At 63.3% G+C, this 53,579-nt stretch carries 62 protein-coding genes and 3 tRNA genes (2 of these 65 running past the window's edge); 11 read left to right on the top strand and 54 right to left on the bottom strand.

Annotation, left to right across the window (positions count from 1 at the left end):
- The 5 genes from adh to EJ068_RS31325 form a co-directional block, all read right to left on the bottom strand.
- Positions 1–49: the start of an aldehyde dehydrogenase gene (gene adh / locus EJ068_RS31345; protein WP_127251509.1), read on the bottom strand. It extends 1,469 nt beyond the left edge of the window; the window shows 49 of its 1,518 coding nt (coding positions 1–49); it begins with the start codon at positions 47–49; the stop codon falls past the left edge of the window.
- A gap of 143 nt (positions 50–192) precedes the next feature.
- The gene (locus EJ068_RS31340; protein WP_127251510.1) at positions 193–1,161 is read right to left on the bottom strand and encodes a helix-turn-helix domain-containing protein; all 969 of its coding nucleotides are present in this window, start codon (positions 1,159–1,161) and stop codon (positions 193–195) included.
- Between the two features lie 170 nt (positions 1,162–1,331).
- Entirely contained in the window at positions 1,332–2,159 is an 828-nt protein-coding gene (locus tag EJ068_RS31335) for an aspartyl/asparaginyl beta-hydroxylase domain-containing protein (protein ID WP_189439074.1), read from the bottom strand.
- A gap of 189 nt (positions 2,160–2,348) precedes the next feature.
- On the bottom strand, positions 2,349–3,659 hold the full coding sequence (locus tag EJ068_RS31330) for a replication-associated recombination protein A (protein ID WP_128298516.1): 1,311 nt from the start codon (positions 3,657–3,659) through the stop codon (positions 2,349–2,351).
- A gap of 124 nt (positions 3,660–3,783) precedes the next feature.
- Positions 3,784–5,271, bottom strand: coding sequence for a DegQ family serine endoprotease (locus EJ068_RS31325; RefSeq protein ID WP_127251513.1), 1,488 nt, complete (start codon positions 5,269–5,271; stop codon positions 3,784–3,786).
- Between the two features lie 135 nt (positions 5,272–5,406).
- On the opposite strand from EJ068_RS31325, the gene EJ068_RS31320 reads away from it, so the two are divergent.
- Positions 5,407–6,033 (top strand): hypothetical protein, encoded by a 627-nt coding sequence (locus EJ068_RS31320; protein WP_127251514.1) that lies wholly within the window; start codon positions 5,407–5,409, stop codon positions 6,031–6,033.
- A 64-nt stretch (positions 6,034–6,097) separates the two neighbouring features.
- On the opposite strand, the gene rplQ is transcribed toward EJ068_RS31320, so the two are convergent.
- From rplQ to rpsL, 31 genes are all read right to left on the bottom strand, one after another.
- Entirely contained in the window at positions 6,098–6,529 is a 432-nt protein-coding gene (gene rplQ / locus EJ068_RS31315) for a 50S ribosomal protein L17 (RefSeq protein WP_126082799.1), read from the bottom strand.
- A gap of 104 nt (positions 6,530–6,633) precedes the next feature.
- The gene (locus EJ068_RS31310; RefSeq protein WP_040994640.1) at positions 6,634–7,644 is read right to left on the bottom strand and encodes a DNA-directed RNA polymerase subunit alpha; all 1,011 of its coding nucleotides are present in this window, start codon (positions 7,642–7,644) and stop codon (positions 6,634–6,636) included.
- A 96-nt stretch (positions 7,645–7,740) separates the two neighbouring features.
- On the bottom strand, positions 7,741–8,130 hold the full coding sequence (gene rpsK / locus EJ068_RS31305; RefSeq protein ID WP_006205444.1) for a 30S ribosomal protein S11: 390 nt from the start codon (positions 8,128–8,130) through the stop codon (positions 7,741–7,743).
- Between the two features lie 124 nt (positions 8,131–8,254).
- Positions 8,255–8,623, bottom strand: coding sequence for a 30S ribosomal protein S13 (gene rpsM / locus EJ068_RS31300; RefSeq protein ID WP_027170351.1), 369 nt, complete (start codon positions 8,621–8,623; stop codon positions 8,255–8,257).
- A 229-nt stretch (positions 8,624–8,852) separates the two neighbouring features.
- Positions 8,853–9,443 carry an adenylate kinase gene (locus tag EJ068_RS31295; protein ID WP_127252185.1) on the bottom strand — a complete coding sequence of 197 codons (591 nt, stop codon included), beginning with the start codon at positions 9,441–9,443 and terminating at the stop codon, positions 8,853–8,855.
- On the bottom strand, positions 9,440–10,780 hold the full coding sequence (secY, locus tag EJ068_RS31290) for a preprotein translocase subunit SecY (RefSeq protein ID WP_127252186.1): 1,341 nt from the start codon (positions 10,778–10,780) through the stop codon (positions 9,440–9,442). Before secY ends, EJ068_RS31295 begins: the two co-directional genes overlap by 4 nt.
- Before the next feature lie 257 nt (positions 10,781–11,037).
- A complete protein-coding gene (rplO, locus tag EJ068_RS31285; RefSeq protein ID WP_126083813.1) occupies positions 11,038–11,511 on the bottom strand; it encodes a 50S ribosomal protein L15 in 474 nt (157 codons plus the stop codon).
- Positions 11,512–11,533: 22 nt separating this feature from the next.
- Positions 11,534–11,731: a 50S ribosomal protein L30 gene (rpmD, locus tag EJ068_RS31280; RefSeq protein WP_027170355.1), complete on the bottom strand. Its 198-nt coding sequence runs from the start codon at positions 11,729–11,731 to the stop codon at positions 11,534–11,536.
- A gap of 25 nt (positions 11,732–11,756) precedes the next feature.
- The gene (gene rpsE / locus EJ068_RS31275) at positions 11,757–12,326 is read right to left on the bottom strand and encodes a 30S ribosomal protein S5 (RefSeq protein ID WP_027046810.1); all 570 of its coding nucleotides are present in this window, start codon (positions 12,324–12,326) and stop codon (positions 11,757–11,759) included.
- A gap of 74 nt (positions 12,327–12,400) precedes the next feature.
- The gene (rplR, locus tag EJ068_RS31270) at positions 12,401–12,763 is read right to left on the bottom strand and encodes a 50S ribosomal protein L18 (RefSeq protein ID WP_127252187.1); all 363 of its coding nucleotides are present in this window, start codon (positions 12,761–12,763) and stop codon (positions 12,401–12,403) included.
- Between the two features lie 158 nt (positions 12,764–12,921).
- The gene (gene rplF / locus EJ068_RS31265; protein ID WP_095818135.1) at positions 12,922–13,455 is read right to left on the bottom strand and encodes a 50S ribosomal protein L6; all 534 of its coding nucleotides are present in this window, start codon (positions 13,453–13,455) and stop codon (positions 12,922–12,924) included.
- Positions 13,456–13,545: 90 nt separating this feature from the next.
- Complete coding sequence (gene rpsH, locus EJ068_RS31260) at positions 13,546–13,944, bottom strand: 30S ribosomal protein S8 (protein ID WP_042642201.1); 399 nt, start codon at positions 13,942–13,944, stop codon at positions 13,546–13,548.
- Between the two features lie 12 nt (positions 13,945–13,956).
- A complete protein-coding gene (rpsN, locus tag EJ068_RS31255) occupies positions 13,957–14,262 on the bottom strand; it encodes a 30S ribosomal protein S14 (RefSeq protein ID WP_042642199.1) in 306 nt (101 codons plus the stop codon).
- Positions 14,263–14,288: 26 nt separating this feature from the next.
- The gene (gene rplE / locus EJ068_RS31250) at positions 14,289–14,867 is read right to left on the bottom strand and encodes a 50S ribosomal protein L5 (RefSeq protein WP_126082801.1); all 579 of its coding nucleotides are present in this window, start codon (positions 14,865–14,867) and stop codon (positions 14,289–14,291) included.
- Entirely contained in the window at positions 14,860–15,174 is a 315-nt protein-coding gene (gene rplX / locus EJ068_RS31245; protein ID WP_042642195.1) for a 50S ribosomal protein L24, read from the bottom strand. The genes rplE and rplX overlap by 8 nt, the downstream gene beginning before the upstream one ends.
- 12 nt (positions 15,175–15,186) lie before the next feature.
- Positions 15,187–15,555 carry a 50S ribosomal protein L14 gene (rplN, locus tag EJ068_RS31240; RefSeq protein WP_006205457.1) on the bottom strand — a complete coding sequence of 123 codons (369 nt, stop codon included), beginning with the start codon at positions 15,553–15,555 and terminating at the stop codon, positions 15,187–15,189.
- 83 nt (positions 15,556–15,638) lie between these two features.
- Entirely contained in the window at positions 15,639–15,878 is a 240-nt protein-coding gene (gene rpsQ / locus EJ068_RS31235; protein WP_023675136.1) for a 30S ribosomal protein S17, read from the bottom strand.
- A 4-nt stretch (positions 15,879–15,882) separates the two neighbouring features.
- The gene (rpmC, locus tag EJ068_RS31230) at positions 15,883–16,083 is read right to left on the bottom strand and encodes a 50S ribosomal protein L29 (RefSeq protein WP_042642190.1); all 201 of its coding nucleotides are present in this window, start codon (positions 16,081–16,083) and stop codon (positions 15,883–15,885) included.
- Positions 16,084–16,095: 12 nt separating this feature from the next.
- Positions 16,096–16,509 (bottom strand): 50S ribosomal protein L16, encoded by a 414-nt coding sequence (rplP, locus tag EJ068_RS31225; RefSeq protein ID WP_027170364.1) that lies wholly within the window; start codon positions 16,507–16,509, stop codon positions 16,096–16,098.
- A gap of 27 nt (positions 16,510–16,536) precedes the next feature.
- Positions 16,537–17,262 carry a 30S ribosomal protein S3 gene (gene rpsC, locus EJ068_RS31220; protein ID WP_127252188.1) on the bottom strand — a complete coding sequence of 242 codons (726 nt, stop codon included), beginning with the start codon at positions 17,260–17,262 and terminating at the stop codon, positions 16,537–16,539.
- Complete coding sequence (rplV, locus tag EJ068_RS31215) at positions 17,262–17,651, bottom strand: 50S ribosomal protein L22 (protein WP_010909277.1); 390 nt, start codon at positions 17,649–17,651, stop codon at positions 17,262–17,264. Before rplV ends, rpsC begins: the two co-directional genes overlap by 1 nt.
- Positions 17,652–17,653: 2 nt before the next feature.
- On the bottom strand, positions 17,654–17,932 hold the full coding sequence (gene rpsS, locus EJ068_RS31210) for a 30S ribosomal protein S19 (protein ID WP_006205463.1): 279 nt from the start codon (positions 17,930–17,932) through the stop codon (positions 17,654–17,656).
- A 16-nt stretch (positions 17,933–17,948) separates the two neighbouring features.
- Positions 17,949–18,782 carry a 50S ribosomal protein L2 gene (gene rplB / locus EJ068_RS31205; protein WP_126082803.1) on the bottom strand — a complete coding sequence of 278 codons (834 nt, stop codon included), beginning with the start codon at positions 18,780–18,782 and terminating at the stop codon, positions 17,949–17,951.
- Positions 18,783–18,804: 22 nt separating this feature from the next.
- The gene (locus EJ068_RS31200) at positions 18,805–19,098 is read right to left on the bottom strand and encodes a 50S ribosomal protein L23 (protein ID WP_040983033.1); all 294 of its coding nucleotides are present in this window, start codon (positions 19,096–19,098) and stop codon (positions 18,805–18,807) included.
- Positions 19,095–19,715, bottom strand: a complete 621-nt coding sequence (gene rplD / locus EJ068_RS31195) for a 50S ribosomal protein L4 (RefSeq protein WP_127252189.1) — start codon at positions 19,713–19,715, stop codon at positions 19,095–19,097. Before rplD ends, EJ068_RS31200 begins: the two co-directional genes overlap by 4 nt.
- Positions 19,715–20,434: a 50S ribosomal protein L3 gene (gene rplC / locus EJ068_RS31190; RefSeq protein WP_127252190.1), complete on the bottom strand. Its 720-nt coding sequence runs from the start codon at positions 20,432–20,434 to the stop codon at positions 19,715–19,717. The genes rplD and rplC overlap by 1 nt, the downstream gene beginning before the upstream one ends.
- Positions 20,435–20,495: 61 nt before the next feature.
- Positions 20,496–20,804: a 30S ribosomal protein S10 gene (gene rpsJ, locus EJ068_RS31185; RefSeq protein WP_006205468.1), complete on the bottom strand. Its 309-nt coding sequence runs from the start codon at positions 20,802–20,804 to the stop codon at positions 20,496–20,498.
- Between the two features lie 69 nt (positions 20,805–20,873).
- Positions 20,874–22,049 (bottom strand): elongation factor Tu, encoded by a 1,176-nt coding sequence (tuf, locus tag EJ068_RS31180; RefSeq protein ID WP_040983039.1) that lies wholly within the window; start codon positions 22,047–22,049, stop codon positions 20,874–20,876.
- A 65-nt stretch (positions 22,050–22,114) separates the two neighbouring features.
- Entirely contained in the window at positions 22,115–24,205 is a 2,091-nt protein-coding gene (gene fusA, locus EJ068_RS31175) for an elongation factor G (protein WP_095818141.1), read from the bottom strand.
- Between the two features lie 27 nt (positions 24,206–24,232).
- Positions 24,233–24,703, bottom strand: a complete 471-nt coding sequence (gene rpsG, locus EJ068_RS31170) for a 30S ribosomal protein S7 (protein ID WP_027170372.1) — start codon at positions 24,701–24,703, stop codon at positions 24,233–24,235.
- Positions 24,704–24,712: 9 nt separating this feature from the next.
- Positions 24,713–25,084: a 30S ribosomal protein S12 gene (rpsL, locus tag EJ068_RS31165; protein ID WP_006202128.1), complete on the bottom strand. Its 372-nt coding sequence runs from the start codon at positions 25,082–25,084 to the stop codon at positions 24,713–24,715.
- A 461-nt stretch (positions 25,085–25,545) separates the two neighbouring features.
- Between rpsL and EJ068_RS31155 the strand changes: the two genes are divergently transcribed.
- On the top strand, positions 25,546–25,827 hold the full coding sequence (locus EJ068_RS31155; protein ID WP_040983044.1) for a hypothetical protein: 282 nt from the start codon (positions 25,546–25,548) through the stop codon (positions 25,825–25,827).
- 78 nt (positions 25,828–25,905) lie between these two features.
- Positions 25,906–26,835 carry a Gfo/Idh/MocA family oxidoreductase gene (locus tag EJ068_RS31150; RefSeq protein WP_127252436.1) on the top strand — a complete coding sequence of 310 codons (930 nt, stop codon included), beginning with the start codon at positions 25,906–25,908 and terminating at the stop codon, positions 26,833–26,835.
- A 33-nt stretch (positions 26,836–26,868) separates the two neighbouring features.
- Here EJ068_RS31150 and EJ068_RS31145 read toward each other — a convergent pair whose 3' ends face one another.
- From EJ068_RS31145 to secE, 9 genes are all read right to left on the bottom strand, one after another.
- Positions 26,869–27,534 (bottom strand): O-methyltransferase, encoded by a 666-nt coding sequence (locus EJ068_RS31145; protein WP_127252434.1) that lies wholly within the window; start codon positions 27,532–27,534, stop codon positions 26,869–26,871.
- 180 nt (positions 27,535–27,714) lie between these two features.
- Entirely contained in the window at positions 27,715–31,911 is a 4,197-nt protein-coding gene (rpoC, locus tag EJ068_RS31140; RefSeq protein WP_127252432.1) for a DNA-directed RNA polymerase subunit beta', read from the bottom strand.
- Between the two features lie 184 nt (positions 31,912–32,095).
- Positions 32,096–36,232, bottom strand: coding sequence for a DNA-directed RNA polymerase subunit beta (rpoB, locus tag EJ068_RS31135; protein WP_127252430.1), 4,137 nt, complete (start codon positions 36,230–36,232; stop codon positions 32,096–32,098).
- Between the two features lie 262 nt (positions 36,233–36,494).
- Positions 36,495–36,875, bottom strand: coding sequence for a 50S ribosomal protein L7/L12 (gene rplL, locus EJ068_RS31130; protein ID WP_127252428.1), 381 nt, complete (start codon positions 36,873–36,875; stop codon positions 36,495–36,497).
- 54 nt (positions 36,876–36,929) lie between these two features.
- Positions 36,930–37,448, bottom strand: a complete 519-nt coding sequence (gene rplJ, locus EJ068_RS31125) for a 50S ribosomal protein L10 (protein ID WP_126061036.1) — start codon at positions 37,446–37,448, stop codon at positions 36,930–36,932.
- A gap of 369 nt (positions 37,449–37,817) precedes the next feature.
- A complete protein-coding gene (gene rplA, locus EJ068_RS31120; protein ID WP_126082809.1) occupies positions 37,818–38,516 on the bottom strand; it encodes a 50S ribosomal protein L1 in 699 nt (232 codons plus the stop codon).
- A gap of 4 nt (positions 38,517–38,520) precedes the next feature.
- Positions 38,521–38,949 (bottom strand): 50S ribosomal protein L11, encoded by a 429-nt coding sequence (rplK, locus tag EJ068_RS31115; protein ID WP_042642146.1) that lies wholly within the window; start codon positions 38,947–38,949, stop codon positions 38,521–38,523.
- 207 nt (positions 38,950–39,156) lie between these two features.
- A complete protein-coding gene (gene nusG / locus EJ068_RS31110) occupies positions 39,157–39,684 on the bottom strand; it encodes a transcription termination/antitermination protein NusG (protein ID WP_095818149.1) in 528 nt (175 codons plus the stop codon).
- A 27-nt stretch (positions 39,685–39,711) separates the two neighbouring features.
- A complete protein-coding gene (gene secE / locus EJ068_RS31105) occupies positions 39,712–39,915 on the bottom strand; it encodes a preprotein translocase subunit SecE (protein ID WP_027170383.1) in 204 nt (67 codons plus the stop codon).
- A 291-nt stretch (positions 39,916–40,206) separates the two neighbouring features.
- Here secE and EJ068_RS31100 point away from each other — a divergent pair, with 291 nt between their 5' ends.
- The 4 genes from EJ068_RS31100 (at position 40,207) to EJ068_RS31085 (ending at position 44,656) form a co-directional block, all read left to right on the top strand.
- Positions 40,207–40,764 carry a MarR family winged helix-turn-helix transcriptional regulator gene (locus tag EJ068_RS31100; RefSeq protein WP_245463297.1) on the top strand — a complete coding sequence of 186 codons (558 nt, stop codon included), beginning with the start codon at positions 40,207–40,209 and terminating at the stop codon, positions 40,762–40,764.
- Between the two features lie 69 nt (positions 40,765–40,833).
- A complete protein-coding gene (locus EJ068_RS31095) occupies positions 40,834–41,340 on the top strand; it encodes a 2Fe-2S iron-sulfur cluster-binding protein (RefSeq protein ID WP_126082810.1) in 507 nt (168 codons plus the stop codon).
- Positions 41,337–42,323: a xanthine dehydrogenase family protein subunit M gene (locus EJ068_RS31090; RefSeq protein ID WP_129554973.1), complete on the top strand. Its 987-nt coding sequence runs from the start codon at positions 41,337–41,339 to the stop codon at positions 42,321–42,323. Before EJ068_RS31095 ends, EJ068_RS31090 begins: the two co-directional genes overlap by 4 nt.
- Positions 42,320–44,656 (top strand): xanthine dehydrogenase family protein molybdopterin-binding subunit, encoded by a 2,337-nt coding sequence (locus tag EJ068_RS31085; protein ID WP_129554972.1) that lies wholly within the window; start codon positions 42,320–42,322, stop codon positions 44,654–44,656. Before EJ068_RS31090 ends, EJ068_RS31085 begins: the two co-directional genes overlap by 4 nt.
- Positions 44,657–44,708: 52 nt before the next feature.
- Here EJ068_RS31085 and EJ068_RS31080 read toward each other — a convergent pair.
- The 4 genes from EJ068_RS31080 to tuf (EJ068_RS31065) all read right to left on the bottom strand — a co-directional run bounded on the left by EJ068_RS31080 (position 44,709) and on the right by tuf (EJ068_RS31065) (position 48,557).
- Positions 44,709–44,784: transfer RNA gene (locus EJ068_RS31080), tRNA-Trp, on the bottom strand.
- 146 nt (positions 44,785–44,930) lie between these two features.
- Positions 44,931–45,416 carry a group II truncated hemoglobin gene (locus EJ068_RS31075; RefSeq protein ID WP_127386384.1) on the bottom strand — a complete coding sequence of 162 codons (486 nt, stop codon included), beginning with the start codon at positions 45,414–45,416 and terminating at the stop codon, positions 44,931–44,933.
- 145 nt (positions 45,417–45,561) lie between these two features.
- A complete protein-coding gene (locus tag EJ068_RS31070) occupies positions 45,562–47,100 on the bottom strand; it encodes a hypothetical protein (protein ID WP_127253898.1) in 1,539 nt (512 codons plus the stop codon).
- A 281-nt stretch (positions 47,101–47,381) separates the two neighbouring features.
- Positions 47,382–48,557, bottom strand: coding sequence for an elongation factor Tu (gene tuf, locus EJ068_RS31065; protein WP_040983039.1), 1,176 nt, complete (start codon positions 48,555–48,557; stop codon positions 47,382–47,384).
- 227 nt (positions 48,558–48,784) lie between these two features.
- Between tuf (EJ068_RS31065) and EJ068_RS31060 the strand changes: the two genes are divergently transcribed.
- The gene (locus EJ068_RS31060; RefSeq protein ID WP_127252512.1) at positions 48,785–49,672 is read left to right on the top strand and encodes a DMT family transporter; all 888 of its coding nucleotides are present in this window, start codon (positions 48,785–48,787) and stop codon (positions 49,670–49,672) included.
- Positions 49,673–49,745: 73 nt separating this feature from the next.
- Here the strand turns inward: EJ068_RS31060 and EJ068_RS31055 are convergent, their stop codons facing one another.
- Complete coding sequence (locus EJ068_RS31055; protein WP_126061040.1) at positions 49,746–50,003, bottom strand: GlsB/YeaQ/YmgE family stress response membrane protein; 258 nt, start codon at positions 50,001–50,003, stop codon at positions 49,746–49,748.
- A gap of 127 nt (positions 50,004–50,130) precedes the next feature.
- Between EJ068_RS31055 and EJ068_RS31050 the strand changes: the two genes are divergently transcribed.
- Positions 50,131–50,586: a YidB family protein gene (locus EJ068_RS31050; RefSeq protein ID WP_127252511.1), complete on the top strand. Its 456-nt coding sequence runs from the start codon at positions 50,131–50,133 to the stop codon at positions 50,584–50,586.
- A 79-nt stretch (positions 50,587–50,665) separates the two neighbouring features.
- Here EJ068_RS31050 and EJ068_RS31045 read toward each other — a convergent pair.
- Positions 50,666–50,739 (bottom strand) — tRNA-Gly (locus EJ068_RS31045).
- Positions 50,740–50,827: 88 nt separating this feature from the next.
- A tRNA-Tyr gene (locus tag EJ068_RS31040) sits at positions 50,828–50,912 on the bottom strand.
- Between the two features lie 199 nt (positions 50,913–51,111).
- Between EJ068_RS31040 and EJ068_RS33945 the strand changes: the two genes are divergently transcribed.
- Positions 51,112–51,960: an RNA methyltransferase substrate-binding domain-containing protein gene (locus tag EJ068_RS33945; RefSeq protein ID WP_348639304.1), complete on the top strand. Its 849-nt coding sequence runs from the start codon at positions 51,112–51,114 to the stop codon at positions 51,958–51,960.
- The gene (locus tag EJ068_RS33580) at positions 51,957–52,238 is read left to right on the top strand and encodes a TrmH family RNA methyltransferase (RefSeq protein ID WP_245463295.1); all 282 of its coding nucleotides are present in this window, start codon (positions 51,957–51,959) and stop codon (positions 52,236–52,238) included. The genes EJ068_RS33945 and EJ068_RS33580 overlap by 4 nt, the downstream gene beginning before the upstream one ends.
- A 67-nt stretch (positions 52,239–52,305) precedes the next feature.
- On the opposite strand, the gene EJ068_RS31025 is transcribed toward EJ068_RS33580, so the two are convergent.
- Together EJ068_RS31025 and hyi are read right to left on the bottom strand one after the other, a co-directional pair.
- Positions 52,306–53,190: a 2-hydroxy-3-oxopropionate reductase gene (locus EJ068_RS31025; protein ID WP_127252509.1), complete on the bottom strand. Its 885-nt coding sequence runs from the start codon at positions 53,188–53,190 to the stop codon at positions 52,306–52,308.
- A gap of 106 nt (positions 53,191–53,296) precedes the next feature.
- Positions 53,297–53,579, bottom strand: partial view of a hydroxypyruvate isomerase gene (hyi, locus tag EJ068_RS31020; RefSeq protein WP_127252508.1) — the 3' end only. 515 nt of this gene lie beyond the right edge of the window; 283 of the gene's 798 nt are visible here — the last part of the coding sequence; the start codon falls outside the window, past its right edge; it ends in the stop codon at positions 53,297–53,299.

Raw genomic sequence — 53,579 nt, 5'->3', positions numbered from 1 at the left:
GCTTGGCGAAGGGGACCTTGGCCGCGCGTGAGAACTCAACCTTGTTCATTGTCTGCCTCCCAGCAAAAACGGCGTCACGGAATGTGGCGCGTCGCTGGAAACACTTGCCGACGCTCTTCGGCCTGTCATCCCCAGGGAAACGGATCGCGGCCGCCGAGTGTCGCAGAACTGCGACAGGTCAGGTTGCGTAAATCAATGCGGCCGGCGGATGCTGAAACGGGCGAGCTTGCGATGCAGCGTCGCGCGCGAGATGCCGAGGCTCTGCGCCGCTGCCGAGACATTGCCGCCGGTGCGCGCCATCGCGCGCTGCAGCACGCTGCGCTCGGCATCGTCGAGGTCCTCCCGGGCCCTGGCCGCGTCCCCGAGGATGTCCGCGGCGAGCAGGCCCTTGGCCAGGCCTTCCGACGTTATGCCGAGAGCAAGCCGCGCCGAGCGTGTCGCGCCGATCACAAGGTCGTCGGCGTCGACGGCGATCAGCGCGCCGGCGCTGCGCTCGGCAACCGGCGCAAGCAGGATGCGGGCATTGGAATAAACCATACGGAAATTCTCGGCCTCGATACGGCGCGCGGCGTCGCCAACCGCGACCGAGATAAGCTGGACGAAGCCTTCCGTGAGGTCAGAGCGGCAGGACGATACGTCGAGCGCGGCCGCCAGGTTGCCTTCATGGTCAAAGACGGGAGCCGTGGTGCAGCTCATGAGCGTGTTGCGCGAAAGGAAATGCTGGTCGCGATGGATGGTGAGCGGCCGCTGATCGGCGAGACAGGTGCCGATGCCGTTGGTTCCCTCACTGTCTTCGCTCCAGACCGTGCCGGTCCACAGGCCCCATTCGTCGAAGGTCTCGTCGTCGGCGACCGCGCCGCGGCGCTCGACAGGGATGCCGTCGCGGTCGGCCAGCATCACGCAGCAACCGACACCGCCGACCGCCTGATAGAGCCGGTTGAGGCTTCCTTCGGCCGCGCGAATCATCCGCTCCATGCGCTGCCGGGCCTGCCGCAATTCGGCTTCGGTCAGCCGCCTTGGGGCCTTGCGCTCGGCCGGATCGAGGTGGTGCAATTGAAGGGAACGCCGCCACGAGGCGACCAATGCGGAATGGGCCGCGTCGCTTCTGGCGATCGAAGCCTGGACGAAATCCGCATGACCGGCTGCTTGCCGCCCGCTCAAACCTACCCTCCCAGCGAGCGGACCTCCTTCCGCCCGTCGTTATATCCTTGTGGATATATCCGATGGAAGAGTTGTAACGGTTGCAGGGGATCGGCGCTATAGGACGTTGGTTTAAGAGCATCGAGGCCCGGCCGAGCAGGCCGAGCCAGGAGATTGAAGAGGCGCCAGAATCAGTTGGCGGTGGCCTTAGGCTTGGACGAGCCGATCATCTTCCAGTTCTTGTAGAAGACCGAATTGATGCGCTCCACGCTGACCGAGACGATGGCGAGAAGGCCCGCGATCAGTTTTGGGAACGGAGACGGCCTGATGATGTCGACGAAGACGCAGTAGCGGCGGCCGTCATATTCGTTGACCGAGCGGTGGAACAGCGTGTCGTCGAAGATGAACAGAGGGTTGTCGTACCAGTAGTTCTTCTTGCTGCCGCACTGGACGAAGATCTCCGCCTGCACCGGGATCAGATTGTAGAGGATGCGCAGGCTGAGGCGGAGCGGACCGAAATGCCAGGACGTGGATTCGCGCTTGCTGAAAACGGATACGGCGATCGTCTTGATGTATTTGTAGTCCTTGTTGAATTCGGGAACGTTGTCGATCTTGTGCTTGCCGTACCACTGGTAGACGTACATGCCGCGCCGGCCGGCGCCGAAATTTGCGTCTATGTCGGCGATGATATCGTCCTTGCGGGCCTTGAAGACACCCAGGACCTCGTTGATCTCGCGCTGATAGTCCTCGGGGAACTGCTCGGGCTTCCAGACGCCGGGATTGCGATAGCAGAGAAGGTCAACAATCAGGTTGAACGGCGACAGCAGCCAGGTGAACAGGCCGTTGCCGAGGAAGTAGCGTTCGAACAGGTTCCTGTTCTTCTGATCGTTGCGCATGACGTCGATCAGGCCGCAGACGACCCAGATCGCGGTCAGGATCGGGATGAAGTAGAAGGCGAGCGCGAGAACCACGACCGCGATGGCGGCCTTGCGGAGCGACTTGAGAGTTTTCTTGTTCATTGCCATTCGCGCGGGAAGGCGCGATCCTGTTCCATGGGACAAAATCACGGCGACCCCCGCCAGCCGTGCGTCTTGATAGGATTTTTGTTTCCCGGCACAATGCCGTCGCGTGGGCTCGAGCGGTCTGTCGGCGCAAATATTTGAGCGAGCTACTCCACTCCAGATCCATGTCCAGACCGGCCGCGCAACTCAGCCGTTCCGTTCGCTGCGCAGCTTCGCCCAGTATTCCAGCCGCTTGCGGATGTCGCGCTCGAACCCGCGTTCCGGCGGATCGTAGAAAGTGTGCCGGCCCATCTTCTCCGGAAAATAGTCCTGGCCTGAAAACGCATCCGGCTCGTCGTGGTCGTAGCGATAGCCGGCGCCGTAGTCCTCCTGCTTCATCAGCTTGGTCGGGGCATTGAGGATGTGCTTGGGCGGCAGCAGCGAGCCGAACTCCTTGGCCGCCGCGGTCGCCGCCTTGAAGGCGGTGTAGATAGCGTTCGATTTCGGCGCGGTGGCGAGATAGACGGTGGCTTGAGCGAAGGCGAGCTCGCCCTCAGGCGAGCCAAGATAGTCATAGGCGTCCTTGGCCGCGTTGGCGACGACAAGCGCCTGCGGATCGGCGAGCCCGATATCCTCCACCGCCATGCGCACCAGCCGGCGGCCGAGATAGAGCGGATCCTCGCCGGCGTCGAACATGCGGGCAAGATAGTAGAGCGCCGCGTCCGGATCGGAGCCCCGCACCGACTTATGCAGCGCCGAGATCAGATTGTAATGGCCGTCCTGGCCCTTGTCGTAGATCGGGGCGCGGCGCTGGATGACACGCTGCAGGCCTTCAGGACCGAAGACCTCGCCTTTCTTGGCGGCGCGCCAGACTTCCTCGGCCAGCGTCAGCGAGGCGCGGCCGTCGCCGTCCGCCATGCGGATCAGCATCGCGCGCGCCTCGTCGTCGAGCGGCAGCGCCCTGCCCTCGGTTTCTTCCGCTCGCGCCAGAAGCTTGGCGATGCTTTCCTCGCTCAGCGAACGGAACACCAGCACGCGCGCTCGCGACAGAAGCGCTGCGTTCAGCTCGAAGGACGGGTTCTCCGTGGTGGCGCCGACGAGCACCACGGTGCCGTCTTCCATCACCGGAAGGAAGCCGTCCTGCTGGGCGCGGTTGAAACGATGGATCTCGTCGACGAAGAGCAGCGTCTGGCGGCCGTTGGCGCGCCTGAGTTTCGCCGCCTCGAACACCTTCTTGAGGTCCGCGACGCCGGAAAACACCGCCGAGATCTGCTCGAAGGCGAGATCGGTCTCGCCTGCCAGCAGCCGCGCCACCGTCGTCTTGCCGGTGCCGGGCGGACCCCAGAAGATCATGGAGCCCAGCGAACCGGATTCGATCAGCCTGGTCAGCGCGCCGTCGGGGCCGGTCAGATGCTCCTGGCCGACGACCTCGCCGAGGTTTTTGGGGCGCAGCCGGTCGGCCAGCGGCCGCCCGGGCGGCGCTTTCTCCGGCTCATCGGAACTGAACAGATCGGCCATGCAAGTCTTTTGGTTGAAACGCGATCCCGCTCATCTGAGAGCATGATCTTGTCCAAACACCGGTTCTCGCTTTTTGCCAAGCGGAGCTTCGGTTCGGGATCATGCCTTAAATGGGCAGACCGCCTCAATAACGCAACACCTGGCGCAGTATCTGCCCGCCGCGCTCGACGGTAAAGCGCCACCAGCGCGTGTCCTGCTGAGCAATTTGCGCCAGCGTCGCCGCGGTGTCGATGCTGGTGCCGTTCACCTCGCGCACGATATCGCCGGGCTGGAAGCCGAAATCGGCGGCCGGCGAATCGCGACTGATATCGATGACGGTGACACCCTTGAGGTCGGTGCGAAGGCCAAGCCGCTGGGCAAGCCTGGGCGACAGCTCGGCGACCTTGGCGCCGGCGAAGGGACTGCGGCCGCGCAAGGTGACCTCGCTGGGCTTGGCGCCTTCCGGCGCGCGCTCCAGCGGGATTTCCAGCGTCGCCTGCTGGCCCTTGCTCAGCACGACGAAGGTCGCCTTGGTGCCGATCGACAGCGTCGCCATGCGATAGTCGAGCGCCTCGATGCTTTCGACCGGCGTGTTGTTGAGCGACAGGATGACGTCGCCCGGCTTCAGGCCGGCCTTGCCGGCGGGGCCGGAGCCCTCGACCGATGAAACCAATGCGCCGGTCGGCTTCTCCATGCCGAGCGATTCGGCGATCTGCGGCGTCACCAGTTCGAATTCAGCGCCGATATAGGGCCGCTCGAAGAAGTCGAGCCCGGCCTTGGCGGCGTCGGCAAAGGCGCGCACCATATTCGAGGGAATGGCGAAGCCGATGCCGATCGAGCCGCCGCTGCGGCTGTAGATGGCCGTGTTGATGCCGACCAGCTGGCCGCCCATGTTGATCAGCGCGCCGCCGGAATTGCCGGGATTGATGGCCGCATCGGTCTGGATGAAATAACCCGAATCCGAAACGCCGATATGGCTGCGGGCAAGCGCCGAGACAATGCCGCTGGTGGTGGTCTGGCCGACGCCGAACGGGTTGCCGATGGCGAGTACCAGGTCGCCGACCTCGAGCGCGTCGGAATCGCCGATCGCGATCACCGGAAACGGCTTGTCGGCTGAAATCTTGAGCACGGCAAGATCGAGCGTCTCGTCCTTGAGCATAACCTTGGAGGTGAACTCGCGCCCGTCGGCTGTCGCGACCTTCACCTCATCGGCATCCTTGATGACGTGGAAGTTGGTCACGATGACGCCGCTTGGATCGACCAGCACGCCCGAGCCCAGCGAGGACTGCGCGCGCGGCTGAGCGCGGCCGAAGAACTCCTCGAAGAAGGGATCGCCCTCGAAAGGTGACGTCACCTTGGCGGTCTGCGAGGCATAGACATTGACCACCGCAGGTGCGGTCTGCTTGACCAGCGGCGCGAAGGAGAGCTGCACCTCCTCGCGGCCGAACGGCACCCGCTTGTCGGGGCCGGACGTGCCATTCTCGCCCTCGACGCCATGCAACAGGTCGGTCAGCACGTCGGAGAGGCCCGGATCCGCCGGCTTGGCGGCATCCTCGGCAAAAGCCTGTCTTGCGGCCGGTGCCACGGCGAAGACGGCCAGCGCGGCAACAAGAAACAGTCGTTTGAGGTGCATTTTCGAATCCCTCCAGATCGGGCGCCATTGTCCCGACGATTGTGCAGAATGAAAGGCTAAGGCGATGAAATCGAATTATTTTCAGCCAGTAACCGGCTATAGCTGTATCCGCAATCTGGTACTGTTGTCCGTTTCATGAAAAAGCAGCTCGCTTCCTTCCGCGATTTCCTGGCGACCGGTGTCTTGGGACCGGTGTCGCCCGACATGAGGCTTATCGAGATAGCACAGGCGCTCGGGTCACCCGACGGATGGAATATCAGCGACGGTGACCCGATTCCGGTCTACTGGTTCTTCGGCAACCTGGAGATTTCCTTCGACAGCATCGCACCCCACTCGATGAATTGGTTTCAGATCGAAGGGGCATCGCAACTCGAGGGTGAATTTGAACCTTTGACCAAACAGCTGAAGGTGTCGCTAGATGGATTCAGCGGCGCAACGAGGCCGTCCGAATTCCTTGCAGCAGGCCTGTGGGATCCCACGCAGGCTTCCGTCTACTACGCGGCGCTAAGCGACGACATCCTGCTGAACGTTTGTGCCGGCGGCATCCGGATTCATTTCCAGGTCGACACGTCTTTCATCGGCAATCGCGACGTGATTGAATTTTTGAACAGTTCGACCGTGCTGCAACTTGTCCGGAATATCGACTCTCGAACCAAGGTTGACAGCATCTACTCCTATCCGCGGAAGGCCACCGAAGAGCTGCCCGGGGTGTTCAATTGGCAGTGCCTGGCTGGCCAGGACTACCTGAACCTGGTTCGATAGGTTGCAGGCAAAAGTACAAAGGGGCCCGAAGGCCCCTTGAACGCTTTCTCGGAGTATCCGTGCCTCAGGCGGCCGCGGCTTCCTCATTAGCGCCCTCGGCCTCGAGGCGGGCGCGGTCGGCGGCGCCCTTGGCCGAGGTGTCGCGGTCGACGAATTCGATGACCGCCATGGCAGCGTTGTCGCCCTTGCGGAAGCCTGCCTTCATGATGCGCAGGTAGCCGCCGTTGCGGGTGGCGTAGCGCGGGGCGAGGGTCTCGAACAGGCGCTTGACGACGCCTTCATTGCCGATCTGCGCGATCACCTGGCGGCGGGCGTGCAGGTCGCCGCGCTTGCCGAGCGTGACGAGCTTCTCGACGATCGGACGCAGGTCCTTCGCCTTCGGCAGGGTGGTGACGATCTGCTCGTGCTCGATCAGAGACACGGCGAGGTTGGCGAACATCGACTTACGATGGCTGATGCTGCGGGCGAAACGACGGCCTTTGAAACCGTGGCGCATGGCTCTTTTCCTTCTTCAGTTGTTCAAGAGGCCACGGCCTCTGATGGTTTTCCGCATGACCGTCGGATCGAGCGGCTCGCGCCGCCGATCCTTGGAATTCATGCTCAATATTGGTCTTCGTAACGCTTTGCGAGGTCTTCGATGTTTTCCGGCGGCCAGTCCGGCACTTCCATGCCGAGATGGAGGCCCATGGCCGCCAGCACTTCCTTGATCTCGTTCAGCGACTTGCGGCCGAAGTTCGGGGTGCGCAGCATCTCGGCTTCGGTCTTCTGGATCAGGTCGCCGATATAGACGATGTTGTCGTTCTTCAGGCAGTTGGCCGAACGCACCGAAAGTTCGAGTTCGTCGACCTTCTTGAGCAGCGCCGGGTTGAAGGCGAGCTCGGTGACGGCTTCGGTCGCGACTTCCTTCTGCGGCTCGTCGAAGTTGACGAACAGCGCGAGCTGGTCCTGCAGGATGCGGGCGGCGAAGGCGACCGCGTCCTCGCCCGAGATCGAGCCGTTGGTCTCGATGGTCATGGTCAGCTTGTCATAGTCGAGCACCTGGCCCTCGCGGGTGTTCTCGACCTTGTAGGAGACCTTCTTGACCGGCGAGTAGAGCGAGTCGACCGGGATCAGGCCGATCGGCGCGTCCTCGGCGCGGTTGCGCTCGGCGGGCACATAGCCCTTGCCGGTGTCGACGGTGAACTCCATGCGGATCTCGGCGCCCTCGTCCAGCGTGCAGATGACGTGGTCGGGGTTGAGGATCTCGACGTCGCCGACGGTCTGGATGTCGCCGGCGAGCACGGCGCCCGGGCCCTGCTTGCGCACGACCATGCGCTTGGGACCATCGCCTTCCATGCGGATGGCGATTTCCTTGATGTTGAGCACGATGTCGGTCACGTCCTCGCGCACGCCGGCGATGGACGAGAATTCATGCAGTACGCCGTCGATCTGCACGGCGGTGACAGCCGCGCCGCGCAGCGAAGACAGAAGCACGCGCCGCAGCGCGTTGCCCAGCGTCAGGCCAAAGCCGCGTTCGAGCGGCTCGGCCACCAGCGTGGTCAGCGTCTTCTTCTTCGACGAGAACTCGATCTTGTTCGGCTTGATCAGTTCCTGCCAGTTTTTCTGGATCATAAATGTCTTCCTTCCTTTGCCCCGCCACCATCCAATCGTGGCGGGCGACACGGAAAACCGCGGAGGAACGCCGTGGCGTTCGCGCGGCGCTTAAAATCAGACGCGGCGCTTCTTGCGCGGACGGCAGCCATTGTGCGGGATCGGCGTCACGTCGCGGATCGAGGTAATGGTGAAGCCGGCCGCCTGCAGCGCGCGAAGGGCCGATTCACGACCGGAGCCGGGTCCGCAGACCTCGACCTCGAGCATGCGCATGCCGTGTTCCTGCGCTTTCTTGGCGACGTCCTCGGCAGCCATCTGGGCGGCGAACGGGGTCGACTTGCGCGAACCCTTGAACCCTTGCGCACCGGCTGACGACCAGGCAATCGAATTGCCCTGCGCGTCGGTGATGGTGATCATGGTGTTGTTGAAGGTCGAATTGACGTGGGCAACGCCCGACGAGATGTTCTTGCGTTCGCGACGGCGAACACGAGCGGCTTCCTTGGCCATGGTAGTCCTTTCAGTTGATCTCTACACCGCCGTAATGCCAGCGGCTCCACCCTGAGAAGCGAGTAGGGAATAGTGAGTAGCGAATAGAGCCCTACTCGCTAATGACTACTCGCTATTCGCCCAATTACTTCTTCTTGCCGGCGATCGCCTTGGCCGGGCCCTTGCGGGTGCGCGCATTGGTGTGCGTGCGCTGGCCGCGGACCGGCAGCGAGCGGCGGTGACGCAGGCCGCGGTAGCAGCCGAGGTCCATGAGCCGCTTGATGTTCATCGAGACTTCGCGGCGCAGGTCGCCTTCGACCTGGTAGTCGCGGTCGATCGTCTCGCGAATCTGCAGCACTTCCGCGTCGGTCAGCTGGTTGACGCGGCGGTCCGCCGGGATGCCGACCTTGTCGACGATCTCCTGGGCAAACTTCTTGCCGATGCCGTGAATGTACTGAAGCGCAATGACGACGCGCTTGTTGGTCGGAATGTTGACGCCGGCTATACGAGCCATTTTCTGCTCTTTCTCCATGTAGGCCGGACGAGCCGGCGTTCAAGTTACCCCGCGTCCGGTGGAGGCCGGCCCTTGCGGGAGTTTCCTGGTTCAAAGCGGACGCCTTGCCCGCAAGGGCAAGCAAAGTCCATGCCTGATAGGAAGACGGGCCGCCATACCCCAACGACCCACTTCAGTCAAGCGCAATCTTCAATTGTCGCCAAGCGCAATCTTCAATTGCCGGTCCGGCTCACTTCGCCGCGGCCGCGAGCACCTTGCCGATCTCGTCGGTCACGGCATCGATACTGGCCATGCCATCGACGGTCTTGAGCTTGCCTTTGGCGTAGTAGTAGCCGGTCAGCGGCGCCGTCTTCTTGTAATATTCGCGCAGGCGTTCCTCGAACACCGCCGGGTTGTCGTCCTTACGAACAGGCTGGCCGGCGACCTTGGCATCCTCGGCGCGTTTGACGATTCGTCCGACCAGCGCCTTGTCGTCGACGACAAGCTCGATGACTGTGTCGAGCGCGATGCCGCGCTCGGCAAGCATGGCGTCGACCGCGTCCGCCTGGACCAGCGTGCGCGGATAGCCGTCGAGGATGAAGCCCTTCGCGCAATCTGGCTGATCGATGCGCTCGGCGACGATGGCATTGACGATCGCGTCCGAGACAAGCTCGCCGGCATCCATCACCGCCTTGGCACGCTTGCCGACCTCGGTTCCGGCCTGGACCGCGGCACGCAGCATGTCCCCCGTCGAGAGCTGTGGGATGCCGTGTTGTTCTACCAGTCTTTGTGCTTGCGTCCCCTTGCCCGCCCCTGGCGGCCCAAGCAATATCAGCCTCATCTGCTCCTCTTCCCCCCACGCAACTTCGACTTCTTGATCAGGCCCTCATACTGATGCGCGATCAGGTGACCCTGAATCTGCGCCACCGTGTCGAGCGTGACACTGACCACGATCAGAAGCGATGTGCCACCGAGGTAGAAAGGTACGCCAGTCGCTGAAATCAGGAACTCGGGCAGCAGACAGACCAGCACCAGGTAGATGGCGCCGATGACGGTGATACGCGTCAGAACATAGTCGATATATTCGGCGGTGCGTTCGCCTGGACGATAACCCGGGATGAAGCCGGAATGCTTCTTGAGCTGGTCGGCCGTGTCCTTCGGGTTGAAAACGATCGCCGTGTAGAAGAAGGCGAAGAAGACGATCATGCCCGCATAGAAGATCATGTAGAGCGGCTGGCCGTGGCCGAGCGAGGCGAGGATCGTGCTTGCCCAGGCCGGCAGGTTGGTCGCCTGCGAGAAGCCCGCGACGGTTGCCGGCAAAAGCAGCAGCGAGGACGCGAAGATCGGCGGGATGACGCCCGAGGTGTTGAGCTTCAGCGGCAGATGCGAGGTGTCGCCCTGGAACATGCGGTTGCCGACCTGGCGCTTCGGATACTGGATGAGCAGGCGGCGCTGCGCGCGCTCGACGAAGACGATGAGCGCGATGACGATGATGGCCAGAACGATGATCGCGAGGATGAGGCCCGTCGACAGCGCGCCGGTGCGGCCGAGCTCCAGCGTGCCGGAGATCGCCCGCGGCAGGCCGGCGACGATGCCGGAGAAGATGATCAGCGAAATGCCGTTGCCGATGCCGCGCGCGGTGATCTGCTCGCCGAGCCACATCAGGAACATCGTGCCGCCGACCAGCGTGACGACGGTCGAGATGCGGAAGAACATGCCAGGATCGTTGACGATGCCGTTGCCGCCTTCGAGGCCGATCGAAATGCCGTAGGCCTGGATCAGCGCCAGAAGCACGGTGCCGTAGCGCGTGTACTGGTTGATGATCTTGCGGCCCTGCTCGCCTTCCTTCTTCAGCGCTTCCAGCGAGGGGATGACCGAGGTCATCAGCTGCATGATGATGGAGGCGGAGATGTAGGGCATGATGCCCAGCGCAAAGATCGCCATGCGCTGCACGGCGCCGCCGGCGAACATGTTGAACATGCCGAGCACGCCCTTGCTCTGCGAGGAGAAGGCCTGGGCGAAAGCGTCGGGGTTGATGCCGGGAAGCGGGATGTAGGTGCCGAGGCGGTAGACGAGCAGCGCGCCGATGGTGAACCAGATGCGCTTCTTGAGATCCTCGGCCTTGGCGAAGGCCGCGAAATTCAGATTGGAGGCTAGTTGTTCAGCAGCCGAAGCCATGCCTGATTCTCCGCTAGAGCATGATGCCGAAAAGTGTGGAGCGGTTTTCGGACAACATCCTGCTCTACTTCATTGATTTCCGTGTCACGCTCGACGCCCCCAGCTCAGGCGGCGCGTGTCACCGAAGCTCACGAGATAAGCTCCGGACCTTAAACATGCAAGCGGCCGCGTTGACGCGGCCGCCCAATTCATCTGGTCAAAGCGCGGATCGAGGGAAAATGCGAAGTTATCCCGGTCGGCCGTGCTTCAAATCGCCGTTACTCGGCGGCGGCCGCTTCCGGCAGCTTCACCGAACCGCCGGCCTTCTCGATCTTCTCGATCGCGGCCTTGGAGGCGCCGGCGACGTCGAAGGAGAGCTTGGCCTTCAGCTCGCCGTCGGACAGCACGCGCACGCCGTCCTTGGCGCGGCGGATGACGCCGGCGGCGACCAGGGCCTCGGCCGTCACGGCCGCCTTGGCGTCGAGCTTCTTGGCGTCGATCGCCGCCTGGATCTTGGCCAACGACACGACCGCGAAGCTCTTGCCGAACAGGTTGTTGAAGCCGCGCTTCGGCAGGCGCCGGTAGAGCGGCATTTGGCCGCCCTCGAAGCCGTTGATGGCAACGCCCGAACGAGCCTTCTGGCCCTTGACGCCGCGACCGGCGGTCTTGCCCGAGCCGGAGCCGATGCCGCGACCGAGGCGCTTCCTGGAATGCGTGGCGCCGTCCTTGTCACGCAGATCGTTGAGTTTCATCATTCTTCTCCTGCGCTTCCGTTCAGGCCTCGTCCACGACGCGGACGAGGTGCTGGACGGCGGCGATCATGCCGCGCACGGAAGGGGTATCTTCCAGCGTGCGCCGCTTGTGCATCTTGTTCAGGCCGAGGCCGACCAGCGTGGCACGCTGCTCCTTCGGCCGGCGGATCGGGGAGCCGATCTGCTCGACGGTGATGGTCTTGGTAGCTTTCTTGGCCATGGTCGAAATCCCTGGTCAGCGTCGACTATTCTTCAGCCGCAACGGCGGTGCCGCGGCGGGCCTGAAGGGTCGAATACTTGATGCCGCGCGCGGCAGCCACATCCTTCGGATGCATCTGGCTCTTCAGCGCGTCGAAGGTGGCGCGAACCATGTTGTAGGGGTTCGACGAACCCATCGACTTGGCGACCACGTCATGCATGCCGAGCGTCTCGAAGACGGCGCGCATCGGACCGCCGGCGATGATGCCGGTACCCTGCTTGGCGGCGCGCAACAGAACGCGTCCGGCGCCCCAACGGCCCTCGACGTCGTGATGCAGCGTGCGGCCCGAACGCAGCGGCACGAAGATCATGTCGCGCTTGGCCGATTCGGTCGCCTTGCGGATGGCTTCCGGCACTTCGCGCGCCTTGCCGTGGCCGAAGCCGACGCGGCCCTTCTGGTCGCCGACGACGACGAGAGCGGCAAAGCCGAAACGACGGCCGCCCTTCACCACCTTGGCGACGCGGTTGATGTGGACGAGCTTGTCCACCATGCCGTCGTCACGCTCTTCGCGTTCACGCTCGCGGCCGCGGCCGCCTTCTCTACGTTCCTGTGCCATATCCTAGTCCTTGTTCTTTTCCGGAAGCACGGGTTGCTGTTTGCCGATGCCGCTTTGGGTCATCAGCGGCGAAATTAGAAGCTGAGGCCGCCTTCGCGGGCAGCTTCGGCCAGCGCCTTGACGCGGCCATGATAAATGTACGGGCCACGATCGAAGACGACTTCCTTGACGCCGGCCTTCGAAGCGCGCTCGGCGATCAGCTTGCCGACCGCAGCGGCAGCGGCAGTGTCGGCGCCGGTCTTCAGCGAACCCTTGAGGTCCTTCTCGAGCGTCGAGGCGGCGGCCAGAGTGTGGCCGGTGGCATCGTCGATGACCTGGACGTAGATGTTCTTCGAGCTACGGTGCACCGAAAGCCGCGGACGCGCGCCGGCGACCTTCTTCAGCTGGCGGCGGACGCGCTGCGCGCGGCGCTGGATGGTTTCCTTGGGGCTTGCCATGATGTCAGTTCCTTGCCTTCAGAAAACGGGGGCAACCCTGCGCGGTAGGCCAAGCCTCCCGCGGCCGCTCCCCGCGGCGTTACACTTCTCAAGCCTGGCCCCTTCCGAAAAGTCCGCAACTTTTTGCTGCGCTGACCTTCGGTTCGGGGCCAAGCCTATTACTTCTTCTTGCCTTCCTTGCGCACGATGCGCTCGTCGGCATAGCGCACGCCCTTGCCCTTGTACGGCTCCGGACCGCGATACTCGCGGATCTCGGCGGCGACCTGGCCGACCTGCTGCTTGTCGATGCCCGAGACCGTGATCTCGGTCGGCTTCGGCACCGTGATGGTGATGCCCTGCGGCGTCTCGTAGACGACGTCGTGGCTGAAGCCAAGCGCGAGTTGCAGGTTCTTGCCCTGCAACGCCGCACGATAGCCGACGCCGGTGATCTCGAGCTTCTTCTCGAAGCCGTCCTTCACGCCCTGCAGGATGTTGACGATCTGCGTGCGCGACATGCCCCACTTGGAGCGGGCGTTCTTGGTCTGGTCGCGCGGCTCGACGGAGATCTCGTTGTTCTCCATCTTGACCAGCACTTCGTCGTTCACCACGAACTTCAGCTCGCCCTTCGGGCCCTTCGCCGTCACGGTCTGGCCGTTGACGGAGGCGGTCACGCCCTGCGGCAGCGAAACGGGTTTCTTTCCGATACGAGACATTTTGTTGTCCTCGTCACTTCTTTGGTTTCAGGTTCCAGTTCCCGGGCGCGATCCCGAGAACCGAAGCCCATTCATCAATCTCTTGGCCGATCAGAAGATCTGGCAGAGGATCTCGCCGCCGACATTCTGCTCGCGCGCTTCATGGTCGGCCATGACGCCCTTTGGCGTCGAAAGGATGGCGATGCCGAGGCCGTTGGCGACCTGCGGGATCGACTTGGCCGAGACATAGACGCGGCGGCCGGGCTTCGAGACGCGCTCGATTTCGCGCACGACCGGAGCGCCGTCGAAATACTTCAGCTCGATCTCGATTTCAGACTTGCCGTTTTCGAAATCGGTCTGGCTGTAGTCGCGGATATAGCCTTCCGACTTCAGCACTTCGAGGACGCGGGCGCGCAGACGCGAGGCCGGGGTCGAGACGCTCGACTTCTTGCGGCCATAGGCGTTGCGGATGCGGGTCAGCATATCGCCGAGAGGATCGCTCAATGACATCTCAGTGTCTCCTTACCAGCTCGACTTGACCAGGCCCGGGATCTGGCCGGTGTTGCCCAGATCGCGAAGCGCGATACGCGAAAGCTTCAGCTTGCGATAGTAGGCACGCGGACGCCCCGTGACTTCGCAACGGTTGCGGATGCGGATCTTGGCCGAGTTGCGCGGCAGCGCCGACAGCTTCAACTGGGCGCGGAAACGCTCTTCCATCGGCTTGGACTGATCCATGATGATGGCCTTGAGCGCCGTGCGCTTGGCGGCGTACTGGTCGGCGAGCTTGCGGCGCCGGTTGTTCTTCTCGACTGAGCTGGTCTTTGCCATTTCAGATTTTTCCTTTTTCGCTGCCGTTACTGGCGGAAGGGGAAGTTGAAGGCCTTGAGCAGAGCCCTGGCCTCGTCATCCGTCTTCGCCGTCGTACAAACGATGACGTCCATGCCCCAGACCTGATCAACCTTGTCGTAGTTGATCTCCGGGAACACGATGTGTTCTTTGATGCCCATGGCGTAGTTGCCACGGCCGTCAAAGCTCTTCGGGTTCAGTCCGCGGAAGTCGCGAACGCGCGGCAGCGCGATGTTCACGAGGCGGTCGAGGAACTCGTACATGCGTTCCTTGCGCAGCGTGACCTTGGCGCCGATCGGCATGTTCTCGCGCACCTTGAAGCCGGCAATCGAGTTGCGGGCGCGGGTGACGACGGCCTTCTGGCCGGCGATCAGCGCGAGATCCTCGGCCGCGACCGAGGGCTTCTTGGAATCGGCGGTTGCTTCGCCGACGCCCATGTTCAGCACGATCTTGTCGATGCGCGGAACCTGCATCTCGTTGTCGTAGCCGAACTGCTCCTGCAGCGCCTTGCGGATGGTCTCCTGATAGACCTTCTTGAGGCGCGGCTCGTTCTTGGCAGTTGCCTGCTTGGTTTCAGCCTTAGCCATTGATGACTTCTCCCGAACGCTTGGCGACGCGCACCTTCTTGCCGTCCTTCTGGATGGTGAAGCCGACGCGGGTCGGCTTGCCGTCCTTGGGGTCGGCCAGCGCGATGTTCGACAGGTGGATCGGCGCTTCCTTGGTGATGATCCCGCCCTCTTGGGACTGGGTCTGCTTCTGGTGACGGCGAATGAGGTTCACGCCGCGGACAACCGCGGTGTCTTCCTTCGGCTGCACCGATAGGACTTCGCCCGAACGGCCCTTGTCCTTGCCGGCCAGCACGACGACCTTGTCGCCTTTTTTGATCTTTTGCATTGGTCCGGCTCCTTACAGCACTTCAGGCGCGAGCGAGATGATCTTCATGTGGTTCTTGGCGCGCAGCTCGCGCGGAACCGGTCCGAAGATACGGGTGCCGATCGGCTCTTTCTTATTGTCGACGAGAACGGCCGCGTTCTTGTCGAAACGGATCACGCTGCCGTCCGGACGGCGGATGTCCTTGGCCGTGCGAACCACGACCGCCTTCATCACATCGCCCTTCTTAACGCGGCCGCGCGGAATGGCTTCCTTGATCGACACCACGATGATGTCGCCGACGGAGGCATATTTCCGCTTCGAGCCGCCCAGCACCTTGATGCACATGACACGACGGGCGCCGGAATTGTCCGCGACGTCGAGGTTTGTTTGCATCTGAATCATGACTGGCCGCCTTCTTCTTTTCTAACGGGACGGGTGCTTTCACCCCTCCCCGGTCTGTCCAAAATTCGGTTCGTTCGCCCGGATCAAGCCTGATCCGAAGAGACGACAACCCAGCGCTTGTCCTTGGAAATTGGCTTCGATTCCTGGATGAACACCTGGTCGCCAACCTTGTGGGCGTTGTTCTCGTCGTGCGCCTTGTACTTCTTGGTCATGCGCACGGTCTTCTTCATCACCGGATGCGTGAAGCGACGCTCGACCTTGACGACAACCGTCTTCTCGTTCTTGTCGCTGACGACGGTGCCCTGCAGGATACGCTTCGGCATGGTCTTAACCCTTCTTGGCCGCGGCTTTTTCCGCGGCGATGGTCTTGATGCGCGCGATGTCCTTGCGGACCTGCTTCACGCGCGCGGTCTTCTCGAGCTGGCCGGTGGCCTTCTGGAAGCGCAGATTGAACTGCTCCTTCTTCAGCGCGGCCAGGTCGTCGGTCAGCTGATCCTGGGTCTTGGTCCGGATGTCTTCGGCTTTCATGATCGCCTGTCCTTATTCTGCGATGCGCTGCACGAAGCGCGTCTTGACCGAGAGCTTGGCGGCGCCGAGACGCAGCGCTTCACGCGCGGTCTCCTCGCTGACGCCGTCGATCTCGAACATGATGCGGCCGGGCTTGACGCGCGCCGCCCAATAATCGACGGCGCCCTTGCCCTTACCCATGCGGACTTCGGTCGGCTTCGAGGTGACCGGCAGGTCCGGGAACACCCGGATCCAGACGCGGCCGGCGCGCTTCATCTCGCGGGTGATCGCGCGGCGGGCCGCCTCGATCTCACGCGCGGTGACGCGGTTCGGCTCAAGCGCCTTCAGTCCGAAACCGCCGAAATCCAGATTGGTGCCGCCCTTGGCGGTACCGTGGATACGGCCCTTGAACTGCTTACGGAACTTTGTGCGCTTTGGCTGCAGCATCGTTCTAACTCCAAATTCTCAAATGTCTCAGGCGTTCTCGCGACGACGGCCGCGTTCACGCTCACCGCCACCGCCATGCGCTGCATCACCTTCGGTGGCGCGACGCTCGGAAGCCATCGGGTCGTGCTCAAGGATCTCGCCCTTGAACACCCACACCTTGACGCCGCAGATACCGTAAGCCGTGTTCGCCTCGGCCGTGCCGTAGTCGACATCGGCGCGCAGGGTGTGCAGCGGCACGCGGCCTTCGCGGTACCACTCCATGCGCGCGATTTCGGCGCCGCCGAGACGGCCGGAGCAGTTGATGCGGATGCCTTCGGCGCCGAGACGCATGGCCGACTGAACGGCGCGCTTCATGGCGCGGCGGAACGCGATGCGGCGCTCGAGCTGCTGGGCGATCGACTGGGCGATCAGCGTGGCGTCGATTTCCGGCTTGCGCACTTCAACGATGTTGAGGTGCGTTTCGGACTTCGTCATCTCGGTCAGCTTCTTGCGCAGCTTCTCGATGTCGGCGCCCTTCTTGCCGATGATCAGGCCCGGACGCGCGGCGTGGATGGTGACGCGGCACTTCTTGTGCGGACGCTCGATCACGACCTTGGAGATCGCGGCCTGCTTGAGTTCCTTCTCAAGATACTTGCGGATCTTGAGGTCCTCGTGCAGCAGCTGGCCGTACTCGCCGGTGTTCGCGAACCAGCGCGAATCCCAGGTACGGTTGATGCCGAGACGCAGCCCGATCGGATTGACTTTCTGGCCCATTATGCGGCCTCCCCTTTTTCCTCGACTTCACGAACGACGATCGTGAGGTGTGAGAACGGCTTTTCGATACGGCTGGCGCGACCGCGGCCACGAGCGTGGAAACGCTTCATGACGATCGACTTGCCGACATAGGCTTCCGCCACGACCAGCGCGTCGACATCGAGGTCGTGGTTGTTTTCCGCGTTGGCGATCGCCGATTCCAGCGTCTTCTTGACCGTGCCGGAAATCCGCTTGGCCGAGAATTCGAGGTCGGAAAGCGCTGTCGCGACCTTCTTGCCGCGGATCAGCGCGGCAACCAGGTTCAGCTTCTGCGGGCTGATACGGATCGTGCGCAGAACGGCACGCGCCTCGTTATCAGCAAGCCTGCGCGGAGCTTTGGCCTTGCCCATGATTATTTCCTCTTCGCCTTCTTATCCGCGCCGTGACCGTAATAGGTCCGGGTCGGAGCGAATTCACCGAACTTGTGGCCGACCATATCCTCGTTCACCGAGACCGGGACGTGCTTCTGGCCGTTGTAGACACCGAAGGTGAAGCCGACGAACTGCGGCAGGATGGTGGAGCGACGGCTCCACATCTTGATCACCTCATTGCGACCACCTTCACGAACCTTGTCCACCTTCTTGAGAAGGTAGCCGTCGATGAAGGGGCCTTTCCAAATCGAACGAGTCACTTGGCGTTACCTCTTATTAGCTCTTGCGCTGATGACGCGAGCGCAGGATGAACTTGTCGGTCGCCTTGTTGGACCGCGTCTTCTTGCCCTTGGTCGGCTTGCCCCAGGGCGAAACCGGATGACGGCCGCCCGAGGTGCGGCCTTCGCCGCCGCCGTGCGGATGGTCGACCGGGTTCATGGTCACGCCGCGATTGTGCGGACGCTTGCCGCGCCAAACGGTGCGACCGGCCTTGCCGTCGTTGATGTTGCCGTGGTCGGGGTTCGACACCGCGCCGACGGTGGCCATGCAGGAGCCGTGCACGACGCGCTGCTCGCCCGAGTTGAGGCGCAGGATCGCCATGCCCTGGTCGCGGCCGACGAGCTGGGCGTAACCGCCAGCCGAACGGGCGACCTGACCGCCCTTGCCCGGCTTCAGCTCGATGTTGTGGACGATCGTGCCGACCGGCATCGAGGCCAGCGGCATCGCGTTGCCCGGCTTCACGTCAACCGCTTCGCCGGCCACGATCTTGTCGCCGGCAGCAAGACGCTGCGGGGCCAGGATGTAGGACAGCTCGCCATCGTCATACTTGATCAGCGCGATGAAGGCGGTGCGGTTCGGATCGTATTCGATACGCTCGACCGTGCCGACGACGTCGTACTTCTTACGCTTGAAGTCGATGATGCGGTACGAGCGCTTGTGACCGCCGCCGATGAAGCGGGCCGTGATGCGGCCGTAATTGTTGCGGCCGCCCGACTTGGTCAGGCCTTCGGTCAGGCCCTTGACGGGCTTGCCCTTGTAGAGGCCCGAGCGGTCGACGATGACCAGCTGGCGGGTGCTCGGCGTTATCGGGTTGAATTTCTTAAGTGCCATTGTCCTGTCCTCGCGGCCTTGCTCAGAGACCCGTCGCGACGTCGATCGACTGGCCGTCGGCCAGCGTCACAACCGCCTTCTTGACGTCGCCCTGGCGGCCAACCGTGCCGCGGAAGCGCTTGATCTTGCCCTTGCGGACGAGCGTGTTCACAGCCGTCACCTTGACGCCGAAGAGAGCCTCCACGGCAGCCTTGATTTCCGGCTTCGACGCCTTCTTGGCGACGTTGAAGACGACCTGGTTCTGCTCGGAAGCCATGGTCGACTTTTCGGTGATCGCCGGCGAGACGATCACGTCGTAGTGACGGAGGTCGGTCATTTAAAGCGCTCCTCGAGAGCCTCGACGGCGGCCTTGGAAAGGACCAGCGTGCCGCGGCGCAGAATGTCGTAGACGTTGATGCCCTGGATGGGCAGCACGTCGATGTTCGGAATGTTGGTCGCGGCCAGCTTGAAGTTCTGGTCAAGCTCGGCGCCGCCGATCACCAGCGCGTTGGTCAGCCCCAGCGTCTCGAGGTTCGCCGCCAGCGCCTTGGTCTTGGCTTCGGCAAGCTTCAGCTCGTCTACGATGATGAGCGAAGCGCTCTTGGCCTTGGCCGAGAGAGCATGCTTCAGGCCCAGCGCGCGCACCTTCTTCGGCAGGTCGTGCTCATGGCTGCGCACGACCGGGCCGTGCGCCTTGCCGCCGCCGCGGAACTGCGGAGCGCGAGCCGAGTGGTGACGGGCGCGCCCCGTACCCTTCTGCTTGTACATCTTGGCGCCGGTGCGCGCGATCTCGGCGCGGCCCTTGGCCTTGTGCGTGCCCTGCTGCTTCTTGGCGAGCTGCCAGCGCACGACGCGCTGCAGGATGTCCTCGCGCGGGTCGAGGCCGAAAATCTCTTCGGAGAGCTTCAGCTCGCCGGCGTCCTTGCCGCCCAGCGTTTTAATCTTGAGGTCCATTATTCCGCTCCCTCAGTGGCCGGGGCTTCGTTCTTGGCAGCAGCAGCGGCACGGATCGCGGCGGGCTTCGGCGCGTTGGCCGGCAGCGCAACCTTGGCAGCGTCGCGAACCAGGATCCAGGCGCCTTTGACGCCGGGAACCGCGCCGCGGATCAGGATCAGGCCGCGGTCGGCATCGGTCGAGACAACCTCGACATTCTGCGTCGTGACGCGGGTGTCGCCCATGTGGCCGGCCATCTTCTTGCCCTTGAACACCTTGCCGGGGTCCTGGCGCTGGCCGGTCGAGCCGTGCGTGCGGTGCGAGACCGAGTTACCGTGCGTGGCGCGGCCACCACCCATGTGGTGGCGCTTGATCACGCCCTGGAAACCCTTGCCGGTCGAAGTGCCGGTGACGTCGACCTTCTGGCCGGCGACGAAATGCTCCACGGTCAGCTCGGCGCCGACGTCGATCATGTTGTCGGCGGAGACGCGGAACTCCGCGACCTTGGCCTTGGGCTCGACGGACGCAGCGGCGAAATGGCCGCGCATCGCCTTCGACGTGTTCTTCACCTTGGCAAGGCCAACGCCGAGCTGGACGGCGGTGTAGCCGTTCTTCTCCTGCGTGCGCTGAGCCACGACCTGGCAGTTCTCCATCTGGAGAACGGTGACGGGAACGTGTTCCCCGGCATCGTTATAGATGCGGGTCATTCCCACCTTCTTTGCAATCACACCTGAACGCATCGGTTCAATTCCTTTAGAGTTCCGGGCCAGGGGCACCGCCCCTTACCGCGTTCTCATTCCTTTAGAGCTTGATCTCGACGTCGACACCGGCGGCCAGATCGAGCTTCATCAAAGCATCGACCGTCTGCGGGGTCGGATCGACGATGTCGAGCAGACGCTTGTGCGTACGCATCTCGAACTGCTCGCGGCTCTTCTTGTCGACGTGGGGCGACCGGTTGACCGTGAATTTTTCGATCCGCGTCGGCAGCGGGATGGGGCCGCGGACGTTGGCGCCGGTGCGCTTGGCGGTCGACACGATTTCGCGCGTCGAGGCGTCGAGCACCCGGTGGTCAAACGCTTTAAGGCGGATGCGGATATTCTGTCCGTTCATGCGTCAATTCCTTGTTCTGGCGCGGCGCGGGCAGCTCCCGCGCCCGCGACAGATCGGTTTCAGTCCAAATTACTCTTTGATGGTGACGACGATGCCGGCACCGACGGTGCGGCCGCCTTCGCGGATGGCGAAGCGCAGCTTCTCTTCCATCGCGATCGGCACGATCAGCTCGACGTCGACGGTGATGTTGTCGCCGGGCATCACCATCTCGGTGCCGGCCGGCAGCGTCACGATGCCCGTCACGTCCGTCGTGCGGAAGTAGAACTGCGGACGGTAGTTGGTGAAGAACGGCGTGTGACGGCCGCCTTCGTCCTTGGTCAGGATGTAGGCTTCGGCCACGAACTTCTTGTGCGGCTTCACCGAGCCCGGCTTGGCCAGAACCTGGCCGCGCTCGACGCCCTCGCGGTCGATGCCGCGCAGCAGCGCGCCGATGTTGTCGCCGGCCTGGCCCTGGTCGAGCAGCTTGCGGAACATTTCAACGCCCGTGCAGGTCGTCTTGGCGGTCGGACGGATGCCGACGATCTCCAGTTCCTCGCCGACCTTGACCACGCCGCGCTCGACGCGGCCGGTCACGACCGTGCCGCGGCCCGAGATCGAGAACACGTCCTCGATCGGCATCAGGAACGGCTTGTCCAGCGGACGAACCGGGGTCGGGATGTAGGCGTCGACCTGAGCCATCAGCTCGCGGATGGCGTCCTCGCCGATGGTCTTGTTCGAATCCTCGAGAGCGGCCAGAGCCGAGCCCTTGACGATCGGAATGTCGTCGCCGGGGAACTCGTTCTTCGACAAAAGCTCGCGAACCTCGAGCTCGACCAGCTCGAGCAGCTCGGCGTCGTCGACCTGGTCGACCTTGTTGAGGAATACCACGATCGAAGGCACGCCGACCTGACGGGCAAGCAGGATGTGCTCGCGGGTCTGCGGCATCGGGCCGTCGGCGGCCGACACGACCAGGATCGCGCCGTCCATCTGGGCAGCACCGGTGATCATGTTCTTCACATAGTCGGCGTGGCCGGGGCAGTCGACATGGGCATAGTGACGGTTGGCCGTCTCATACTCGACATGCGCCGTCGAAATCGTGATGCCGCGCGCCTTCTCTTCGGGTGCCGCGTCGATCTGGTCATAGCGCTTGTATTCGCCAAAATACTTCGTGATCGCCGCCGTCAGCGACGTCTTGCCATGATCGACGTGGCCGATCGTGCCAATGTTCACATGCGGCTTGGTGCGCTCGAATTTACCTTTTGCCATGTGATCTCTCCAATCCTGCTTGCCCGTGCGGGCCTTGAATTAAGGTCTCGTGCAACCCGCTCGAGTTACGCGTATTTCTTCTGAACTTCCTGGGCGACCGCGGTCGGAACCGGCTCGTAGTGGTCGAACTGCATCGTGTACTGGGCGCGGCCCTGCGACATCGAACGCAGATTGTCGACGTACTTAAACATGTTCGCCAGCGGCACCATTGCGTTGATGACGACGGCAACGCCACGCGCTTCCTGACCCTGGATCTGGCCACGACGGCCGTTGAGGTCGCCGATGACGCCGCCGACATAATCTTCCGGCGTCACGACCTCGACCTTCATGATCGGCTCAAGCAGCTGCACGCCGAGGCGCGGAGCGGCTTCCTTAAAGCAGGCGCGGGAGGCGATTTCGAACGCCAGCACCGAGGAATCGACGTCGTGGAAGGCGCCATCCACGAGGGTCGCCTTGACGCCGATCATCGGGAAGCCGGCGAACGGGCCGGAACCCATGACGCTGTTGATGCCCTTCTCGACGCCCGGGATGTATTCCTTCGGAACCGCACCGCCGACGATCTTGGACTCGAACACGAACTCTTCGCTCTCGGTGTTCGGCTCGAAGATGATCTTGACGCGAGCGAACTGGCCGGTACCGCCGGTCTGTTTCTTGTGCGTGTAATCCTGTTCGTGCGTGCGGGTGATCGTCTCGCGATAAGCCACCTGCGGCGCGCCGACATTGGCTTCGACCTTGAACTCGCGGCGCATGCGGTCGACGATGATGTCGAGATGCAACTCGCCCATGCCGGCGATGATGGTCTGGCCCGATTCCTCGTCGGTCTTGACGCGGAAGGACGGATCCTCAGCCGCCAGGCGATGCAGCGCGAGGCCCATCTTTTCCTGGTCGTTCTTGGTCTTCGGCTCGATGGCGATCTGGATGACCGGATCGGGGAATTCCATGCGCTCGAGGATGACCGGGTGCAGCGGATCGCAGAGCGTGTCGCCGGTGGTCGTGTCCTTGAGGCCGGCCAGCGCAACGATGTCGCCGGCATAGGCTTCCTCGATGTCGGCGCGCGAGTTCGCATGCATCTGCAGCATGCGGCCGATGCGCTCCTTCTTGCCCTTGACCGTGTTGTCGAGCGAGGTGCCCTTGGTGAGTTTGCCCGAATAGATGCGGGCGAAGGTCAGCGAACCGACGAACGGGTCGTTCATGATCTTGAACGCCAGCATCGACAGCGGCTCGTTATCATCGGCATGACGCTCGATCTCGGCGTCGGTCTTGGCGTCGACGCCCTTGATGGCCGGCACGTCGATCGGCGACGGCAGGTATTCGACGACGGCGTCGAGCAGCGGCTGCACGCCCTTGTTCTTGAAGGCCGAGCCGCAGAACATCGGGAAGAACTTGACCGCGATGGTGCCCTTGCGGATCAGCGCGCGGATCTCGTCGTTCGACGGCATCTTGCCTTCGAGATAGTTCTCGAGCGCGGTCTCGTCCATCTCGACGGCGGCTTCGATCATCTTCTCGCGATACTGCTCGGCCTTGGCCTTGAGGTCAGCCGGGATCTCGACGACGTCCCAGGCGGCGCCCAGGGTCTCGTCGCGCCAGACGAGCGCGTTCATCTCGACGAGGTCGACGACGCCCTTGAACTCGGTCTCGGCGCCGATCGGCAGCTGCATGACGACCGCCTGCGCGCCGAGGCGCGAACCGATCATCTCTTCCGAGCGGTAGAAGTCGGCGCCGATCTTGTCCATCTTGTTGCAGAAGATCATGCGCGGCACATGGTACTTGTCGGCCTGGCGCCACACGGTCTCGGTCTGCGGCTCCACGCCGGCGTTGGCGTCGAGGAGCGCGATGGCGCCGTCGAGCACGCGCAGCGAACGCTCGACCTCGATGGTGAAGTCGACGTGTCCGGGGGTGTCGATGATGTTGAAGCGGCGCATCTTGCCGTCACGACCCTTCCAGAAAGTCGTGGTCGCGGCCGACGTGATGGTGATGCCGCGTTCCTGCTCCTGCTCCATCCAGTCCATGGTGGCAGCGCCGTCATGGACTTCGCCGATCTTGTGCGACTTGCCCGTGTAGTACAGGACGCGCTCGGTCGTCGTCGTCTTGCCGGCGTCGATATGCGCCATGATACCGAAATTGCGGTAGTCTTCGATCTTGTATTCGCGGGCCATGGGAGGTGCCTCTCAGTCTCTTTCGCGTTACCAGCGGTAATGCGCGAAGGCGCGGTTGGCTTCCGCCATCTTGTGGGTGTCTTCACGTTTCTTGACGGCGGTGCCGCGGTTGTTGGCCGCGTCCATCAGCTCGCCCGAGAGGCGGTCGACCATGGTGGTCTCGTTGCGGTTGCGGGCCGCGGCGATCAGCCAACGGATGGCCAGGGCCTGGCGGCGCTCGGGGCGCACGTCGACCGGAACCTGGTAGGTGGCGCCGCCGACGCGACGCGAGCGCACTTCCACATGCGGCGCGACATTGTCGAGCGCCTGGTGGAAGACGGTGACCGGCTCCTGCTTGGTCTTGGCCTGGACCTGATCCAGCGCGCCGTAGACGATGGTCTCGGCTACCGACTTCTTGCCGTCATACATGACGGCGTTCATGAACTTGGTGACGATCAGATCGCCGAACTTGGGATCCGGGTTGATCTCACGCTTTTCTGCACTGTGACGACGGGACATGGGAAACCCTTACTTCGGACGCTTGGCGCCGTATTTCGAACGACGCTGCTTGCGGTTCTTCACACCCTGCGTGTCGAGCACGCCGCGGATGATATGGTAGCGGACGCCCGGCAGATCCTTGACGCGACCGCCGCGGATCATGACCACCGAGTGTTCCTGAAGGTTGTGGCCTTCGCCGGGGATGTAGCCGATCACTTCAAAACCGTTGGTCAGGCGAATCTTGGCCACCTTGCGCAGCGCCGAGTTCGGCTTCTTCGGCGTCGTGGTGTAGACGCGCGTGCAGACGCCCCGCTTCTGCGGGTTCTGCTGCATGGCCGGGACCTTGTTTCGCTTCACCGGCGCCAGGCGCGGCTTGCGGATCAGCTGGTTGACGGTAGGCATTAAACCCTCTTGTCTCTCAATTCCGTGTCTGCCCTGTCAGGGCCGCTAAAAGCGTCATTTCCATACGCGAATTCGGGCAACACACCGCGTCTCGCGGTCCTGCCCGAACAAATTGCAGAGGAAGCGGAAGCCGCTTCATGCGCGCCGGAAATGTCTTTTCGCTCGTAAAACGAACCCTGTTTGAGACAAACTCCAAAGCGTGTCGCCTCGGAAAGGCTGGTCTCACATCGGTTCTGACGTCGCGGCTTCTACTCGTAAGGCCATTGCCCGTCAACCCCGCAACGGCAAATATTGCGGTCAATTCGAGGCTTGGCAGCCATGCGCAAAACGCATGTAATTTTATTGCGCCTTTTTTCAAGAGCGAGGAAGAAAGTGACCGGCTTGCGGCTGTCTTCCGCACTGGCTTCGTGCCAAAACGCGGCTTGAGCCGGACTTTGCGCCGGAAAACGAGGAATCAGCCCGTGAACGACAATGAAGAACGGCCGGTCACCATCATTACCGGACGAGTCTGGCGCAAGAAGGGCGGCAAGCCCGAGGGCGTGCATGTGATGCTGGTGGCGCCCGACGATGATTCTGCCGTGCGCCGCGCCCTCGAATCGCTCGCCGCCGAGGGATTCGCGGAGGCCGAGCTCGACCAGATCGGCGACATGGAAGGCGAGCCCGACGAGGAGCCGCATCTGTCGGCCTATCAGGGCGCGCTGGAAGGCGAGGTGTCGATCGTCACCTTTGACGAGCCGTTCTGATATAGCCGGCGGCACAACGTCCCTCCCCGACCACCCCTAATAACCTGAAGCCAGCCATTCTTCTTTTCCGGAGTTCCCATGACCAGCAATCCCATCAAGCTCGGCATCGTCGGCGTGGGAAAGATCGTCCGTGACCAGCATCTGCCGGCAGTCGCCAAAGACGGCGACTATCAGCTCGCCGCCGCGGCCAGCCGCCATGGCAAGGTCGACGGTATCCCGAACTATCCGACGATCGAGGCGATGCTTGCGGCTGAACCTGGTGTCCAGGCGGTCTCGCTCTGCATGCCGCCGCAGTTCCGCTACGACGCCGCACGCACCGCGCTGGAGGCGAAGAAGCATGTGTTCCTCGAAAAGCCGCCGGGCGCGACGGTGAGCGAGGTCGAGCATCTCAAGGCGCTGGCCGACAAGAACGGCGTCTCGCTCTTTGCCAGCTGGCATTCGCGCTATGCGCCGGCGGTAGAGGCCGCGCGCGCCTTCCTCGTCTCGGCCAAGCTGACCTCGGCCGCCATCAACTGGAAGGAAGACGTGCGCCGCTGGCATCCGAACCAGGAATGGATCTGGGAGCCAGGCGGCTTCGGCGTTTTCGATCCGGGCATCAACGCCCTGTCGATCGCCACGCATATCCTGCCGCCGATGTTCATCACCTCGGCAGTGCTCGATTTTCCCGAAAACCGTGCGGCACCGGTCGCGGCGCATGTCGCCTTCCGCACCTCGAACGGCCTGCCGGTGACGATGGAACTCGACTGGTTGCAGACCGGGCCGCAGAGCTGGGACATCCTGGCCGAGACTGACAAGGGCAAGATGGTCCTGTCCGGCGGCGGCGCAAAGCTCGCCGTCGACGGCAAAGTCATTCACGACGAGCCGGAAGCCGAATATCCGATGCTTTACAAACGTTTCGCCGAGATCGTTCGCACGGGCACTTCCGATGTCGACCTCGCGCCGCTGCAGCACGTGGCCGACGCCTTCATGCTGGGCAAGCGCAATGTGGTCGAGGCGTTTTTCGACTGAGTCAGCGGCAAAGCGCCGAAGCGAGCGAAATCCCTATTCTACGATCGCGATGGCAAAGCCGTCATAGCCTTTGGCGCCGACGGTCTGGATGGCCGTGCCGTCCAGCCGCTTGTCACCGCTGATGAACGAAAACGCGGCGCGGGCGCCTTCGACATTGACGTCGCCGCTGTTCTTCTTCACGACCGCTCCGTCGCGGATGACGTTGTCGCAGACGATGACCGTGCCCGAGCGCGACAGCTTCATCGCCCAGTCGAGATAATTCGGGTTGTTGGGCTTGTCGGCGTCGATGAAGATCAGGTCGAATGGGGCGGCATTCTGGTCGGCCAGCGCGGCGAGCGACTGTAGCGCCGGGCCGACCCGCAGGTCGACCTTGTCGGAAACCCCTGCCCGCTCGAAATTCGAGTGCGCGACCCTGGCGTGGTGCGGAACGAGCTCCAGCGTCACCACCTTGCCGTCCGCCGGCAGTCCCCTCGTCATCCAGATGGTCGAGTAGCCGCCGAGCGTGCCGACCTCCAGCACGGTCTTCGCGCCTCGGATGCGCACCAGCAGCGACAGCAATTTGCCCTGCGCGGGCGACACGTCGATGGCCGGAAGGCCCTGGTCGCGGTTGGCCTTAAGCACGGCGTCCAGCACGGGGTCCGCTTCGAAAAGCGAGGAAACGATATAGTCATCGACTGCCGCCCAGGCCTTGCTGCTCATAGCTCTTCCTCCTTCGTGAAGTTAGATCGGGATGACGCTCGTAGATCCATCATCCCGATCTGGTTCTTTGTTGGAGCATGATCTTTCCTGAAAACCGGTACCCACTTTTTCAGGATCGTGCTCTGAATGCAAAAAGGGGCCCGCGCGGGCCCCTTCCTTTCTTCTCTTATATCATGCCGTTTACTGCGCGGCGTTGACCATGTCGGTCAGCATCGGGTCGGCGACCTCGACACCGGAGGCCTTGCGGCGCTCGTCGATGATGAGCTCGTCGCGCGAGGTTGCGATGCGCCTGATCTGGCTCATCGTGCCGCCCGTGCCGGCGGGGATCAGACGGCCGACGATGACGTTTTCTTTCAGGCCCTGCAGCATGTCGGTCTTGCCGGCAACCGCAGCCTCGGTGAGCACCCTGGTCGTCTCCTGGAAGGAGGCGGCCGAGATGAAGGACGGCGTCTGCAGCGAGGCCTTAGTGATGCCGAGCAGCACCGGCTGACCTTCGGCCGGCTTCTTGCCGTCCTCGATCAGGCGCTCGTTGACCTCTTCCAGCTCGATCACGTCGACGTGGTCGCCCGGGATGTAGGTCGAGTCGCCCTGCGTGGTGATCTCGACCTTCTGCAGCATCTGGCGAACGATCACCTCGATGTGCTTGTCGTTGATCGACACGCCCTGCAGGCGGTAGACCTCCTGGATCTCGTTGACGAGATAGGAGGCCAGCGCCTCCACGCCCTTGATCGCCAGGATGTCGTGCGGCGCCGGGTTGCCGTCGAGGATATAGTCGCCCTTCTCGATGACGTCGCCGTCCTGGAGATGGAACGGCTTGCCCTTCGGGATCAGGTACTCCACCGGCTCCAGCGTCGAGTCATGCGGCTCGATGATGATGCGGCGCTTGTTCTTGTAGTCGCGGCCGAAGCGGATCGTGCCATCGATCTCGGCGATGATGGCGTGATCCTTCGGACGGCGAGCCTCGAACAGTTCCGCAACACGCGGCAGACCACCGGTGATGTCCTTGGTCTTGGCGCTTTCCATCGGGATACGCGCCAGGACGTCGCCCGGCTTCACATGGGCGCCCGGCTCGACCGAGAGGATGGCCTCGACCGAGAGCAGGAAGCGTGCATCGCCGCCCTTCGACAACTTGCCGACCTTGCCCTTGGCGTCCTGGATGACGATCGCCGGCTTCAGGTCGCTGCCGCGCGGCGTCGAACGCCAGTCGATGACCTCACGCTTGGTGATGCCGGTCGACTCGTCGGCCGTTTCCTGAACGGAGATGCCGTCGACCAGATCCTCGAACGCCACGCGACCCTCGATTTCGGTGAGGATCGGGCGGGTATAGGGATCCCACTCGGCGATACGCTGGCCGCGCTTCACCTTGTCGCCATCGTCCACGAAGATGCGCGAACCATAGGCGACGCGGTGCGTGGCACGCTCCTTGCCGGTCTCATCGAGGATGAGCACCGCCATGTTGCGGCCCATGACCATCTGCTGGCCTTCCGAGTTGCGCACCACGTTGCGGTTGCGGATCTGCACCTTGCCCTCATAGGAGGCTTCAAGGAACGAGGAATCCACCACCTGCGCCGTGCCGCCCATGTGGAAGGTACGCATGGTGAGCTGGGTGCCCGGCTCGCCGATCGACTGCGCCGCGATGACGCCGACGGCCTCGCCCTGGTTGACGGGGGTACCGCGAGCCAGGTCGCGACCGTAGCAGACGGCGCACACGCCGGTCCTGACCTCGCAGGTCAGCGCCGAACGGATGCGGACCGACTGCACGCCGGCCTTTTCGATCTGCTCCACATCGCGCTCGTCCATCAGCTTGCCGGCCTTGACCAGCAGATCGCCGGTGACCGGATGGTTGATGTCGTCGAGCGCAGTGCGGCCCAGCACGCGCTGGCCGACCGAGGCGACGATCTGGCCGGCATCGACGATCGGCTGCATGGTGAGGCCCTTGTCGGTGCCGCAATCAACCGAGTTGACGATGCAGTCCTGCGCCACGTCGACGAGACGGCGGGTGAGGTAGCCCGAGTTCGCCGTCTTCAAGGCGGTGTCGGCCAGACCCTTGCGGGCGCCGTGGGTCGAGTTGAAGTACTCGAGCACGGTGAGGCCTTCCTTGAAGTTCGAGATGATCGGCGTCTCGATAATTTCACCCGAGGGCTTCGCCATCAGGCCGCGCATGCCGGCGAGCTGACGCATCTGGGTGGGCGAACCGCGCGCACCCGAATGCGACATCATGTAGATCGAGTTCATCGGCTTCTGACGGCCGTTGTCCTCGAATTCCACCGCCTTGATGCGCGCCATCATCTCGTCGGCGACCTTTTCCGAGCACTTGGCCCAGGCGTCGACGACCTTGTTGTACTTCTCGCCCTGCGTGATCAGGCCGTCATTGTACTGCTGCTCGTATTCCTTGGCCAAAGCCTCGGTGTCGGAAACAAGCTTCAGCTTGGTGTCCGGGATCAGCATGTCGTCCTTGCCGAACGAGATGCCGGCACGGCAGGCATGGGCGAAGCCGAGCGCCATGATGCGATCGCAGAAGATGACCGTCTCTTTCTGACCGCAGTGGCGGTAGACGGTGTCGATCATCTTGGAGATGTTCTTCTTGGTCATCTCCTGGTTGGCGGTCTCATACGGCACGTTGACGTTCTTCGGCAGAAGCTCGCCGATGATCATGCGGCCCGGCGTGGTGTCGTAGATCTTCGACACGACATTGCCTTCAGCGTCGACCGTGCGGAAGCGGCCCTTGATCTTGGCGTGCAGCGTCACGGCCTTGGTCTCCAGCGCATGCTGGAGCTCGCCCATGTCGGCAAACACCATGCCTTCGCCCGGCTCGTTCTGGTTGACGATCGAGAGATAGTAGAGACCGAGAACCATGTCCTGCGACGGCACGATGATCGGCGCGCCGGAGGCCGGGTGCAGGATGTTGTTGGTCGACATCATCAGCACGCGGGCTTCGAGCTGCGCTTCCAGCGACAGCGGCACGTGGACCGCCATCTGGTCACCGTCGAAGTCGGCGTTGAAGGCGGTGCAGACCAGCGGATGCAGCTGGATCGCCTTGCCTTCGATCAGGGTCGGCTCGAACGCCTGGATGCCGAGGCGGTGCAGCGTCGGCGCGCGGTTGAGCAGCACCGGATGCTCGCGGATAACCTCGTCGAGGATATCCCAAACCTCCGGACGCTCCTTCTCGACCAGCTTCTTCGCCTGCTTGACGGTCGAGGAGAAACCCTTGGCGTCGAGGCGGGCGTAGATGAAGGGCTTGAACAGCTCGAGCGCCATCTTCTTCGGCAGACCGCACTGATGCAGCTTCAGCTCCGGACCGGTCACGATGACCGAGCGACCGGAATAGTCGACGCGCTTGCCGAGCAGGTTCTGACGGAACCGGCCCTGCTTGCCCTTGAGCATGTCGGACAGCGACTTCAGCGGACGCTTGTTGGCGCCGGTGATGACGCGGCCGCGACGGCCGTTGTCGAACAGCGCGTCGACGGCTTCCTGCAGCATGCGCTTCTCGTTGCGCACGATGATGCCGGGAGCGCGCAGCTCGATCAGCCGCTTCAGGCGGTTGTTGCGGTTGATGACGCGGCGATAGAGGTCGTTCAGATCCGAGGTCGCAAAGCGGCCGCCGTCCAGGGGAACCAGCGGGCGCAGGTCCGGCGGGATCACCGGAACCACCTTCATGATCATCCATTCCGGACGATTGCCTGATTCCATGAAGTTCTCCACGACCTTGAGCCGCTTCAGATACTTCTTCTGCTTCAGCTCGGAGGTGGTCGAAGCCAGCTCCGAACGCAGGTCGCCGGCGATCTTCTCAAGGTCCATGCCGGCCAGGAGGTCATGGATGGCCTCGGCGCCGATCATGGCGGTGAAAGAATCCTCGCCATACTCGTCGACGGCGAGCATGTACTCCTCCTCGCTGAGGAGCTGGTTCTCCTTCAGCGCGGTGAGGCCCGGCTCGGTGACGATGTAGTTCTCGAAATACAGCACACGCTCGATGTCCTTGAGGGTCATGTCGAGCAGCGTGCCGATGCGCGAGGGCAGCGACTTCAGGAACCAGATATGGGCGACGGGCGCGGCTAGCTCGATATGGCCCATGCGCTCGCGGCGAACGCGCGACAGCGTGACTTCGACGCCGCACTTTTCGCAGATGACGCCCTTGTACTTCATGCGCTTGTACTTGCCGCACAGGCATTCATAGTCCTTGATCGGGCCAAAAATGCGCGCGCAGAACAGACCGTCACGCTCCGGCTTGAAGGTGCGGTAGTTGATGGTCTCCGGCTTCTTGATCTCGCCGAACGACCAGGACAGAATCTTCTCTGGGCTGGCAAGCGAGATCCGGATGGAATCGAACACCTGCGCAGGCGCCTGCGGGTTGAAGAGATTCATGACCTCTTGGTTCATGCCGTTCTCCTTTTCGGGGTCCTCGATAACCCCTTCAATCGATCGCGGACGAAATGTCCGCAGACTGGCCGGTCAAACCGGCCGAAGACTTCTTGGTTGAGCATGACCTTGTCCGAAAACCGGTGGCCACTTTTCGGGGTCATGCTCGGGGCGCGCCGCTTCCTGGAGCGGCGCGCCATAGGCTTCATTCGGCTGCGTCGGGCAGACGCGTCGGAGCCTCTTCGACCTGGGTGTTTTCCAGTTCCACATTGAGGCCGAGCGAGCGCATTTCCTTGACGAGAACGTTGAAGCTCTCCGGAATGCCCGCCTCGAACGTGTCGTCGCCGCGCACGATCGCCTCGTAGACCTTGGTGCGGCCGGCCACGTCGTCCGACTTCACCGTCAGCATTTCCTGCAGCGTGTAGGCGGCGCCGTAGGCTTCGAGCGCCCAGACCTCCATTTCGCCGAAGCGCTGGCCGCCGAACTGCGCCTTGCCGCCCAGCGGCTGCTGGGTGACGAGCGAGTACGGACCGATCGAACGCGCGTGGATCTTGTCGTCCACCAGGTGGTGCAGCTTGAGCATATAGATATAGCCCATCGTCACCTTGCGATCGAACGGCTCGCCGGTGCGACCGTCATAGAGCTGCGACTGACCGCTGGTGTGCAGGCCTGCCTGCTCCAGCATGGTGTTGATGTCGACCTCGTGCGCGCCGTCGAACACCGGTGTCGCGATGGAGACGCCGCGGCGCATCTGCTCGCTCAGGCGAACGATGCTCTCGTCGTCATACTCGCGGATCGGCTCGTTGCGATCGTTGGCCGGCATGAAGCTTTCCAGCGTCTTGCGCAGCGGCTTGATGTCGCCGCCACCCTTATACGCGTCGATCAGCTCGCCGATCTTCCTGCCCATGCCTGCGCAAGCCCAGCCCAGATGCGTTTCCAGGATCTGGCCAACATTCATGCGGCTCGGCACACCCAGCGGGTTGAGCACGATATCGGCATGCGTGCCGTCCTCGAGGAAAGGCATGTCCTCGACCGGAACGATGCGCGACACGACACCCTTGTTGCCGTGACGGCCGGCCATCTTGTCGCCAGGCTGCATCTTGCGCTTCACCGCCACGAAGACCTTGACCATCTTCATGACGCCCGGAGGCATTTCGTCGCCGCGCTGCACCTTCTCGACCTTGTCCATGAAGCGCTGCTCGAGCGCCTTCTTGGACTCGTCGTACTGGCCGCGCAGAGCCTCGAGCTCGCCCTGGAGCTTCTCGTTCTCCACGGCGAACTGCCACCACTGCGAACGCGGATACTCGTCGAGCGTGTCCTTCGACAGCTTCGAGCCCTTCTTGAAGCCCTTCGGCCCGGCAATCGCTTCCTTGCCGACCAGCATGTCGGAAAGACGCGCGTAGACGTTGCGGTCGAGGATCGCCTGTTCGTCGTCGCGGTCCTTGGCCAGACGCTCGATCTCCTCGCGCTCGATCGCCATCGCGCGCTCGTCCTTCTCCACGCCGTGGCGGTTGAAGACGCGGACTTCGACGACCGTGCCGAAGGTGCCCGGAGGCATGCGCATGGAGGTGTCGCGGACGTCCGAGGCCTTTTCGCCGAAGATGGCGCGCAGAAGCTTTTCTTCCGGTGTCATCGGGCTTTCGCCCTTCGGCGTGATCTTGCCGACCAGGATGTCACCCGGCTGCACCTCGGCGCCGATATAGACGATGCCGGCCTCGTCGAGGTTCTTCAGCGCCTCCTCCGAAACGTTCGGAATGTCGCGCGTGATTTCCTCCGGCCCGAGCTTGGTGTCGCGCGCCATGACCTCGAACTCCTCGATGTGGATCGAGGTGAAGACGTCATCGGCCACGATGCGCTCGGAGAGCAGGATCGAGTCCTCGTAGTTGTAGCCGTTCCACGGCATGAACGCGACCAGCACGTTACGGCCGAGCGCCAGATCGCCGAGTTCGGTCGACGGACCGTCGGCGATGATGTCGCCCTTGTTGACGCGGTCGCCCATGCGCACCAGCGGCCGCTGGTTGATGCAGGTGTTCTGGTTCGAACGCTGGAACTTCATCAGCCGGTAGATGTCGACGCCCGACTTGCCGGGATCGAGGTCTTCCGTGGCGCGGATAACGATACGGGTGGCGTCCACCTGATCGACCACGCCGCCGCGGCGAGCGCCGATGGCCGCGCCCGAGTCACGGGCGACGACCGGCTCCATGCCGGTGCCGACGAACGGCGCCTCGGCGCGCACCAGCGGCACGGCCTGACGCTGCATGTTCGAGCCCATGAGCGCGCGGTTGGCGTCGTCGTTCTCGAGGAACGGGATGAGCGCCGCCGCGACCGACACCATCTGCTTCGGCGAGACGTCCATCAGGTCGACGTTCTCGCGCGGCGCCATCATCACTTCGCCGGCGTTACGGCAAATGACGAACTCGTCGACGAAGCTGCCGTTCTTGTCGAGCTCGGCGTTGGCCTGCGCGACATAGTGCTTGGCCTCTTCCATCGCCGACAGGTAGACAACTTCGTTGGTCAGCTTGCCGCCCACGATCTTGCGGTACGGGCTTTCGATGAAGCCGTACTTGTTGACGCGCGCGAAGGTGGCCAGCGAGTTGATCAGACCGATATTCGGGCCTTCCGGCGTCTCGATCGGGCAGATGCGGCCGTAATGCGTCGGGTGCACGTCGCGCACCTCGAAGCCGGCGCGCTCGCGGGTCAGACCGCCCGGTCCAAGCGCCGAGAGGCGACGCTTGTGGGTGATCTCCGACAGCGGGTTGGTCTGGTCCATGAACTGCGACAGCTGCGAGGAGCCGAAGAACTCGCGCACGGCGGCGGCCGCCGGCTTGGCGTTGATCAGATCCTGCGGCATGACCGTGTCGATCTCGATCGAGGACATGCGTTCCTTGATCGCGCGCTCCATGCGCAGCAGGCCGACGCGGTACTGGTTCTCCATGAGCTCGCCGACAGAGCGCACGCGGCGGTTGCCGAGATTGTCGATGTCGTCGATCTCGCCCTTGCCGTCGCGCAGCTCGACCAGCGTCTTGACCACGGCCAGGATGTCTTCCTTGCGCAGCACGCGCACGGTGTCCTCGGCCTTGAGCTCGAGGCGCATGTTCATCTTGACGCGGCCGACGGCCGACAGGTCATAGCGCTCGCTGTCGAAGAACAGCGAGTTGAACATGGCTTCGGCGGTCTCGAGCGTCGGCGGCTCGCCCGGGCGCATGACACGATAGATGTCGAACAGCGCGTCCTGGCGGCTCTCGTTCTTGTCGACGTTGAGCGTGTTGCGGATATAGGCGCCGACATTGACGTGGTCGATGTCCAGAATCTGGATCTCGTCCTCGCCGGTGCCGAGCAGCACCTTCAGCGTCTTGTCGTCGATCTCGTCGCCGGCCTCGAGGAAGATCTCGCCGGTGGCATAGTTGACGATGTCCTCGGCGAGGTAGTTGCCGAGCAGATCCTCGTCGGTCGCCTTGATGGCCTTGAGACCCTTTTCGCCAAGCTGGCGGGCCTGGCGGGCGGTGATCTTCTTGCCTTGCTCGACGACGATTTCACCGGTGTCGGCATCAACCAGATCGCCGACGGCCTTGAGGCCGCGGAAGCGCTCTACGTTGAACGGAATGCGCCAATGGTCGCCGGCGCGCTTGTAGGTGATCTTGTTGTAGAAGGTCGACAGGATCTCTTCGCCGTCCATGCCGAGCGCCATCAGCAGCGACGTCACCGGGATCTTGCGGCGGCGGTCGATGCGGGCGTGCACGACGTCCTTGCTATCGAACTCGATGTCGAGCCACGAGCCGCGATAGGGAATGACGCGCGCGGCAAACAGAAGCTTGCCCGACGAGTGCGACTTGCCCTTGTCATGGTCGAAGAAGACGCCCGGCGAGCGGTGCATCTGCGAGACGATGACGCGCTCGGTGCCGTTGACGATGAAGGTGCCGTTCGACGTCATGAGCGGCATGTCGCCCATGTAGACGTCCTGCTCCTTGATGTCCTTGATCGACTTCGCGCCGGTATCCTCGTCGATATCGAACACGATGAGGCGCAGCGTCACCTTGAGCGGCGCAGCATAGGTCAGGTCGCGCTGACGGCACTCGTCAACGTCGAATTTCGGTGCCTCGAACTCATACTTCACGAACTCCAGCATGGAGGAGCCGGAAAAGTCGGAGATCGGGAAGACCGACTTGAAAACGGCCTGCAGTCCCTCGTCCGGACGGCCGCCCTTGGGCTCGTCCACCATCAGGAACTGGTCATAGGATGCCTTCTGAACCTCGATCAGGTTCGGCATCTCCGCAACTTCCGGGATCTTTCCGAAGAACTTGCGTACGCGTCTGCGGCCATTGAAAGTCTGGGTCTGGGCCATCGTCGCTCCTTAGCTCTAAACTCGGGACGAACCTCGCCGCGGCTCGCCTTGCACCAACGGGCCGCCTCGACGGCTGCCCCTATCTGTTTTCCGGCCTGCACTGCCAACAGCTTGGCGGGTACCGGCTAAAACGGGAGAAAACCCGTTTCCGGAAGGCCGCTTTTCGGCCCTCAGGAAAGAGGTTTTCAAACGCCTCGCGCAACAAAGTCTCCCTCAGTCCAAGGGAGGGGCGGACGGCGCGAGACCGTCCGCCCACGCCTAATTACTTCAGCTCGACCTTGGCGCCAGCTGCTTCCAGCTGAGCCTTGAACTTGTCGGCGTCGGCCTTGGAAACGCCTTCCTTGACCGGCTTCGGAGCCGCTTCGACCAGGTCCTTGGCTTCCTTGAGGCCAAGGCCGGTGATGGCGCGGACTTCCTTGATGACGTTGATCTTCTGGGCGCCGGCGTCGGCGAGAACGACGTCGAATTCCGTCTTCTCTTCAGCCGGAGCAGCGGCAGCGGCAGAACCACCAGCAGCGGCGGCAACAGCCACCGGAGCAGCGGCCGAAACGCCCCACTTCTCTTCCAGGAGCTTCGAAAGCTCAGCCGCCTCGAGGACGGTCAGGCTCGAAAGGTCGTCTACGATCTTCGCGAGATCAGCCATTTTGATATTCCTTCAATTGGTTCGAACGTGTGTTGTTGACAGCGAGGAACGGCCTCATGCCGCCTCGTCCTTCCGGGCGTAAGCGCCGATGACACGCGCGACCGAAGCCGCGGGCGCATTGACGATCTGGGCGATCCGGGTTGCCGGCGTGGCGATCATGCCAACCAGCTTGGCGCGCAGCTCGTCGAGCGACGGCATCGTGGCGAGTGCCTTGACACCATCGGCGTTGAGCGAGGTCGAGCCCATCGCGCCGCCGAGAATGATCAGCTTGTCATTCCCCTTGGCGAATTCGGACGCGACCTTCGGCGCCGCAATCGGATCCTCCGAATAAGCGACCAGCGTCTGTCCCTTGAACAGATCGATGATCGATGCGGAGTCCGTGCCCTGAAGAGCGATCTTGGCGAGACGGTTCTTCGCGACTTTGACGGTGCCGCCGGCAGCGCGCATCTTCGACCGAAGGTCGTTCATTTGCGCCACGGTGATACCGGCGTAGTGGGCCACGACGACTGAACCCGCGTTCGAGAACGCATCATTCAGGCCCGTGACGAGTTCGCGCTTTTCCGCTCTGTCCACTGCCTATCTCCAGTTGACCACTGCCTCATTTTCGAGGTCAGAAGTCGGGTTGCCTTTTGCCGGCCGGGCCATCCAAAAACGGATCTCCCGAACGACGCTCGAGGATCCTGCCCCCTTTCGCCACGCCGACGGCAAGCCGGCGATGCGCTGACAAAAGGCAAACACGGTTCGAACCTTTCATTGGAGCTTTCCGCTCCTTTGTCGGGTCTTCACCCGTCTCATGCAGGCCCACATGAATTAAGGCTGTTGGGCCGCCTGCAATCTCGGACAGGATATCCGGAAACCTTTCGGCTCCCGGGTTACCGGGCCGCCGACGGATCGGCGGTCCGGAATTCTTCATGGGTCGACTCAGGGCCGACCCGACGACACTTACGACGCGGCGAGCGTCGCGATGTCGAGCTTCAGGCCCGGGCCCATCGTCGAGGTGACCGACACCTTCTTAACGTAGTTGCCCTTGGCGCCGGCCGGCTTGGCCCTGTTCACCGCATCGGCGAAGGCGCGGACATTCTCTTCCAGCGCCTTGACGTCGAACGAAACCTTGCCGACGCCGGCCTGGACGATGCCGGCCTTCTCGACGCGGAACTCGACGGCGCCGCCCTTCGAAGCCTTGACGGCCGCAGCCACGTCGGTGGTCACGGTGCCGACCTTCGGGTTCGGCATCATGCCACGCGGGCCGAGCACCTTACCCAGACGGCCGACCAGCGGCATCATGTCCGGCGTGGCGATGCAGCGATCGAAATCGATCGTGCCCTTCTGGACGATGTCGACCAGATCCTCGGCTCCAACGATATCAGCGCCGGCGGCCTTTGCTTCCTCAGCCTTATCGCCACGGGCGAACACGGCGACACGCACGGAACGGCCGGTGCCGTTCGGCAGGTTGACCACGCCGCGGACCATCTGGTCGGCATGGCGCGGATCGACACCGAGATTCATCGAGACCTCGACGGTCTCGTCGAACTTCACCTTGGACCGGTCCTTGAGCAGCTGCAGCGCCTCGGAGAGCGCATAAGCCTTGTTTGGATCGATGCCTTCGCGACTCGCAGCAACACGCTTTGCAATCTTTGCCATGATCTTAGCCCACCACTTCCAGGCCCATCGAGCGGGCGGAGCCCTCGACCATGCGCATGGCCGCCTCGACGTCGTTTGCGTTCAGGTCCTTCATCTTCTGCTCGGCGATCGCGCGCACCTTGTCGCGGCTGATCGTGCCGACCTTGGTCTTGCCCGGCTCCTTGGAGCCCGACTTCAGGTTGGCGGCCTTCTTCAGGAAGTAGCTCACCGGCGGCGTCTTCATGACGAAGGTGAACGACTTGTCCTGGTAGTAGGTGATGACGACCGGGATCGGCGACCCCTTCTCGAGCTCCTGCGTCTGCGCGTTGAACGCCTTGCAGAATTCCATGATGTTGATGCCGCGCTGACCAAGCGCCGGGCCGATCGGGGGCGACGGCGTGGCCGAGCCCGCGGCAACCTGGAGCTTGAGCTGGCCTGCAACTTTCTTAGCCATCTCTATTCCTGCCTTTTCTCATGCCGGCCCATTAGCGGGACACCGGCGGTTGCAGTCTGGTGGTGCGGTTCCGACGGCCGGCTATGCCGCCTTCGCCTCCCACCCGTTCATGCGGCGCCTTAAGCGACCGCCCCGACGCCTTACGGCGCGGATCCCGACGCCTTGCGGCGCGGGTTGTGCCGACGCCTTGCGGCGCGGCTAACCGGATCAGCCCTTTTCGACCTGTCCGAATTCCAGATCGACGGGCACGGCGCGCCCGAAGATCGAAACTTCCACCTTGAGGCGGGCCCGCTCCTCGTCCACTTCCTGTACGACGCCGTTGAACGACGCGAACGGACCATCCGAGACGCGGATCGCCTCGCCGATCTCGAAGGTGACCGAGGGCTTCGGCCGCTCGACGCCTTCCTGGACCTGGTTCAGGATGCGCTGCGCCTCGGTCTCGGTGATCGGCACGGGCTTGGAGTCGCCCAGGAAGCCGGTCACTTTCGGCGTGTTCTTGACCAGCGAGAACACGGCGTCCGTCAGGTTGGCCTTCAGGAGCACATAGCCCGGGAAGAACTTGCGCTCGGCATCGACCTTGCGGCCACGGCGGATCTCGACGACCTTCTCGGTCGGCACCACGATCTGCTCGATCTCGCCGGCCAGGCCCTTCTGCTTGGCCTTGTTCTCAATGTCCTCGGCGACCTTCTTCTCGAAGTTCGAATAGGCGTGGACGATATACCAGCGCGCAGTCATTTCCCGACCTCTCCGTAAACCGCCGAATTAATGCCCGAGACCCAGGATCCACTCGATCGCATAGCCCATCAGAATGTCGGCTGCGAAGAAGAAGAGCATCGCGATCACCGCGAACACCAGGACCATCACGGTCGAGATCATGGTTTCGCGCCGCGATGGCCATGTCACCTTGGCCGTCTCCGCGCGAACCTGCTGGAGAAAGGTGAAGGGATTAGTGGTTTTCGAAGCCATGTACCGCCTGTTTTCAAGACCCGTTGGCCGGGCCTCCTGGATGATCCCGCTGGCCGGGACGTGCCGCCTGGGCTTCATGCGGTGCGAATCAGCGCCGCTATTTCACCCACGCAAATCAGACGCGTAAAGCCGGCTTCCCAGCTCCACGCGTCGCGTGTCTGTCTTGTCTACATAAAACCGATTCTTAATCCACGCAAGTGGCAAGGGTCCGCTTTATGTCCTAGCGCCGCCTCGGAACCATCCAGTCGTCCCGTCCCGGCTATGCGGGGCTTATGCCCGAATTTTCCCTATATGGCAAGCTACCCGGCCATTTTCAAATACCGGGCTGGGTTTTGCGTTATGTGGACGCGGCCAGGCGGTATCGCTGCGCATCGCTTGGCATCCATGCCTGTGGCATGCTTTCTTGGAGCGATGACTGAGCCGACGCAAGAACAGGTTGAGCAGCTTACCATTGCCTTCGAACGCTTCACGCGCCGGTTCAAGGTAGCCGAAGCCGTTGCGGCGGCGGAGAACGCACTTAACGCGCTCGACGCTCAGACGCTGGTCTTCATCTGCGACAATGCCGGATGCGGGGCGGCGGACGTCGCCCGCTATCTCGATGTCGCGCCGACGACCATGTCCTCGGCCATCGACAGGCTTGTGCGCAAGGGACTGGTCGAGCGCCGCAGGCCGGAAGAGAACCGCCGGACGGTAGCCCTTACCGCCACGGCAAAGGGCGTGCAGGTGGTCGGCGATCAAAAAGCCGGCTACCGCAACGCCTGCATGGCAATGCTCAGGTCGCTAAACGCCAGCGAACGACAGGAGTTGATCCGCCTTACCGAGAAAATCGCAGATACGAAAGTTGAATAATACGATTTTCGTACTATCATGATGGTGGCTCGCCGGCGTTCCGCTGCCGGTCCCTGAATGGAGACGCCTGTGACCATCATGATCAACGGATCCGACTATCCCGTTCCAGACGATGCGCGCGTGTCGCTGCTCGACATGTTGCGCGAACGCCTTGGGCTAACCGGCACGAAGCTCGGTTGCAACCAGGGTGCCTGCGGCGCCTGCACAGTGTTGCTGGACGACGAGCGGGTGCTGTCCTGCCTCACGCTGGCGGCACAGGCAAAGGGGCGCGATGTTCGCACGATCGAAGGACTGCAAGGGCCAGACGGCGGCCTCCACCCCCTGCAAGAGGCTTTCATCGAACATGATGGCCTCCAGTGTGGCTACTGCACCCCGGGCCAGATCTGCTCGGCGATCGCCATGGCGCGGGAGTTGCGGCGCGGCGATCCAAGTCACGTCACTGCCGATCTCGCAGGCCCGGTCCGGCCGACCCGCGAGGAAATCCGCGAACGCATGAGCGGCAATCTGTGCCGCTGCGGTGCGCATAACGGCATTGTCGAAGCGATCGAGGAAATGCTTGCTGGAGAGCCGGCATGACGCCCTTTGCATTTCACATCGCGAATGACCGTGCGGAAGCCCTGGCGCTTGCTGCCGACGGCGCACGGTTCGTCGGCGGGGGCACGAACCTTGTCGATCTGCTCAGGCAGAATGTCGACTCCGCTTCGCAACTGGTCGATGTCAGCCGCCTCACCTCCGACATCCAGGAAGCTGATGGCGGCGCGCTGCTCATCGGCGCATCGATGAAGAACAGCGCTCTAGCCGCGCAACCGCTGATCCGCGAACGCTATCCGATGCTGTCGCGCGCCTTGCTGGCCGGGGCCTCGGCGCAGATCCGCAACATGGCGACGGTCGGCGGCAACATTATGCAGCGGACACGCTGCGCCTATTTCTACGATGTGGACGGGGCGCGATGTAACAAGCGGCAGCCTGGCGGCGGCTGTGGCGCCATCGGCGGCTTCAACCGCTATCACGCAATATTGGGTGCGTCGAATGACTGCGTGGCAACCCATCCCTCGGACATGTGCGTCGCGCTTGCCGCGCTCTCGGCGGTGGTGCATCTCGCCGGCCCCGCAGGTGAGAGAACGGTGGCGCTCGCCGAGTTCCACGCCTTGCCAGGCGCCAGTCCACAAATCGAGAGTGTCCTGCAGCCCGGGGAGATGATCACCGCGGTAGAGCTTCCGCCCGCGACCCCCGCAATGGTGAATTCCGAGTATCGCAAGCTGCGCGACCGTTCGAGCTATGCATTCGCCCTGGTTTCCGTGGCGGCTGGCCTGGACGTCGTCGAGGGCAAGGTCGGCGAGGTTCGGATCGCGCTTGGCGGCGTGGCCGCAAAGCCATGGCGCGCCACGCGTGCGGAGGCGGCGCTTCGCGGATTGCCGGCGACCCGCGCGAATTTCCTTTCCGCCGCGGAGGAGGAATTGGCCGAGGCGCGGCCGCTCGAAGGCAATGCTTTCAAGATCGGGCTGGCGCAGCGCACGATCGCAGCCGTGCTTGAATCGCTGGCAGGAGATCCCGCATGAGCAAGCTGCAGAATGCCCTCGTCGGCGGAGTCCGCACGGTGCTGGGCCGCGTTCCCGCAAGCTGGCTGCCCGGCGGCACGCCGGATCCGATCATTGAGAAGCGCGCGACGCTGGGAACCCAGCAGCCACGCGTCGACGGTCCCGACAAGGTGCGCGGCGCGGCGCGCTTCGCAGCCGAGGTGCCGATGGAGAACCTGCTCCATGCCGCCTTTGTCCATTCCACCATAGCGCGCGGCAAGATCATCGAGCTCGATGTTTCCGTCGCTGAAGCCGCGCCGGGGGTCGAGCTGGTGATGACCTACCGCAATGCGCCGAAAATGTCGGTGCCTCCCGCGATCGGCATCACCAATCTGAAGGCGGCAGGCAACCACACGCTTCCGGTGATGCAGGACGCCGAAATCCGGTGGAACGGACAGGCGGTGGCCGTCATTCTGGCCGAAACCCGGGAACAGGCCGAACATGCCGCCACGCTGGTCCGGATTCGTTACGAAGCCCAGCCGTCACGCACGCGGTTCGAGGACGGCAAGAAAGTTGCAAGCACGCCGGACTCGATCCTGATCGAACGCAACCGGGTCGACAAGGGAAACGCTTCAAAGAAGCTGGCCGAAGCGGCGTACAAGGTCGATGCGGTCTACAGGACGCCGTGGCAGAGCCACAATCCGATCGAACCGCACGCCGCTACGATCGCCTGGCAGGACGGAAGGCTGATCGTTCACGACACGACGCAGATGATCCACGCAACGGCGGGGTCCCTGGCGAAGGTGTTCGGGCTGAAAGAGGCGGATGTCTTCGTCAGTTCACCCTTCGTCGGAGGTGGCTTCGGCGCAAAGGGAATGTGGGATCATCAGATCCTCGGCGCCGCCGCGGCGAAGCTCGCCGGGCGACCGGTGCGAGTCAGGCTTTCGCGGGCGAGCATGCACCGTCTTGTCGGCGGCCGCACCCAGACCGAGCAGCGCGTCGCGCTGGGGGCCGGTGCCGATGGAAAACTCACCGCCCTGTTGCACCATGGCTATGCCACCAAGCCGAAGCACAGCATATGCGACGAAGGCTTCAGCCTCACCGGGCGATCGCTCTATGCGTCCGGAAGCTTCGACATCGTTCAGCACCATGTCGATCTCGACCTCGTGGCCAACTCTTTCATGCGTGCTCCCGGAGAGGCTCCGGGAACTTTCGCGATCGAATGCGCGATGGACGAACTCGCTCATGAGCTCGGGATGGACCCGATCGAGTTGCGGCGTCGCAACGTCGCTTCCTGTGATCCGATCAGCGGCGCTCCCCATTCGCAGAGCGCCGTGATGACCGCGTACGACATGGGTGCCGAGCGTATTGGTTGGGTGCTGCGCGCCTCCGCGCCTCGTGCACGGCGCCAAGGGGAATGGCTGATCGGCATGGGCTGCGCGGGCGGAACCTTCCCTTTCGCCCGCATGCCCGGCACGTCCGCGCGCATCACCCTCGACGCTGGCGGTCGCGCGCATGTCGCAAGTGCCGCGCAAGAGATGGGAATGGGGACCGCGACCGTGCAGCGCCAGCACGCCGCGGACCGGTTCGGGCTGCCGCTCGACAGTGTGTCGGTGACTATCGGCGACTCCAGCCTGCCCTTCGCCAGCTTCGCCGGCGGATCGTCCCAGACAGCCTCGCTCGGCGCGGCTATCAGTGCAGCGAGCGGCAAGCTTGCAGCCGAGCTGTTGCGCCTCGCCGGCAACGACACACCGCTGGCGGGGCTCAGGGTGGGCGAGGTCGAATTCGCCGACAGCGGGCTGCGCAGCGTCGACGACCCTTCGCGGTACGAGAGCTTCGCTTCGATCTTTCGCCGCTCCGGGCGCGACGAGATCAGCGTCACGGGCGAAAGCGGCGCGCCGCTGGAGATGCTCAAATTCTCGATGCACAGCACGTCGGCCATCTTCTGTCAGCTGCGCGTGAGCGAGGTTACCGGGGAAATCCGGATCGATCGCCTGGTCGGCGCCTTCGATTGCGGGCGCATCCTCAACGCGAAAACCGCCACCAGCCAGTTCAAGGGCGGCATGATCATGGGACTGGGAATGGCGCTGACGGAAGAAACGCTGCTGGACGAGCGGAGCGGCCGGATCATGAGCACGTCGCTGGCCGATTATCATGTGCCGGTGCATCTGGACGTGCCGGAGATCGATGTGCTGTGGACGGATGTCCCCGACCCGCGCACGCCCATGGGGGCGCGTGGCATCGGCGAGATCGGTACGACCGGAGTGGCCGCGGCCGTTGCCAACGCCGTGTTCAACGCCACCGGTATTCGCGTACGCGACCTGCCTATCACCCTCGACAAGCTGGCCGCCGATACAACTCAAGCAAAAGGATGAGGCGGTTCCGTCCGGAACCTAAACGAAAGCGAGACGATTCCTTTTGAGGAAATGGCACGGGCAGCAGGGCTCGAACCTACGACCTGCGGTTTTGGAGACCGCCGCTCTACCAACTGAGCTATGCCCGTGCATGCGCTTGTTCGGCGCAGGCGCTTCCTAAAAGCTTCCGGGCCCTCTGTAAAGAGCACTGACCTGCCGTTTTCGAAGCTTTGCCGGATTTCTCCATCGCATTTCCGTCGGCGACGGATTGCGTTCCCTGAAAACGCGCCTGGGCCTAGGATTTTCCGGCCGGCGGCTTGTATGGCCCGCCCGGCACACCCCAGCCCCAGGCCGGCATCGGCTCGGTCGCGGGATCGCAGGTCTCGCCCAGATTCGAGTTCATCTTCGCCAGCCGCGATCCCCATTCGACATAGCCCATGAAGGCTGAGCGGAACTCGGGGTCGTCCGGCAGGCCGACTTCGTCGGCTGCGTCGGCGAGAAGGTTGATCCAGCGCCGGCGCTGCTCCTCAGTCAGGTGCTTGCCGAGATGATGCATCACCATCTCGCGATGGCCGCCAAACTCTTCGCTATGAGTCTTCGGCCCGCCGAAGACCTCGCCGATGAAGGCGGCGACATGCGCCGGATGGTCCGGCGACATGGTCTTGAACACGGGGCCGACGATCGGATCCACGGCCACTTTGTCGTAGAAGGCGCGTGTCAGCCTGTTGAGCGCCTCGCTGCCGCCGGCCCATTCGTACAAAGTCGGGATTTTCGCGCTCATCCCCGATCCTCCGTTCCGCAAATCGCGCGAGGAGGATAGCGGCGCCACCCTGCCCGCCTCAACCTGCCTCGATGGCCAGTGCGGGCTCTCTCCTTGTCTACGCAATTCTGGACGGAAAACCGTAAACGCTTTTCCTGGAATTGCTCTAAAGTTTCGCTGGCGCCTCGGCCTCGGCATTGGCGGCCGGCAGCACCCGGCAATTGTCCGGTTTCGGCGATGAGTTGCAGATGGTCGCCCCGGTGAGCGCATCCACCGATTGCGGTCCGGTCGTAAGACCGGATTCGCGAAGTTCGCCCTTGCTGAGTTCCCTGTGCTTGGCGAACTGCGCCGACTGCATGGCGGCAAAAAAGCCCGAGCCGATCGCCATCTCGTCGAGATACGCCCTGACCTTCTCTTCCATGCCCATGGAATGCACCAGGAAATGCGCATCGGCGCCGACGAGGCGCCTGATGCCGCCGGCGATCATCATCGCGCAGGCGGCGTCGCATTGGGCGCCTGCATCGATGGTGAGACCGCTGTAGAGGCCTTCGGTTGGTTCGCAACCCGCCTTGCCCGGATCGCAATCGAGAAAGTCCGTTCGGGCGACCGCGACATCCAACCGGCGCTCACGGATCAGGCGACCCGCGGCAAGCGCTGCCTGCACATCGCCACCTGGCGAGTTGACGACCACCGGCAATCTGCGCCCGCCGAGCGTATCGAGCAGCTGGCGAAGCTTGCCGGCCGTGCCTGCGGCGATCGTGCCTTCCGCCGAAATCCATTCCGGACAATCGGGATTGCAGAGCGGGTTGCTGCCGCGAACGACAACGAAGCGCATGTCCTGTTCCTGGACCCGCGGCCGGGTCGCCGTGCCCGGAGCAGCGAGCAAAGGCGCGGCTTCGACCTTCGCGACCTCGGCCGGCTTGGCGTTCGACGGCATCTCGCGGCAATTCGCCGGCACGGGATTGCGCAGGCACATGCTCTTTTCGGTCAACAGATCGAGCGAATCGAGGCTGGTGACGAGCTTCATCTCCAACATATCGTCGGGCTCGATCTGCCGGATGTCGCTGGCGGGCGTCGTCTTCATCACATCCAGCACGCCCTGCTCGACGCCCATCTCCTTCAGATAGGCCGACAGTCGCCTCTCGACCGCCTTGCTCATCTCATAGGTCTTGTAGCTGCCGGCATTCTTGCGGCTGACGATCGTGGTGCCGATGATCTTCTTCTTGCCGTTCACGACCCGATAGGTCGTGCGGTAGAGCAGCTTCTCGCGCCGGAAGGTGGTGGTGATCTGGTGGACACCGAGATAGGCCCATTCGCCAACGACGCGGCGGATGCCGCCGGCAAACATCAGCGGACAGGCCGAATTGCACATCGCGCCGCTGTCGTAAGCGACGCCGGAATAGGGCTGCTGCTTGGCGTCGTTGCCCCGGCAGTTCTTCATCCCCGGCGAGCAGCCGGAAAACTCCGTGATGCCGACCGCGATATCGAGCTTGTTCTTGCGGATCATGCGGCCAAGCTGGAGCGCGGCATCGACATTGCCGCCGGGAGAATTGACGACAATTGGCAGTTGCCGCCCGCCGAGCGTCTTCAGCAAGCGTCTGAACAGCGCTGGCGTGCTAGCCTCGATCGTGCCTTCAGCGGAAATCCATTCCGGGCAATTCGGCTCGCAGCCCAGCGCGCTGCTGCGCACCACCGCGAAGCGCATCGTCGGACCGTAGTCCGGCGGATCTTCCTTCGCGGCGGCGCCGAAGGCAGCCAGCGTCAGGACAGCGGCCAACCCCAGTCGGATCAGCCCTCGCCGCCGCAAAATGATTTTTGAACGAAACGCCGAAACCACGCCTGGCTAGCCCCTCGGGTACAACTCATACTAGTTCCAGCGACGATGCTTGCAACAGAATTGAGCTTGCCGGCCCGATACTGCTTCCAAACGAAAAGGGCGGCCCGAAGACCGCCCTTTCCTTGTCGAACCGGCAACGGCCGGATCGATTACTCCTTGATGGTGACGACGATGCCTGCACCGACGGTGCGGCCGCCTTCGCGGATGGCGAAGCGCAGCTTCTCTTCCATCGCGATCGGCACGATCAGCTCGACGTCGACGGTGATGTTGTCGCCGGGCATCACCATCTCGGTGCCGGCCGGCAGCGTCACGATGCCCGTCACGTCCGTCGTGCGGAAGTAGAACTGCGGACGGTAGTTGGTGAAGAACGGCGTGTGACGGCCGCCTTCGTCCTTGGTCAGGATGTAGGCTTCGGCCACGAACTTCTTGTGCGGCTTCACCGAGCCCGGCTTGGCCAGAACCTGGCCGCGCTCGACGCCCTCGCGGTCGATGCCGCGCAGCAGCGCGCCGATGTTGTCGCCGGCCTGGCCCTGGTCGAGCAGCTTGCGGAACATTTCAACGCCCGTGCAGGTCGTCTTGGCGGTCGGACGGATGCCGACGATCTCCAGTTCCTCGCCGACCTTGACCACGCCGCGCTCGACGCGGCCGGTCACGACCGTGCCGCGGCCCGAGATCGAGAACACGTCCTCGATCGGCATCAGGAACGGCTTGTCCAGCGGACGAACCGGGGTCGGGATGTAGGCGTCGACCTGAGCCATCAGCTCGCGGATGGCGTCCTCGCCGATGGTCTTGTTCGAATCCTCGAGAGCGGCCAGAGCCGAGCCCTTGACGATCGGAATGTCGTCGCCGGGGAACTCGTTCTTCGACAAAAGCTCGCGAACCTCGAGCTCGACCAGCTCGAGCAGCTCGGCGTCGTCGACCTGGTCGACCTTGTTGAGGAACACCACGATCGAAGGCACGCCGACCTGACGGGCAAGCAGGATGTGCTCGCGGGTCTGCGGCATCGGGCCGTCGGCGGCCGACACGACCAGGATCGCGCCGTCCATCTGGGCAGCACCGGTGATCATGTTCTTCACATAGTCGGCGTGGCCGGGGCAGTCGACGTGGGCATAGTGACGGTTGGCCGTCTCATACTCGACGTGAGCCGTCGAAATCGTGATGCCGCGCGCCTTCTCTTCGGGTGCTGCGTCGATCTGGTCATAGCGCTTGTATTCGCCAAAATACTTCGTGATCGCCGCCGTCAGCGACGTCTTGCCATGATCGACGTGACCGATCGTGCCAATGTTCACATGCGGCTTGGTGCGCTCGAATTTACCTTTTGCCATAGTCTCTTTCCTTGGACGGCCTTGACCTTCAGTTCAGTCGAATGCGGGGCGATTAGCGACAACGGCCGAAAAACACAAGTACCTTGTGGCTGAGCGGATTCCCGCTCGACCCGAACCGACGGTCGATTTCAGGGGGATGTGGGCGGATATAGGGCTGCCGCGCGTAAAATCAAAGGCTCCAGGCTGGCCCATTGCCGCCGCCGCGCCGCTCTGATCTTGTCGGCGGCATGCAGGTCATTCCATCCAATATCCGCGGCCCGCTGTTCATGGTCGTCTCGACGGGGTCCTACCTCGTCAACGACACGATGATGAAGCTCGCGACCGCCGGGCTGCCGCCCTATGAGGTGCTGCTGCTGCGCGGCGCGGCGGCCACAGCGTGGGGTGTACCGCTGCTTCTGATGCTGGGTTATGCCAGGCAGATCCCGCTGCTCTTCGAACGCAAGGTGCTGCGCCGCAACCTGTTCGAGCTCCTGGCGATCCTCTGCTACGTCGTCGCCCTGGCGAACATGCAGATCGCGGATTCCACCGCGCTCGGCCAGATCACGCCGCTCCTCGTGCTGGTCGGCTCCTCAATGCTGTTCGGCGAAAGGATCGGCGCAACGCGCATGGCGCTGATCGGCCTTGGCTTTGTCGGAGCGCTCATGGTGGCGCAGCCGACCATGCAGGGCATTTCGGTCTATGCGCTGCTGGCGCTCGGCAACGCCGCCTTTGCGGCGGTGCGCGACATAGCCGGCCGCAAGGTGAGCGCCGAGGTGCCCGGCATGATCGTCGCCATCTCCGCCGTCCTGGTGGTGCTGGTCGGCTCAGGCGCGGCGCATCTAGTCTCCGAGCAATGGGTAATGCCCGAAGGACGCCATCTGCTGCTGATCGCGGGTGCCGGCCTGTTCCTGATCTTCGGCCATTTCTTCATCTTCATGGCCTACCGGGTCGGACCGACAAGCGCGGTGGCGCCCTTCTATTACTGCTTCACCGTATCGGCGGTCATATCCGGACTGCTGGTGTTCGGGCAGTTTCCCAATGCGCTCGCCGTCTGCGGCATCCTGCTGGTCATGGCCAGCGGCCTGGTGATCGTCTCTCTCGACGAGAGGAAGCGCCGATTGGCCATGGTCGCCTGACGACGAGCATCAATCTGGGCCGATCCGACAGGATCGACTCCCCGCAGCCCGGCCGTCTGCGACTTTCTTGGCCCTACAGCGTGCGCTTGCCGCTGATCTGGTGATAGGCCCAGAGCACGACGATCGAGCCGATGACGGCCACGATCAGGCTCCAGATATTGAGGCCGGTGACGCCGGCCGAGCCGAAAGCGCTGAAGATCAGCCCGCCGACGATGGCGCCGACGATGCCGAGCACGATGTCCATGATCATGCCCTGGCCGGTCTTGTTGACGATCTTGCTGCCGATGAAGCCGGCGATAAGGCCCAGAATGATCCAGCTGATGATGCCCATAATTCCCTCCAAATACCCCCACCCCCATCATGGTCATATGATTGTCAAAAGCTCAAGACAGCTTGAACTTCCGCCTGTTTGCGCCATTCTGGGGACGGGCGGACTTGGCTGGACAAGGAGATCCACGATGGGCCTTTTCGACAATGCCGTTCCCGGCGGGAATATCACCAAACCTCTGATGATCGCGCTCGGCGCGCTTTTGGTCGGCAGGATGCTGAGCGGCAGAAGCGAGGAACCGGCCGCGCACCAAGCGCCGGCCCCGGCGCCTGCTGCAACCGGCGCGTCCGCCGATGGCGGCTTGCTCGGCGGGCTAGGTGGCCTGCTCGACAAGCTCAAGGACGCCGGCCACGGCAATGTCGCCGACTCCTGGGTCGGGACCGGCCAGAACCAGCCGATCAATCCGGGCGATCTAGGCTCGGCGCTCGGGCCGGCGGTGATCCGCGAGATCGCCCAGCGCACAGGCATGAACGAGCAGGAACTGCTGCAGCAGCTCTCCACGGCGCTGCCCGGCATCGTCGACAAGCTGACGCCGAACGGCCAGATCCCGCAGAACCATCAGGTCGCTTCGGCCTTCAACAGCTGAGTGTCTGGACGAAAGGCAATGCGCTGCGCGCTACGGCGCGCGGCGTTTTTTGTGCGATTGACGGCAGGGGCGGGAAATCTGGAGCGGGTAGCGGGAATCGAACCCGCATATTCAGCTTGGAAGGCTGCTGCTCTACCACTGAGCTATACCCGCGCCTTGCACTGAGGTACCGGATTCACCCGAAAAGCGCCATGCACTTTTCGGTCCGAGACTTTTCGTTTCAGGGCTTCCGGGCCGGCAGTGGTGGAGAGGGTTGGATTCGAACCAACGTAGGCTAAGCCAACGGATTTACAGTCCGTCCCCTTTAACCACTCGGGCACCTCTCCAGTCTGCCGCCGGAGCCATGCAACGAGGCATTCGCGCCGATCCGGAGCCCGAGTAAGATCTTCTCCGAAATCAGCGATGCGCCTTATGGCGGCAAGGCCGGTGGGTGTCAACCGGCGCGGCCAGGGTTTTTCGAGGATGTCCGGCATTCATTTCTTGAGCCCATATCCTTAGCCGGGCGGGACGGCTATAGAAGCCCGCATGAACGACGATAAAAGCACCAAGCCCGGCACGCGCAAGGACACCCACTACGCCAAGCTGAGGCGCGCGCATCGAGACCAGAAGGCGGGCGGCGCGCCGGCATTCCGGCCGCGCCAGCCGGTGCCGCCGGGGGAAGGGCCTGGCGACGGGCTGGTGCGGCTTTACGGCCTGCACACGGTGCGGGCCGCCCTCGACAATCCGCGCCGCAAGATCAAAAGGATGCTGGTGACCCGCAACGCGGCGGAGCGGCTTTCGATCGGCGAGCTTGCCGCCCTGCCTTTCAAGGCCGAGTTGGTCGAGCCGAAGGACATCGACAGGATCACCGGGTCGGACGCCGTGCATCAGGGCGTGCTGATCGAGGCCGAGCCGCTGAAGCCCAAGCGCCTCGACGCGCTCGGCGACACAAGGCTGGTGCTTGTGCTCGACCAGGTGACGGACCCGCACAATGTCGGCGCGATCCTGCGCTCCGCCGTCGCTTCGGCGCCGCGCCTGATCACGACTGCACGCCACAGCCGCAGATCCGGCGTGACAATCCCGCGTCCGGCGGCCGCGATCGGAGCTGGTGACCCGCAACGCGGCGGAGCGGCTTTCGATCGGCGAGCTTGCCGCCCTGCCTTTCAAGGCCGAGTTGGTCGAGCCGAAGGACATCGACAGGATCACCGGGTCGGACGCCGTGCATCAGGGCGTGCTGATCGAGGCCGAGCCGCGGCCTCGCCGCCGGCGCCCTGCGGCCGCCCGCGCCGCGCCGCCCCCGCCCGCCCGCCGCTGCACGCCACAGCCCGCAGGAATCCGGCGTTCTGGCGAAATCCGCGTCCGGGGCCCTGGAGCATATCGACCAGATCGAGGTGAAGAACCTCGCCGATGCGCTGGGGCAGCTGCACGAGGCCGGTTTCCAGACGATCGGACTTGATTCCGAAGGACCGGCCGAGCTCGAAAAGACATTCGACGGCCAAAAGATCGCGTTGGTGCTGGGCGCGGAAGGCAAGGGCCTGCGGCAAAAAACCCGCGAGACGGTGGCCGCGCTCGCCCGCCTCGACATGCCGGGCGCCATCCATTCGCTCAACGTGTCGAATGCGGCGGCGGTGAGCCTTTATGCGGCAAGGAAATTCCTAGCGAATAGCGAATAGCGAATAGGCGGAACACCGCGAGGTGCCGGCCTGCAATCCCTACTCGCTACTCCCTATTCGCTACTGGCTAGCCCACTTCGTGGGCCGCCATCCGCTCCAGCGCTCTCACCAGCGCCGAGTGGTCCTCCTTGGCGCCGCCATTGGCGGCGCAGGAATTGAAGAGCTGCTGCGTGGTCGAGGTGTTAGGTAGCGAGACGCCAAGCGCTTTCGCGCCTTCCAGCGCGAGGTTGAGGTCCTTCTGGTGCAGCTCGATGCGGAAGCCAGGCGCGAAGGTGCGCTTGATCATGCGCTCGCCATGCACTTCGAGGATGCGCGAGGCGGCGAGCCCGCCCATCAGCGCCTGCCTGACTTTCGCAGGATCGGCGCCGGCCTTCGAGGCGAAAACCAGGGCTTCGCCGACAGCTTCGATGGTGAGGGCCACCACGATCTGGTTGGCGACCTTGGTGGTCTGGCCGACGCCGTTCGGGCCGACCAGCGTGATGTTCTTGCCCATCTTCTCGAAGACCGGCCTTGCGCGCTCAAAAGCCTTTTCCTCGCCGCCGACCATGATGGTCAGCGATGCGGCCTTGGCGCCGACCTCGCCGCCCGACACCGGCGCGTCGAGATAATCGCAGCCGAGATCGTTGATCTTTTTGGCGAATTCCTTGGTGGCGATGGGCGAGATCGAGCTCATGTCGATGACGAGCTTGCCCTTAGACAAGCCAGCGGCGACGCCGTTCTCGCCGAAGAGAACATCCGCGACCTGCGGGGTGTCTGGCACCATGGTGATGATTATGTCGGCGGTCTTGGCCACCGCATTGTGGCCGGTGACTGACTTCAGCCCCTTGGCGACGAGATCAGCCGGCGGCTTGGAGCGGTGGTCGCTGGCAATGACCGTATGGCCGGCGTCGAGGAGATGCCCCGCCATCGGCGCGCCCATGATGCCAAGGCCGATGAAGCCGATGGTTTCCATTGACGTTCTCCGTAATTCCTATCGAGGTCGCGTTCCTTCGCGCCCCCCTCTGGCCTGCCGGCCATCTCCCCCACAAGTGGGGAGATTGGCAGCTTCGCCGTCGGCTCTAAGCCGCCGCGCTCCCCTGTCCGGCGAATTGCCGGAACCAGCCGAGCCCGGCTTCGGTGCCGGCTTTCGGCTTGTATTCGGCGCCGATCCAGCCGGAATAGCCGAGGCGGTCGATGTGGTCGTAGAGGAAAGGATAGTTGATCTCGCCCGTCCCCGGCTCGTGACGGCCGGGATTATCCGCAAGCTGGATATGCGCGATGCGGCTAAGGTTCGCCTCGATGGTACGGGCGAGATCCCCCTCCATGATCTGCATGTGATAGATGTCGTATTGCAAATAGAGG

This window comes from Mesorhizobium sp. M2A.F.Ca.ET.043.02.1.1, assembly GCF_003952405.1.
Classification (GTDB): Bacteria; Pseudomonadota; Alphaproteobacteria; order Rhizobiales; family Rhizobiaceae; genus Mesorhizobium.
Note: the sequence above shows the minus strand (reverse complement) of the source record. Positions and strands in the feature narration are given on the sequence as shown.

What these genes read in the sequence shown, in the direction of transcription:
- EJ068_RS31335 (WP_189439074.1), bottom strand. Translation starts at nt 2,159, where the DNA reads ATGAACAAGAAAACTCTCAAGTCGCTCCGCAAGGCCGCCATCGCGGTC.
- EJ068_RS31330 (WP_128298516.1), bottom strand. Translation starts at nt 3,659, where the DNA reads ATGGCCGATCTGTTCAGTTCCGATGAGCCGGAGAAAGCGCCGCCCGGG.
- EJ068_RS31325 (WP_127251513.1), bottom strand. Translation starts at nt 5,271, where the DNA reads ATGCACCTCAAACGACTGTTTCTTGTTGCCGCGCTGGCCGTCTTCGCC.
- EJ068_RS31320 (WP_127251514.1), top strand. Translation starts at nt 5,407, where the DNA reads ATGAAAAAGCAGCTCGCTTCCTTCCGCGATTTCCTGGCGACCGGTGTC.
- rplQ (WP_126082799.1), bottom strand. Translation starts at nt 6,529, where the DNA reads ATGCGCCACGGTTTCAAAGGCCGTCGTTTCGCCCGCAGCATCAGCCAT.
- EJ068_RS31310 (WP_040994640.1), bottom strand. Translation starts at nt 7,644, where the DNA reads ATGATCCAGAAAAACTGGCAGGAACTGATCAAGCCGAACAAGATCGAG.
- rpsK (WP_006205444.1), bottom strand. Translation starts at nt 8,130, where the DNA reads ATGGCCAAGGAAGCCGCTCGTGTTCGCCGTCGCGAACGCAAGAACATC.
- rpsM (WP_027170351.1), bottom strand. Translation starts at nt 8,623, where the DNA reads ATGGCTCGTATAGCCGGCGTCAACATTCCGACCAACAAGCGCGTCGTC.
- EJ068_RS31295 (WP_127252185.1), bottom strand. Translation starts at nt 9,443, where the DNA reads ATGAGGCTGATATTGCTTGGGCCGCCAGGGGCGGGCAAGGGGACGCAA.
- secY (WP_127252186.1), bottom strand. Translation starts at nt 10,780, where the DNA reads ATGGCTTCGGCTGCTGAACAACTAGCCTCCAATCTGAATTTCGCGGCC.
- rplO (WP_126083813.1), bottom strand. Translation starts at nt 11,511, where the DNA reads ATGAAACTCAACGATCTGCGTGACAAGGACGGCGCCACGCATTCCAGG.
- rpmD (WP_027170355.1), bottom strand. Translation starts at nt 11,731, where the DNA reads ATGGCCAAGAAAGCTACCAAGACCATCACCGTCGAGCAGATCGGCTCC.
- rpsE (WP_027046810.1), bottom strand. Translation starts at nt 12,326, where the DNA reads ATGGCACAGGAACGTAGAGAAGGCGGCCGCGGCCGCGAGCGTGAACGC.
- rplR (WP_127252187.1), bottom strand. Translation starts at nt 12,763, where the DNA reads ATGGCAAGCCCCAAGGAAACCATCCAGCGCCGCGCGCAGCGCGTCCGC.
- rplF (WP_095818135.1), bottom strand. Translation starts at nt 13,455, where the DNA reads ATGTCTCGTATCGGAAAGAAACCCGTTTCGCTGCCGCAGGGCGTGACC.
- rpsH (WP_042642201.1), bottom strand. Translation starts at nt 13,944, where the DNA reads ATGTCATTGAGCGATCCTCTCGGCGATATGCTGACCCGCATCCGCAAC.
- rpsN (WP_042642199.1), bottom strand. Translation starts at nt 14,262, where the DNA reads ATGGCAAAGACCAGCTCAGTCGAGAAGAACAACCGGCGCCGCAAGCTC.
- rplE (WP_126082801.1), bottom strand. Translation starts at nt 14,867, where the DNA reads ATGGCTAAGGCTGAAACCAAGCAGGCAACTGCCAAGAACGAGCCGCGC.
- rplX (WP_042642195.1), bottom strand. Translation starts at nt 15,174, where the DNA reads ATGCAAAAGATCAAAAAAGGCGACAAGGTCGTCGTGCTGGCCGGCAAG.
- rplN (WP_006205457.1), bottom strand. Translation starts at nt 15,555, where the DNA reads ATGATTCAGATGCAAACAAACCTCGACGTCGCGGACAATTCCGGCGCC.
- rpsQ (WP_023675136.1), bottom strand. Translation starts at nt 15,878, where the DNA reads ATGCCGAAGCGTATCCTGCAGGGCACCGTCGTCAGCGACAAGAACGAG.
- rpmC (WP_042642190.1), bottom strand. Translation starts at nt 16,083, where the DNA reads ATGAAAGCCGAAGACATCCGGACCAAGACCCAGGATCAGCTGACCGAC.
- rplP (WP_027170364.1), bottom strand. Translation starts at nt 16,509, where the DNA reads ATGCTGCAGCCAAAGCGCACAAAGTTCCGTAAGCAGTTCAAGGGCCGT.
- rpsC (WP_127252188.1), bottom strand. Translation starts at nt 17,262, where the DNA reads ATGGGCCAGAAAGTCAATCCGATCGGGCTGCGTCTCGGCATCAACCGT.
- rplV (WP_010909277.1), bottom strand. Translation starts at nt 17,651, where the DNA reads ATGGGCAAGGCCAAAGCTCCGCGCAGGCTTGCTGATAACGAGGCGCGT.
- rplB (WP_126082803.1), bottom strand. Translation starts at nt 18,782, where the DNA reads ATGGCACTTAAGAAATTCAACCCGATAACGCCGAGCACCCGCCAGCTG.
- EJ068_RS31200 (WP_040983033.1), bottom strand. Translation starts at nt 19,098, where the DNA reads ATGACCGACCTCCGTCACTACGACGTGATCGTCTCGCCGGCGATCACC.
- rplD (WP_127252189.1), bottom strand. Translation starts at nt 19,715, where the DNA reads ATGGACCTCAAGATTAAAACGCTGGGCGGCAAGGACGCCGGCGAGCTG.
- rplC (WP_127252190.1), bottom strand. Translation starts at nt 20,434, where the DNA reads ATGCGTTCAGGTGTGATTGCAAAGAAGGTGGGAATGACCCGCATCTAT.
- rpsJ (WP_006205468.1), bottom strand. Translation starts at nt 20,804, where the DNA reads ATGAACGGACAGAATATCCGCATCCGCCTTAAAGCGTTTGACCACCGG.
- tuf (WP_040983039.1), bottom strand. Translation starts at nt 22,049, where the DNA reads ATGGCAAAAGGTAAATTCGAGCGCACCAAGCCGCATGTGAACATTGGC.
- fusA (WP_095818141.1), bottom strand. Translation starts at nt 24,205, where the DNA reads ATGGCCCGCGAATACAAGATCGAAGACTACCGCAATTTCGGTATCATG.
- rpsG (WP_027170372.1), bottom strand. Translation starts at nt 24,703, where the DNA reads ATGTCCCGTCGTCACAGTGCAGAAAAGCGTGAGATCAACCCGGATCCC.
- rpsL (WP_006202128.1), bottom strand. Translation starts at nt 25,084, where the DNA reads ATGCCTACCGTCAACCAGCTGATCCGCAAGCCGCGCCTGGCGCCGGTG.
- EJ068_RS31150 (WP_127252436.1), top strand. Translation starts at nt 25,906, where the DNA reads ATGACCAGCAATCCCATCAAGCTCGGCATCGTCGGCGTGGGAAAGATC.
- EJ068_RS31145 (WP_127252434.1), bottom strand. Translation starts at nt 27,534, where the DNA reads ATGAGCAGCAAGGCCTGGGCGGCAGTCGATGACTATATCGTTTCCTCG.
- rpoC (WP_127252432.1), bottom strand. Translation starts at nt 31,911, where the DNA reads ATGAACCAAGAGGTCATGAATCTCTTCAACCCGCAGGCGCCTGCGCAG.
- rpoB (WP_127252430.1), bottom strand. Translation starts at nt 36,232, where the DNA reads ATGGCCCAGACCCAGACTTTCAATGGCCGCAGACGCGTACGCAAGTTC.
- rplL (WP_127252428.1), bottom strand. Translation starts at nt 36,875, where the DNA reads ATGGCTGATCTCGCGAAGATCGTAGACGACCTTTCGAGCCTGACCGTC.
- rplA (WP_126082809.1), bottom strand. Translation starts at nt 38,516, where the DNA reads ATGGCAAAGATTGCAAAGCGTGTTGCTGCGAGTCGCGAAGGCATCGAT.
- rplK (WP_042642146.1), bottom strand. Translation starts at nt 38,949, where the DNA reads ATGGCTAAGAAAGTTGCAGGCCAGCTCAAGCTCCAGGTTGCCGCGGGC.
- nusG (WP_095818149.1), bottom strand. Translation starts at nt 39,684, where the DNA reads ATGACTGCGCGCTGGTATATCGTCCACGCCTATTCGAACTTCGAGAAG.
- secE (WP_027170383.1), bottom strand. Translation starts at nt 39,915, where the DNA reads ATGGCTTCGAAAACCACTAATCCCTTCACCTTTCTCCAGCAGGTTCGC.
- EJ068_RS31100 (WP_245463297.1), top strand. Translation starts at nt 40,207, where the DNA reads ATGGCAAGCTACCCGGCCATTTTCAAATACCGGGCTGGGTTTTGCGTT.
- EJ068_RS31090 (WP_129554973.1), top strand. Translation starts at nt 41,337, where the DNA reads ATGACGCCCTTTGCATTTCACATCGCGAATGACCGTGCGGAAGCCCTG.
- EJ068_RS31085 (WP_129554972.1), top strand. Translation starts at nt 42,320, where the DNA reads ATGAGCAAGCTGCAGAATGCCCTCGTCGGCGGAGTCCGCACGGTGCTG.
- EJ068_RS31075 (WP_127386384.1), bottom strand. Translation starts at nt 45,416, where the DNA reads ATGAGCGCGAAAATCCCGACTTTGTACGAATGGGCCGGCGGCAGCGAG.
- EJ068_RS31070 (WP_127253898.1), bottom strand. Translation starts at nt 47,100, where the DNA reads ATGCGCTTCGCGGTGGTGCGCAGCAGCGCGCTGGGCTGCGAGCCGAAT.
- tuf (WP_040983039.1), bottom strand. Translation starts at nt 48,557, where the DNA reads ATGGCAAAAGGTAAATTCGAGCGCACCAAGCCGCATGTGAACATTGGC.
- EJ068_RS31060 (WP_127252512.1), top strand. Translation starts at nt 48,785, where the DNA reads ATGCAGGTCATTCCATCCAATATCCGCGGCCCGCTGTTCATGGTCGTC.
- EJ068_RS31055 (WP_126061040.1), bottom strand. Translation starts at nt 50,003, where the DNA reads ATGGGCATCATCAGCTGGATCATTCTGGGCCTTATCGCCGGCTTCATC.
- EJ068_RS31050 (WP_127252511.1), top strand. Translation starts at nt 50,131, where the DNA reads ATGGGCCTTTTCGACAATGCCGTTCCCGGCGGGAATATCACCAAACCT.
- EJ068_RS33945 (WP_348639304.1), top strand. Translation starts at nt 51,112, where the DNA reads ATGAACGACGATAAAAGCACCAAGCCCGGCACGCGCAAGGACACCCAC.
- EJ068_RS31025 (WP_127252509.1), bottom strand. Translation starts at nt 53,190, where the DNA reads ATGGAAACCATCGGCTTCATCGGCCTTGGCATCATGGGCGCGCCGATG.